Source organism: Thiomicrospira sp. ALE5, assembly GCF_900112445.1.
GTDB lineage: Bacteria > Pseudomonadota > Gammaproteobacteria > Thiomicrospirales > Thiomicrospiraceae > Thiomicrospira.
The window spans coordinates 344,639-401,485 of sequence record NZ_FOYY01000003.1 but is presented as its reverse complement, the minus strand read 5'-3'; the positions used below and the strand labels follow the sequence as shown (position 1 = coordinate 401,485).

At 44.8% G+C, this 56,847-nt stretch carries 55 protein-coding genes and 5 tRNA genes (2 of these 60 only partly in view); 32 read left to right on the top strand and 28 right to left on the bottom strand.

What is annotated here, in order from left to right; all coding sequences use genetic code 11:
* The 8 genes from BM293_RS02070 to BM293_RS02035 form a co-directional block, all read right to left on the bottom strand.
* Positions 1–99: the 5' end (the start) of a hypothetical protein gene (locus tag BM293_RS02070; RefSeq protein ID WP_093446455.1), read on the bottom strand. 255 nt of this gene lie to the left of the window's left edge; only the first 99 of its 354 coding nucleotides appear in the window; its start codon is at positions 97–99; its stop codon lies beyond the left edge, outside the window.
* Positions 100–592: 493 nt separating this feature from the next.
* Positions 593–2,863: a DUF3987 domain-containing protein gene (locus BM293_RS02065; RefSeq protein ID WP_093446454.1), complete on the bottom strand. Its 2,271-nt coding sequence runs from the start codon at positions 2,861–2,863 to the stop codon at positions 593–595.
* A gap of 348 nt (positions 2,864–3,211) precedes the next feature.
* The gene (locus BM293_RS02055) at positions 3,212–3,481 is read right to left on the bottom strand and encodes a hypothetical protein (RefSeq protein WP_093446451.1); all 270 of its coding nucleotides are present in this window, start codon (positions 3,479–3,481) and stop codon (positions 3,212–3,214) included.
* 1 nt (position 3,482) lies between these two features.
* Entirely contained in the window at positions 3,483–3,638 is a 156-nt protein-coding gene (locus BM293_RS10215; RefSeq protein WP_159428443.1) for a hypothetical protein, read from the bottom strand.
* Between the two features lie 9 nt (positions 3,639–3,647).
* Entirely contained in the window at positions 3,648–3,851 is a 204-nt protein-coding gene (locus BM293_RS02050) for a hypothetical protein (protein ID WP_093446450.1), read from the bottom strand.
* Positions 3,852–3,960: 109 nt separating this feature from the next.
* Entirely contained in the window at positions 3,961–4,446 is a 486-nt protein-coding gene (locus tag BM293_RS02045; protein WP_093446449.1) for a hypothetical protein, read from the bottom strand.
* Positions 4,446–5,540, bottom strand: a complete 1,095-nt coding sequence (locus BM293_RS02040) for a tyrosine-type recombinase/integrase (protein WP_093446448.1) — start codon at positions 5,538–5,540, stop codon at positions 4,446–4,448. The genes BM293_RS02045 and BM293_RS02040 overlap by 1 nt, the downstream gene beginning before the upstream one ends.
* Before the next feature lie 139 nt (positions 5,541–5,679).
* A tRNA-Leu gene (locus BM293_RS02035) sits at positions 5,680–5,766 on the bottom strand.
* 245 nt (positions 5,767–6,011) lie between these two features.
* On the opposite strand from BM293_RS02035, the gene tig reads away from it, so the two are divergent.
* From tig to BM293_RS01995, 8 genes are all read left to right on the top strand, one after another.
* A complete protein-coding gene (tig, locus tag BM293_RS02030; RefSeq protein WP_093446446.1) occupies positions 6,012–7,325 on the top strand; it encodes a trigger factor in 1,314 nt (437 codons plus the stop codon).
* Positions 7,326–7,491: 166 nt separating this feature from the next.
* Positions 7,492–8,100, top strand: coding sequence for an ATP-dependent Clp endopeptidase proteolytic subunit ClpP (gene clpP, locus BM293_RS02025; RefSeq protein WP_093446445.1), 609 nt, complete (start codon positions 7,492–7,494; stop codon positions 8,098–8,100).
* Positions 8,101–8,115: 15 nt separating this feature from the next.
* Positions 8,116–9,369, top strand: a complete 1,254-nt coding sequence (gene clpX / locus BM293_RS02020) for an ATP-dependent Clp protease ATP-binding subunit ClpX (protein ID WP_093446444.1) — start codon at positions 8,116–8,118, stop codon at positions 9,367–9,369.
* Between the two features lie 11 nt (positions 9,370–9,380).
* Positions 9,381–11,786: an endopeptidase La gene (lon, locus tag BM293_RS02015; RefSeq protein ID WP_093446443.1), complete on the top strand. Its 2,406-nt coding sequence runs from the start codon at positions 9,381–9,383 to the stop codon at positions 11,784–11,786.
* A 104-nt stretch (positions 11,787–11,890) separates the two neighbouring features.
* A tRNA-Val gene (locus tag BM293_RS02010) sits at positions 11,891–11,966 on the top strand.
* 6 nt (positions 11,967–11,972) lie between these two features.
* Positions 11,973–12,049 (top strand) — tRNA-Asp (locus tag BM293_RS02005).
* Positions 12,050–12,150: 101 nt separating this feature from the next.
* Positions 12,151–12,226: transfer RNA gene (locus BM293_RS02000), tRNA-Val, on the top strand.
* Positions 12,227–12,232: 6 nt separating this feature from the next.
* Positions 12,233–12,309, top strand: a tRNA-Asp gene (locus tag BM293_RS01995).
* 63 nt (positions 12,310–12,372) lie between these two features.
* Here BM293_RS01995 and BM293_RS01990 read toward each other — a convergent pair.
* Together BM293_RS01990 and purB are read right to left on the bottom strand one after the other, a co-directional pair.
* Positions 12,373–13,614 (bottom strand): cupin domain-containing protein, encoded by a 1,242-nt coding sequence (locus BM293_RS01990; protein WP_093446441.1) that lies wholly within the window; start codon positions 13,612–13,614, stop codon positions 12,373–12,375.
* 1 nt (position 13,615) lies between these two features.
* Entirely contained in the window at positions 13,616–15,037 is a 1,422-nt protein-coding gene (gene purB / locus BM293_RS01985; RefSeq protein WP_093446440.1) for an adenylosuccinate lyase, read from the bottom strand.
* A gap of 144 nt (positions 15,038–15,181) precedes the next feature.
* Between purB and acnB the strand changes: the two genes are divergently transcribed.
* Positions 15,182–17,755 carry a bifunctional aconitate hydratase 2/2-methylisocitrate dehydratase gene (gene acnB / locus BM293_RS01980; protein ID WP_093446438.1) on the top strand — a complete coding sequence of 858 codons (2,574 nt, stop codon included), beginning with the start codon at positions 15,182–15,184 and terminating at the stop codon, positions 17,753–17,755.
* Positions 17,756–17,841: 86 nt separating this feature from the next.
* Here acnB and BM293_RS01975 read toward each other — a convergent pair whose 3' ends face one another.
* Positions 17,842–18,618, bottom strand: a complete 777-nt coding sequence (locus BM293_RS01975; RefSeq protein WP_093446437.1) for a hypothetical protein — start codon at positions 18,616–18,618, stop codon at positions 17,842–17,844.
* A 64-nt stretch (positions 18,619–18,682) separates the two neighbouring features.
* Between BM293_RS01975 and BM293_RS01970 the strand changes: the two genes are divergently transcribed.
* Positions 18,683–18,937, top strand: a complete 255-nt coding sequence (locus BM293_RS01970) for a hypothetical protein (protein WP_093446435.1) — start codon at positions 18,683–18,685, stop codon at positions 18,935–18,937.
* Positions 18,938–18,954: 17 nt separating this feature from the next.
* Here the strand turns inward: BM293_RS01970 and BM293_RS01965 are convergent, their stop codons facing one another.
* Genes BM293_RS01965 through BM293_RS01950 form a run of 4 tightly spaced genes read right to left on the bottom strand, consistent with a single transcriptional unit; the run spans position 18,955 to position 22,343 of the window.
* Positions 18,955–19,827: a metal ABC transporter permease gene (locus tag BM293_RS01965; RefSeq protein WP_093446434.1), complete on the bottom strand. Its 873-nt coding sequence runs from the start codon at positions 19,825–19,827 to the stop codon at positions 18,955–18,957.
* Entirely contained in the window at positions 19,820–20,680 is an 861-nt protein-coding gene (locus tag BM293_RS01960) for a metal ABC transporter permease (RefSeq protein WP_093446432.1), read from the bottom strand. The genes BM293_RS01965 and BM293_RS01960 overlap by 8 nt, the downstream gene beginning before the upstream one ends.
* Positions 20,677–21,435 (bottom strand): metal ABC transporter ATP-binding protein, encoded by a 759-nt coding sequence (locus BM293_RS01955; RefSeq protein ID WP_093446431.1) that lies wholly within the window; start codon positions 21,433–21,435, stop codon positions 20,677–20,679. The genes BM293_RS01960 and BM293_RS01955 overlap by 4 nt, the downstream gene beginning before the upstream one ends.
* Positions 21,432–22,343: a metal ABC transporter solute-binding protein, Zn/Mn family gene (locus BM293_RS01950; RefSeq protein ID WP_234968861.1), complete on the bottom strand. Its 912-nt coding sequence runs from the start codon at positions 22,341–22,343 to the stop codon at positions 21,432–21,434. The genes BM293_RS01955 and BM293_RS01950 overlap by 4 nt, the downstream gene beginning before the upstream one ends.
* Positions 22,344–22,498: 155 nt before the next feature.
* Between BM293_RS01950 and BM293_RS01945 the strand changes: the two genes are divergently transcribed.
* The 3 genes from BM293_RS01945 to ntrC are packed head-to-tail and all read left to right on the top strand — an operon-like array spanning position 22,499 to position 25,675.
* Entirely contained in the window at positions 22,499–23,170 is a 672-nt protein-coding gene (locus BM293_RS01945) for a metal-dependent transcriptional regulator (RefSeq protein WP_093446430.1), read from the top strand.
* The gene (glnL, locus tag BM293_RS01940; protein WP_234968860.1) at positions 23,151–24,230 is read left to right on the top strand and encodes a nitrogen regulation protein NR(II); all 1,080 of its coding nucleotides are present in this window, start codon (positions 23,151–23,153) and stop codon (positions 24,228–24,230) included. The genes BM293_RS01945 and glnL overlap by 20 nt, the downstream gene beginning before the upstream one ends.
* Positions 24,227–25,675 carry a nitrogen regulation protein NR(I) gene (gene ntrC / locus BM293_RS01935; RefSeq protein ID WP_093446427.1) on the top strand — a complete coding sequence of 483 codons (1,449 nt, stop codon included), beginning with the start codon at positions 24,227–24,229 and terminating at the stop codon, positions 25,673–25,675. The genes glnL and ntrC overlap by 4 nt, the downstream gene beginning before the upstream one ends.
* Before the next feature lie 51 nt (positions 25,676–25,726).
* On the opposite strand, the gene BM293_RS01930 is transcribed toward ntrC, so the two are convergent.
* Together BM293_RS01930 and asd are read right to left on the bottom strand one after the other, a co-directional pair.
* Positions 25,727–26,065 carry a P-II family nitrogen regulator gene (locus BM293_RS01930; RefSeq protein WP_093446425.1) on the bottom strand — a complete coding sequence of 113 codons (339 nt, stop codon included), beginning with the start codon at positions 26,063–26,065 and terminating at the stop codon, positions 25,727–25,729.
* A gap of 1 nt (position 26,066) precedes the next feature.
* Complete coding sequence (asd, locus tag BM293_RS01925; protein ID WP_093446424.1) at positions 26,067–26,990, bottom strand: archaetidylserine decarboxylase; 924 nt, start codon at positions 26,988–26,990, stop codon at positions 26,067–26,069.
* A gap of 152 nt (positions 26,991–27,142) precedes the next feature.
* Between asd and BM293_RS01920 the strand changes: the two genes are divergently transcribed.
* The 4 genes from BM293_RS01920 to BM293_RS01905 are packed head-to-tail and all read left to right on the top strand — an operon-like array spanning position 27,143 to position 30,448.
* A complete protein-coding gene (locus tag BM293_RS01920) occupies positions 27,143–28,357 on the top strand; it encodes an argininosuccinate synthase (RefSeq protein WP_093446422.1) in 1,215 nt (404 codons plus the stop codon).
* A gap of 11 nt (positions 28,358–28,368) precedes the next feature.
* On the top strand, positions 28,369–28,863 hold the full coding sequence (locus BM293_RS01915; RefSeq protein ID WP_093446421.1) for a phosphatidylglycerophosphatase A family protein: 495 nt from the start codon (positions 28,369–28,371) through the stop codon (positions 28,861–28,863).
* A gap of 16 nt (positions 28,864–28,879) precedes the next feature.
* Entirely contained in the window at positions 28,880–29,158 is a 279-nt protein-coding gene (locus tag BM293_RS01910) for a rhodanese-like domain-containing protein (RefSeq protein WP_234968858.1), read from the top strand.
* A gap of 33 nt (positions 29,159–29,191) precedes the next feature.
* A complete protein-coding gene (locus BM293_RS01905; protein ID WP_093446418.1) occupies positions 29,192–30,448 on the top strand; it encodes a dicarboxylate/amino acid:cation symporter in 1,257 nt (418 codons plus the stop codon).
* On the opposite strand, the gene BM293_RS01900 is transcribed toward BM293_RS01905, so the two are convergent.
* From BM293_RS01900 to BM293_RS01890, 3 genes are read right to left on the bottom strand one after another with little or no spacing between them, the layout of a single operon-like run.
* Positions 30,427–31,176, bottom strand: a complete 750-nt coding sequence (locus BM293_RS01900; RefSeq protein WP_093446417.1) for a UDP-2,3-diacylglucosamine diphosphatase — start codon at positions 31,174–31,176, stop codon at positions 30,427–30,429. The two genes, BM293_RS01905 and BM293_RS01900, sit on opposite strands and share 22 nt — an antisense overlap.
* A gap of 57 nt (positions 31,177–31,233) precedes the next feature.
* On the bottom strand, positions 31,234–31,740 hold the full coding sequence (locus BM293_RS01895; RefSeq protein ID WP_093446415.1) for a peptidylprolyl isomerase: 507 nt from the start codon (positions 31,738–31,740) through the stop codon (positions 31,234–31,236).
* A 45-nt stretch (positions 31,741–31,785) separates the two neighbouring features.
* The gene (locus tag BM293_RS01890; protein ID WP_093447824.1) at positions 31,786–32,358 is read right to left on the bottom strand and encodes a peptidylprolyl isomerase; all 573 of its coding nucleotides are present in this window, start codon (positions 32,356–32,358) and stop codon (positions 31,786–31,788) included.
* 153 nt (positions 32,359–32,511) lie between these two features.
* Between BM293_RS01890 and glnS the strand changes: the two genes are divergently transcribed.
* Positions 32,512–34,179 carry a glutamine--tRNA ligase gene (gene glnS / locus BM293_RS01885; protein WP_093446414.1) on the top strand — a complete coding sequence of 556 codons (1,668 nt, stop codon included), beginning with the start codon at positions 32,512–32,514 and terminating at the stop codon, positions 34,177–34,179.
* Between the two features lie 30 nt (positions 34,180–34,209).
* Positions 34,210–35,583: a cysteine--tRNA ligase gene (cysS, locus tag BM293_RS01880; RefSeq protein WP_093446412.1), complete on the top strand. Its 1,374-nt coding sequence runs from the start codon at positions 34,210–34,212 to the stop codon at positions 35,581–35,583.
* A gap of 189 nt (positions 35,584–35,772) precedes the next feature.
* Here cysS and BM293_RS01875 read toward each other — a convergent pair whose 3' ends face one another.
* The 3 genes from BM293_RS01875 to gloB form a co-directional block, all read right to left on the bottom strand.
* On the bottom strand, positions 35,773–37,749 hold the full coding sequence (locus BM293_RS01875) for a lytic transglycosylase domain-containing protein (RefSeq protein ID WP_234968857.1): 1,977 nt from the start codon (positions 37,747–37,749) through the stop codon (positions 35,773–35,775).
* 69 nt (positions 37,750–37,818) lie between these two features.
* Positions 37,819–39,621, bottom strand: a complete 1,803-nt coding sequence (locus BM293_RS01870; RefSeq protein WP_093446409.1) for a lytic transglycosylase — start codon at positions 39,619–39,621, stop codon at positions 37,819–37,821.
* Positions 39,622–39,724: 103 nt separating this feature from the next.
* Complete coding sequence (gene gloB / locus BM293_RS01865; RefSeq protein ID WP_093446408.1) at positions 39,725–40,519, bottom strand: hydroxyacylglutathione hydrolase; 795 nt, start codon at positions 40,517–40,519, stop codon at positions 39,725–39,727.
* A gap of 87 nt (positions 40,520–40,606) precedes the next feature.
* Here gloB and BM293_RS01860 point away from each other — a divergent pair, with 87 nt between their 5' ends.
* From BM293_RS01860 to BM293_RS01850, 3 genes are read left to right on the top strand one after another with little or no spacing between them, the layout of a single operon-like run.
* Positions 40,607–41,416, top strand: coding sequence for a methyltransferase domain-containing protein (locus tag BM293_RS01860; RefSeq protein ID WP_093446406.1), 810 nt, complete (start codon positions 40,607–40,609; stop codon positions 41,414–41,416).
* A gap of 29 nt (positions 41,417–41,445) precedes the next feature.
* The gene (gene rnhA / locus BM293_RS01855) at positions 41,446–41,889 is read left to right on the top strand and encodes a ribonuclease HI (RefSeq protein ID WP_093446405.1); all 444 of its coding nucleotides are present in this window, start codon (positions 41,446–41,448) and stop codon (positions 41,887–41,889) included.
* 2 nt (positions 41,890–41,891) lie between these two features.
* A complete protein-coding gene (locus BM293_RS01850) occupies positions 41,892–42,824 on the top strand; it encodes a M23 family metallopeptidase (RefSeq protein WP_234968856.1) in 933 nt (310 codons plus the stop codon).
* Here BM293_RS01850 and BM293_RS01845 read toward each other — a convergent pair.
* The gene (locus BM293_RS01845) at positions 42,814–43,542 is read right to left on the bottom strand and encodes an outer membrane protein assembly factor BamD (protein ID WP_093446403.1); all 729 of its coding nucleotides are present in this window, start codon (positions 43,540–43,542) and stop codon (positions 42,814–42,816) included. The two genes, BM293_RS01850 and BM293_RS01845, sit on opposite strands and share 11 nt — an antisense overlap.
* A gap of 82 nt (positions 43,543–43,624) precedes the next feature.
* On the opposite strand from BM293_RS01845, the gene rluD reads away from it, so the two are divergent.
* Both rluD and pgeF read left to right on the top strand, forming a co-directional pair.
* Positions 43,625–44,686, top strand: coding sequence for a 23S rRNA pseudouridine(1911/1915/1917) synthase RluD (gene rluD / locus BM293_RS01840; protein WP_304440550.1), 1,062 nt, complete (start codon positions 43,625–43,627; stop codon positions 44,684–44,686).
* 34 nt (positions 44,687–44,720) lie between these two features.
* Entirely contained in the window at positions 44,721–45,500 is a 780-nt protein-coding gene (gene pgeF, locus BM293_RS01835; protein ID WP_093446400.1) for a peptidoglycan editing factor PgeF, read from the top strand.
* On the opposite strand, the gene nadC is transcribed toward pgeF, so the two are convergent.
* Positions 45,497–46,351 (bottom strand): carboxylating nicotinate-nucleotide diphosphorylase, encoded by an 855-nt coding sequence (gene nadC / locus BM293_RS01830; RefSeq protein WP_093447821.1) that lies wholly within the window; start codon positions 46,349–46,351, stop codon positions 45,497–45,499. The two genes, pgeF and nadC, sit on opposite strands and share 4 nt — an antisense overlap.
* 65 nt (positions 46,352–46,416) lie before the next feature.
* On the opposite strand from nadC, the gene ampD reads away from it, so the two are divergent.
* Positions 46,417–47,019, top strand: a complete 603-nt coding sequence (ampD, locus tag BM293_RS01825; protein ID WP_234968855.1) for a 1,6-anhydro-N-acetylmuramyl-L-alanine amidase AmpD — start codon at positions 46,417–46,419, stop codon at positions 47,017–47,019.
* Here the strand turns inward: ampD and BM293_RS01820 are convergent.
* On the bottom strand, positions 47,016–47,255 hold the full coding sequence (locus tag BM293_RS01820) for a uracil-DNA glycosylase (protein ID WP_234968854.1): 240 nt from the start codon (positions 47,253–47,255) through the stop codon (positions 47,016–47,018). The two genes, ampD and BM293_RS01820, sit on opposite strands and share 4 nt — an antisense overlap.
* Before the next feature lie 133 nt (positions 47,256–47,388).
* Between BM293_RS01820 and BM293_RS01815 the strand changes: the two genes are divergently transcribed.
* Positions 47,389–47,904 carry a flavodoxin gene (locus BM293_RS01815; RefSeq protein WP_093446398.1) on the top strand — a complete coding sequence of 172 codons (516 nt, stop codon included), beginning with the start codon at positions 47,389–47,391 and terminating at the stop codon, positions 47,902–47,904.
* A 15-nt stretch (positions 47,905–47,919) separates the two neighbouring features.
* On the opposite strand, the gene BM293_RS01810 is transcribed toward BM293_RS01815, so the two are convergent.
* Complete coding sequence (locus BM293_RS01810; protein ID WP_093446396.1) at positions 47,920–48,579, bottom strand: histidinol-phosphatase; 660 nt, start codon at positions 48,577–48,579, stop codon at positions 47,920–47,922.
* Between the two features lie 141 nt (positions 48,580–48,720).
* On the opposite strand from BM293_RS01810, the gene BM293_RS01805 reads away from it, so the two are divergent.
* From BM293_RS01805 to lpdA, 4 genes are all read left to right on the top strand, one after another.
* Entirely contained in the window at positions 48,721–49,209 is a 489-nt protein-coding gene (locus BM293_RS01805; protein ID WP_093446395.1) for an RNA pyrophosphohydrolase, read from the top strand.
* A gap of 218 nt (positions 49,210–49,427) precedes the next feature.
* Positions 49,428–52,088: a pyruvate dehydrogenase (acetyl-transferring), homodimeric type gene (aceE, locus tag BM293_RS01800; RefSeq protein ID WP_093446394.1), complete on the top strand. Its 2,661-nt coding sequence runs from the start codon at positions 49,428–49,430 to the stop codon at positions 52,086–52,088.
* Between the two features lie 27 nt (positions 52,089–52,115).
* On the top strand, positions 52,116–53,474 hold the full coding sequence (gene aceF / locus BM293_RS01795) for a dihydrolipoyllysine-residue acetyltransferase (RefSeq protein WP_093446392.1): 1,359 nt from the start codon (positions 52,116–52,118) through the stop codon (positions 53,472–53,474).
* A gap of 15 nt (positions 53,475–53,489) precedes the next feature.
* Positions 53,490–55,259: a dihydrolipoyl dehydrogenase gene (gene lpdA, locus BM293_RS01790; RefSeq protein ID WP_093446391.1), complete on the top strand. Its 1,770-nt coding sequence runs from the start codon at positions 53,490–53,492 to the stop codon at positions 55,257–55,259.
* An 82-nt stretch (positions 55,260–55,341) separates the two neighbouring features.
* Here lpdA and BM293_RS01785 read toward each other — a convergent pair whose 3' ends face one another.
* Positions 55,342–55,788, bottom strand: coding sequence for a hypothetical protein (locus BM293_RS01785; RefSeq protein WP_093446390.1), 447 nt, complete (start codon positions 55,786–55,788; stop codon positions 55,342–55,344).
* 95 nt (positions 55,789–55,883) lie between these two features.
* On the opposite strand from BM293_RS01785, the gene BM293_RS01780 reads away from it, so the two are divergent.
* Positions 55,884–56,555 (top strand): TIGR01621 family pseudouridine synthase, encoded by a 672-nt coding sequence (locus BM293_RS01780; RefSeq protein ID WP_093446388.1) that lies wholly within the window; start codon positions 55,884–55,886, stop codon positions 56,553–56,555.
* 21 nt (positions 56,556–56,576) lie between these two features.
* A protein-coding gene (locus tag BM293_RS01775; protein ID WP_093446387.1) for a YcgN family cysteine cluster protein crosses the window boundary here: on the top strand, positions 56,577–56,847 show its 5' portion. 146 nt of this gene lie beyond the right edge of the window; 271 of the gene's 417 nt are visible here — the first part of the coding sequence; the start codon lies at positions 56,577–56,579; its stop codon lies off the right edge, out of view.

The window sequence follows — 56,847 nt, the reverse complement described above, 5'->3', positions numbered from 1 at the left end:
ATAGCGCTGTTGCATGATCTGAGCAATACCAGTTCGCCCGTCTAGCTGATCTAGCCAACCGTTTTTAAATTTGCTTGGTATCTCTGTTGCTTTTGCCATCTAATCAGCGCCTAAGTGCTTTCTATTTAACTCAATTATACGCCAATAAATAGCGTTTACAAGCATAAATTCTTTTAAAATCAATAGCTTATGTGTATATCTTAATATTCTGAAATAGCTTGAATTGCATACTAAATTGCACACAAATAGGCGGAAGTCGATAAATAAAGGGGGCGCATCGGATTATGTATCCCGCATTTTTTAGCGGGTAGGGGCGTTTTTGGTCTGAAAATCTAGCCATGCTGTGATGGTGGAGACGTTTTCACATACACACACCCCCCCCCATATAGCCCCCTAAAATAAGATATGTATATGTGTGTGTGTCTATTTGTCTCTACAAAGCATGGCTAAGCCTTATTCTATCGGGGTTTATCGTGGAGACACTACCTGTCTCTATCATGTCTCTATCTGTCTCTAGTAAGTAAAAAAAAACGGCCTATTTGGCCGTTATGGTGGAGACGTGGAGACAATGGTGGAGACGCCTTTGTCTCTATCATTTTGCGGGTATATCATCAACATGAATTAACACTGTGCCGCCTTTCACGCGTACTTCTTGCGCTAATCCATCTCGTTGCAATGCCTTTAAAACCTGCTCTTGCTCAAATAGTTTCAGCTTTTTATATTTGCGCGAAAACTTTTTAAGTTCTGAAAGCCTTATTTGTCGCTTACGCGTTAAAAGGTCTGCAACTTGATCATAAGCCTGCACGGTTGGATCATCACCACCCAAGCCGCCTTCATGGTCAATATAAGCCTTTGCGCGCTCATACAGATTCAAGCGGATCTCATAAGCCTGCACTAGGTCATCTTTTAAAACCTCCATTCTGTTATTGGCCAGTGCAATCAATCCGGCAAGCTTTAGCGCCTGCTCGCTCAACCGCCCGGCTAGGTGTGGATCAGCAAACTTTAACGGCTCGATTGTTTGAGAATCAAACTCAATATAATATTGGCGCGCTTCATCGCTTAACTGGATAGGCTCATCAGCAATCTTTAAAATGCGCTCTATGCCCACCAATAGCGATTCCGTTGGTTGCCACTTAAAGCCGCTATATCTCTTTTCTATGCGCTCAGGATTGCCCACAAACATAATAAAACGGTTATAGCCGCCTGCATCGGCTTGGCTTCCGGTTAATGCTTCCGTTAATCGTTCGCCTGTGGTGGTTGCAAAAATGGTGACGCGGGGATTTTGTACCGCTTCATATTTATTCATTACCGCATTCGGCACGTTTACCTTTTTGAAGCCTTTGGTGTAAATCTGCATTAAATAGCCCATTGTGCCTTGCTTGTGCGAATCACCGCCTTTGCTTGCTTGAATTAGCCATTCTGCAAATTCATCACTAAAGAATGTTTGCGCGTTGTTTGCTTCAAGCAACTTGTGCAATCCTTGCGGGCTTGCGGGTGTTGCTTGCTGAATACCCGGGCGGATTGATAGATTAAAGCGGCCTGTTAAAAGTTCGTCTAGGTGCGTGAATGAGCTAATTAGCGATTCCTTACCATAGCCCGTTTTTGCCATAACAAGCCAATACTCGTTCAAGCTTAATTTGCCTTGTAAGCTGTTCAAGTAAGCTTTATTTTGCGCATAGTGCGCTATAAAAGCCATTGCGCTTACTGCGGCCATCGCCCGGCAAGGGTAGATCATGCGCCCATAGATATACTCTTGCATTTCACCAAGCAAGCCGGGTAAGTGCATAATATGCGGGCTGAAATCCGGCAAATAAGATTTTTCGTCTTTGGTGTCCGTCGGCAAAGAATCAAGAAGTTTTTGTGCTTCTGCTTCTCTATGTTGGCGTTGGCGCTCTTTTTGCCCCTCGGGATCAAGCTCATTTGCTAATGTTTTGATTGCTTCTTTTAAATTGCCGTTGAACCTGTAGTGAACAATCAAATCAACAACATCATGAGCAAAGCCATCATTTAGCGGGTCGCTTGCGTGGTGGCTGTAATAACGGCCATCAGCAAATACCACTATTCCCGGCTCTTTGGTTGAGCTGTTAGGGTGCAGATAAACGCGCTTATCGCCTCTCATGCCCTTAAATTCGTACCCGTTGGCCTCAATTATTGACACGGTGTCATAGGCTTCTTTGATTTTCTCTATAATCCCCGCACCAAAGCTTATGCGCGCGGGGGCAGTCTTGGCGCTCTCTGCTTTTTTCAGTAGATCGTCGCCTTTGAGGTTAAGGCCGTGCTCTACCGCCAATTCCTCAAACGCTTGGATCATCTTTAACGCATCTGCTTGGCTAAATAGCGGCAAGTCGAAAGAATCCACCTCCCACACTGGCTTTGGTGTCCACGCGTAAGGCTCGCCAGTGTCCGGGTGAATGCCTGCCGCCACAAACTGTTGGCCATCGCCTAAAATTTCAAGTTGGTTTTTTTCGTCTTTATCATCTGCCGGGTAAAAGTCTTTGCTTTTAAGCTTACTCATTGGCGCTTTTGATAAAAAAGGAATACCAACTTTTGGGGCTAAGCCCACGCGATATAAAAAGCTGTTGGCGTGTTCCGGATAGTTACGCCTTAGCCAACCTGTATACGCATCGCATAAACCTTTGTTGCGCGCATCAACATCAATAAGGTGTATGAATTCACCCGGGCTTATTTCTTTACCGCAAATAATACCGAACCCGGTGTGGTTGCGATTATAAGAAGCAGCGGATCTCATTGGGTTATTCACCCAGTCTTTTTTTGTTGGGCGCTTACCGGTAACCGTGGTTAAACTGAATCCGGCTTCTATCGCTTTTTGGGTCTGCTCAATTATTTCTTTGCTAACAGCCATTAGTTCACCCCCAAAAATAAGACTGGGATCAGTAAACCAAGTGAAATCGTTATGAAATAAATTATTGTGTTATCATAAATCTTGCGGAGGTCGGGACTTAGGTTTCGGCCTTTTTTCATTTTGCTTCCTCCAGGTAAACACAGACAACACCGTTTTCATTTACGCGGCTTCTTAGCTGATAGTCCTCGCTTCTACTGTGCATAACAGGCTCACTGGATATGATTTTGCGAACCTGTGCCACTGTAAATCCTTGTCGCTTGCAAAACCATAAAAGGTTAGAGTAGGATTGTTCATAGCCGGGCACGTTCTTTAGGCGGTTAAAAATAACCATTGGAAGTAAATCGTTCATTACACACCCCCTAATTCAGCACGTAAACGGAATAGGTTGTCGCCCCGTCTAAGTCCTAGCATGGGGATTTCTCGGATTACGTCGGCATCAATTAATTCAAAGACTATCGGTGTAATTTCAGAAGTAGAAAAGCCGTTTTTAAATAACAGACTAAAAAATTCAACCGCGCTAACCGTTCCTCTTGCTTCAAGCTGATTGAGCAACCACTCAAAAATTGATTGCGCATCGGGATTTATTTCTAGTGTGTGGTTTAGTTCGTAAAAGTTCATGTTATTTAGCCTCCGTTAGTCGTGAAATGTTTTCAGCAAATACATTCATGCGCTTAATGAAATCCTTTTCGGTTTCATCGCTTGGGCGGGTGATTAAATGGGTTTTAACTTGCGCGCCAATAATGCGGCCATCTGTTGTTTTGATTAGTTCGATCATGCCGCGCCCTCAGTGTTGGATATACCAAGCCATAAACGCTTGCGCATCAATCAAGCGCGCTTTGCCTTTGGTCTTGAACACGGCATTAGCTTGGATTAGCTCATCTTGGTTGCGGTCGATCATCATGCGGATTGAACGCGGCTTAACGCCTAAGCGTTGCGCGTATTCATCGGCAAAAATTTGGATAGGTTTTAGATTTTCTAAGTTTGGCATTTTAGCCCCCCTGTGGTTTTCAAGTTGTTTGAAATTAGTGCTCAGGGGTATGGTATGGGTGAGGGTGAAATAAAAATAAGGCTGATTGCCTACAGGGGGAGCTTCCTTTTTATAATTTTTCTTTATTTTTCATTGAGTTAATGTGTTTTCTCACCGCTTCAGCGCCTTTAGAAAGGTCTACATTGTGCTCGTCTTGTCCGAATCCTGGCCAAGCACCCAATCGCTTGGCTAATGACTCATAAATTTCTTTTTTCTTGTAATCAAATTGGCAAAGGCGCAAATAAAGCCCTAAAACATCTGTTTCTTTATTCCAGGGTTGAACACTGTTCTGTCCGCCCGATAGCTTTATCCTTCCTTTAAAATAGCCGTGTATAAAGTTTCCTAGCCATTCGGGGGTGTCGGGTAAGTAGGATTCCATTAATAAAGCAACATCACTTGGCTTGGTTATAATTTTTGTTAAACCTTGTGAGTGAATAAAGCCGTCTTTTTGCTTGAGGTTGCTAATCTGTCTTTTCAGCTGAGCAACCCGGCCTTTTTCTTTTTTATAGTATGGCAAAAGCTTTTCTACTAATTGATCTAAAGTCATTTCTTCCATCACATTGCCCCCTGTAGATAATCAAGGTCGCGTTTTTCAACGGTGGTTTTTATATTTAGCGCCTTAGCATAGCGCAAGGTCATGGCTAGGGTCTTATGATTGAGTGTGCTTTGGATTTCTTCAAGTGAAAAGCCATCTAATAGCATCGTGCTTGCCGCTGTGTGGCGTAAATCGTGAATACGTAATTCTTTAGGCATCTGAGCGCGCTTCTTGGCCTTGTTCCAGTGGTATTCAATATGCACCATTGGGCGACGTGGATCTTTTCGGTGCTGAAATACCCAATTAGATAGCGGTTGGCTTAACTTCCATTCTCTGAGCATCTTAATAGCGCTCTGTGGAAGCTTCACGGCATGATCTGAACCGTTTTTAGTTTTAACCAGTGTAACAATGCCTTGCTTCAAATCTACGTTTTCCCATCTTAGCCGGGTGATTTCACCCTTACGGCTTCCGGTGGCCAGTAGTAAAAAAACAACAATATAAAAACCTTTCCATTCACTGGCCTTGCAAGCTTCAAGCAATTTAATTTGCTGTTCCTTTTCAAGAAATAAATGTCGGCCTTTTGATTCTTTACCACGTGGCGCGCCTTGCGTGGGATTGATCAAACTGTATTTCTTGAAATCCTTTTGGCGCATGATGAATTTATACAGGCTACTTAATGCGGACTGGTAACGGTTGCGCGTGGCATCGCTCAATTCTTTAGCGTCTTGAATGCGGTCTAGTTCAAGTTCAAACTCTAAGCGGGTGATTTCATTAATCGGGCGATTGAGTAGGGCGGTGAATGCTTGAATGCGCTGTACTGATTCAAGCGTGGTTTTGTTGTCACACCCGGTCAGGTATAACGGAATGCACTCTTTAAGCGTGGGCGTTTCATTTCTAGCCCGGGCTTGGTCGATTTCATCAATAATTAATTGCGCGGCTTTGGCTTTGCGTGTGGGATTGCCTTTTGAATCAGTCGCACCTAGGTAGGCTAAATCGTCTAGCCATTCTTGCGCATCTTCTTGGGTGTCGAATAGTTTTGAGTACCGAACGCCTTTATATTGCTTCTGAGCATAAAAGCGGGTTGAATTGCCGTGTTTGCGTCTTGAAATAGTCATGATTTTCACTCCCAAAAGTGGGGCGGTAAAAAACGCAGTGCATACAGAATGCACACTTGCTTAATAACCGCGTTATTTGTAAGGTTTTTGAGCACTACTTCAAACAACCTAAATAACGTGCAAAATCAATATCTTATGTTGGTACCAGTGGGCGGACTCGAACCGCCACGCTTTTAAAGGCACCGGATTTTGAATCCGGCGTGTCTACCAATTTCACCACACTGGCATGTGTTTGTGTGGCGAATTATAGGGATGCCGCTTGGCCTTGTCAATAACTCGTCTTTGAAATTAGCTAAAATACTTGCCTTAGAATCACCGACTGCTTTTTATCACCAGAAGATTGTTGACCTAGCAGGCCTGGTTTTACGGCAAATAATAATTTTTACTTGTTGTTTTTAAAGGTGTCTGTATAATTTTGCGCTTAACTTTTATGTATTTATTTAACTTTAAAATCAACAATTGGTAGTGAGTATGCAAGTATCTGTCGAAAAACCTGAACAAGGCCTTGAGCACAAAATGACCGTGACCTTTCCATCGGATGACTTTGATGCCAAGGTGGAAAAACGCCTTGCCGAAGTCCGTCGTACTGTAAAAATGGATGGTTTTCGCCCTGGTAAAGTGCCGTTGTCGATGGTGAAAAAACGTTACTCTGGCCAAGTACGCCAAGAGTTACTTGGTGAAACATTATATGACGCGTTCTTTAAAGCAGCGACAGATCAGTCAGTCAATGTGGCGGGTTACCCTGAATTTGAAAATGTTGATATGAACGAGGGTAATATCGAGTTTGTAGCAAAGTTCGAGATTTTTCCAGAAGTTACGTTACCAGATGTGAGCGGCCTTGAAATCGAGGAATTGGCGAGCGAAGTGACTGAAGCCGATGTTGATGCGATGATTGCACGTTTACAAGAGCAGCGTGCTGCTTGGAAGCCTGCAGGTGCCGCTAAAAAAGCGAAACAAGGTGAGCAGGTTGTTATCGATTTTGTTGGTAAGGTTGATGGCGTTGAGTTTGAAGGTGGTAAAGCTGAGAATGTTCCGTTAGAACTTGGAAGTGGTCGAATGATTCCTGGTTTTGAAGATGGCGTTCTGGGCATGAAAAAAGGTGAGCAAAAAACAATTGATGTTACTTTCCCTGAAGCTTATCCAGCCGAGCATCTAAAAGGCAAAACGGCACAGTTTGATATTACGGTTCATTCGGTACAAACCAAACAAATGCCAGAGCTTGATGAAGAGTTTGTTAAAGCCTTTGGTGTTGAAGAGGGTACGGTTGAAGCATTACGCGCTGAAGTTCGCGACAACATGGAACGTGAGTTAAAGCGCACGTTGGATGTTAAAAATCGCCAGGCGGCGTTTGATGCGCTCGAAAAAGCGACAGATCTTTCGGTTCCTAAAGCCTTGGTTGCACAAGAAGCACAATCGATGTTGGATCAATACATGCAGCGTTTAGAGCAGCAGGGTATGCCAAAAGATCAAATGCCTGGTTTGTCGGCTGACATGTTTACGCCTGATGCCGAACGACGTGTTAAGTTAGGACTCGTTATTGCTGATTTAGTGAAAGCGAATAACATAGAAGCCTCACCTGAGCAGTTGGATGAATTTATTGCTGATCAAGCGTCTGCCTATGAAGACCCCGCTGAAATTAGAGAGTGGTATGATAAAAACCCTGAGCGTATGAGTGAAGTGAAGGCGATTATTGTTGAGTCAAACGCTGCGAAGCACATTCTTGGGCAAGCTAAAGTTAGCAAGGTGTCTAAAGCTTTTGATGAGATTGTGAGTCAAAAAGCGTAATATTGCGTCCCTCCAGTTTTACGGAGGGGACGAATTCTATTCAGCCCCGTGATTCTTTTGCGCAAAAGACTCCGGGGCTGTTTTTTTTATGAGCTGTAGCGGCTAAGATAGAGTAAATTTGCAAATCACAAGTCGTACAGATCATTTAAGTTTTTAAGGAAGGTAAATGGATCACTCTAATATTATGAATGCCTTGGTGCCCATGGTCGTTGAGCAAACAAGTCGAGGTGAACGTGCGTTTGATATTTATTCACGTTTGCTTAAAGAGCGGGTTATTTTTTTAGTCGGACCCGTTGAAGATCACATGGCTAACTTAATTGTGGCTCAAATGTTATTTTTAGAATCTGAAAATCCAGAAAAAGACATTCATCTTTATATTAATTCACCCGGTGGCAGTGTGACGGCTGGGATGGCTATCTATGACACGATGCGTTTTATTAAGCCGGATGTATCTACGATGTGTTTAGGTCAAGCAGCTAGCATGGGCTCGTTTTTATTAGCGGCCGGCGAGAAGGGCAAACGCTTTGCCTTACCTAATTCACGTGTAATGATTCACCAACCTTTGGGTGGGTTTCAGGGGCAAGCCAGCGACTTTGAAATTCATGCGCGTGAAATTTTGTTTATTAAAGATAAACTTAACAAGGCACTGAGTGAAAATACTGGCCAACCGCTTGAGGTGATTGAGCGTGATACAGATCGAGATAACTTTATGAGTGCAGAAAAAGCAAAAGAGTATGGTTTGATTGACCAGGTTCTTGGCAAACGTGGTGAATAGCCCAAAGGAGAAACTATGTCTGAAAAAACCTTGTATTGCTCTTTTTGTGGCAAAAGCCAAGATGAAGTTAAAAAGCTCATTGCTGGGCCATCTGTTTATATTTGTGATGAGTGTGTCGAGCTGTGTAATGATATTTTGCATGAAGAGTTTGGTGAACCGGCTGAAGCAACGTTCGATTTAGAGCAGTTACCTACTCCGCGCGAAATTAGTGGTATTTTAGATGATTATGTTATTGGTCAGCAGCATGCTAAGAAGGTGCTGTCAGTAGCTGTTTATAACCATTATAAGCGTTTGCAGCATGGTCATGCCCAAGATGATGTTGAATTATCAAAAAGTAATATCCTGTTAATTGGGCCAACGGGTTCAGGTAAAACATTATTGGCTCAAACCTTGGCACGTTTGTTAGATGTCCCTTTTGCCATTGCTGATGCGACCACGCTAACTGAAGCGGGTTATGTCGGTGAAGACGTTGAGTCAATTGTTTTAAAGTTATTGCAACGATGTGATAACGATCCACAAAAAGCAGAACGCGGTATTATCTATATTGATGAAATCGATAAGATTACCCGTAAATCAGAAAACCCATCCATTACACGAGATGTGTCGGGTGAGGGCGTGCAACAAGCGTTATTAAAGCTGATCGAAGGCACACAAGCGGCTGTGCCACCTCAAGGCGGTCGTAAGCATCCAAACCAAGAAATGATTTATGTCGATACCTCGAAAATATTATTTATTGTCGGCGGTGCGTTTGAAGGCCTGGATCGTGTTATTGAGCAGCGAATGCAACAAAACACGGGAATAGGCTTCGCCGCCGAAGTGAAGGATCCTTCCAAAAAAGCCGCGATTAGTAAATTGTTTGAAAATATTGAGCCTCAAGATCTTAATCGTTACGGCCTGATCCCAGAATTTGTGGGGCGCCTTCCGGTTATTGCTTCACTGACTGAACTGGATGAAAAAGCCTTGATTCAAATTTTGACTGAACCTAAAAATGCGTTAGTTAAACAGTTTCAAAAGATGTTTGCGCTTGAGGGTGTTGAGTTAGAAATTCGCAAAGATGCCTTGCAAGAAATTGCCAATTTAGCGATTACTCGTAAAACAGGTGCCCGTGGTTTACGTTCAATTATGGAAAAAATCTTGCTGGATACCATGTACGAGTTGCCCGGTATGAGTGATGTGCAGAAAGTAGTTGTGAACAAGGCTGTTGTTCAAGGTAAAAAGCCGCCGATGATGGTTTATGAAGAAGCGGCGAAAACAGCTAATAAAAAATAAAGGGGTTGAGCATGGGGCAGCTTGCATCAAAAGATACTAAGCGGGTGTTAATCATGCCATTGCGTGATGTGGTGGTGTTTCCGGGTTCGGTAATGCCGTTATTTGTAGGTCGTGAAAAATCGATCAACGCGGTGTACGAAGCCCTTAAGCGCGATCGTTTACTATTTTTAATTGCGCAAAAAAATCCAGATCAAGATCAACCTTCGCGTAATGATTTGTATGAGGTAGGCACGCTTGCGACGATCCTTCAAACGCTTAAATTACCTGATGGCACTGTTAAAGTACTGGTTGAGGGGGTGCAGCGTTATAGCCTTGAGCAGTTGCATAATGAGGGTGAGTTCCTCGCGGCGGATATTGAAGCATTGCCAGTAGATTTAGGTCCTGACACGGAAACTAACCCACTGAGGGCAGTGTTGGTTGAGCGTTTTTTTCATTTAGCGGAAATTAAAAAGAAGCTACCTGCCGAGGTGCGCGAAAGCATTGAAAAAGCAAAAGATGCCGCCAAATTAGTTGATTTAATTGCGGTAAGTCTAAGCTTGTCTATTGAAAAAAAGCAGCAGCTGCTTGGTCAGATTTCAATCAATGCGCGCTTAGAAGCCCTGTTGAGCTTTATCGAAGAAGAGATCGATATTATCGAATCTGAAAAACGCATCAATATGCGGGTTAAAAAGCAAATTGATCGTACTCAGCGTGAGTATTATTTGAATGAAAAGCTCAAGGCTATTCATAAAGAGCTCAATCAGGATGATGAAGATCCTCAAACAGGCATGGAAGCAAAAATTGCTGCCGCCAAAATGCCTGAAGCCGTTGCTAAGCGTGCAAGAACGGAATTTAAGAAGTTGCGCCAAATGCAGGCACAGTCCGCAGAGGCCAATGTTATACGCAACTATTTAGATTGGTTGGTTAGCCTACCTTGGTCGAAACGTAGTCGTGTGTTCAAAGACCTTGTTAAGTCGCAAGACATCCTTGATGCGCAACACTTTGGCTTAGAGCGCGTTAAAGAGCGCATTATTGAATACCTTGCAGTACAGCAACGAGTCAAAAAACTTAAAGGACCTATTTTGTGTCTGGTTGGGCCGCCTGGTGTGGGTAAAACTACCTTGGCTCGCTCGATTGCAGAAGCGACTAATCGCGATTATGTGCGTGTCGCGCTGGGCGGTGTGCGTGATGAGGCTGAAATTCGTGGCCATCGTCGTACCTACATTGGCGCCTTGCCTGGCAAAATCATTCAAAAAATGGCGAGTGTAAAAACCAAAAATCCGCTATTTTTATTAGATGAGGTCGATAAGATGAGCCGCGATATGCGCGGTGATCCAGCAAGTGCATTGTTAGAAGTACTTGACCCAGAGCAAAACAGTCATTTTAACGATCATTATTTAGAGGTCGATTATGACTTGTCAGATGTTTTGTTTGTGGCGACATCAAACTCGATGGATATTCCGGAAGCCTTAATGGATCGTATGGAGGTCATTAACTTGGCTGGCTACACCGAGCTAGAAAAAGTTCGCATCGCCATTGATCACCTTATTCCTCGCCAGCTTAAAGACCATGGTTTAAAGTCCACTGAGTTAACGATTAGTGAAGAGGCGGTTGTAGCGATTATTCAGACCTATACACGTGAAGCAGGGGTGCGCTCTTTAGACCGGGCGATTGCCAAGATTTGCCGCAAGGCTGTCAAGGCCATTCTGACTGAAAAATGTTCGCAAATTGCCATTGAGAAAGCTAACCTGGCGGATTATCTGGGTGTGGCTAAGTACCGTTTTGGCTTGGCGTCAGAACAAGACCGGATTGGTCAGGTCACTGGATTGGCTTGGACGCGTGTGGGTGGTGATTTGTTGCGTATTGAAGCCACAGCAATGACCGGCAAAGGCAAGTTGGAAACAACGGGTCAGTTGGGTAGTGTGATGACGGAGTCGGTGCGTGCAGCGATGAGTGTGATTCGCTCACGTTATAAAGACTATGGTTTGGCGGCAAATTTCTATGAAACCCAGGATTTGCATTTACACTTTCCAGAAGGTGCGATTAAAAAAGATGGTCCCAGTGCCGGTATTGCCGTGTGTACTGCGATTATTTCAGCCCTCACGCAAATTCCGGTGCGCGCTGATATTGCCATGACGGGTGAGATTACCTTACGTGGTGAGGTGTTACCTATTGGTGGCTTAAAGGAGAAGCTCTTAGCCGCGTTAAGAGGCGGAATCAAGCGCGTGCTGATACCAATTGATAATGTGCGAGACTTGGATGAGATCCCAGCTGAAATCACTGACGCATTGAGCATTAAATCGGTACAGTGGATTGAAGAGGTGGTCTCTGAGTCATTGGCTTATGCACCGACGCCTGTGGATGATACTATTGTCGCTGCAGAAGCGGTCGTTGCGAGCGAAACGACGGATGCCGCTGTTAAGACGAGTCACCATTAATACTAAAGTAAAAATTTACTAAATTTAGTTTTATATTGGTTGACAATCCCCACGGGCGCCTTATAATACGCGCATTGTTTATCGCGACTAACCACGCGGAAAACGGGTGCTTAGCTCAGCTGGGAGAGCATCGCCCTTACAAGGCGAGGGTCGGGGGTTCGATCCCCTCAGCACCCACCAAAATTTGGAGCGGTAGTTCAGTTGGTTAGAATACCGGCCTGTCACGCCGGGGGTCGCGGGTTCGAGCCCCGTCCGCTCCGCCATATATCAAAAGCTAGCTTTGCTAGCTTTTTTATTGAGACAATGACACGTCTTAATACTTGTGAAAGTTATAGTGTTGAGTGCAAGCTCAAACTGCAAATTCGGGTGCTTAGCTCAGCTGGGAGAGCATCGCCCTTACAAGGCGAGGGTCGGGGGTTCGATCCCCTCAGCACCCACCAAAATTTGGAGCGGTAGTTCAGTTGGTTAGAATACCGGCCTGTCACGCCGGGGGTCGCGGGTTCGAGCCCCGTCCGCTCCGCCATATCTTTAACGCGCTGCGTCTTTATGACCAGCGCGTTTTTTTATAGCTTTTTTTTATCGCTTTTTAAGCCTCACCCTCATAACACTCTGCTTGTTCATCTTGATCTGGAAAAATCACATATTGTAAACACCAAAGATCATAGAGTAAATGGGTGACTGGACGTTGTTTGACCCAGCGCGACAGAAGTGCGTTTGCATAAAAGGGTTGATTAGCCAGTTCCATGAGGACGCCAGCACCAATATCGTCACCTACAGGCCAAGCACTGCCATTGATAAACAGCGTGACCTGTCCTGTTTCAGGGTCGCGACTATAAGCAAAACGGCAGACTGGATCACGTTCAAGACGTTCAGCTTGCGCTAAGGCTTGTTGAAATTGATTAATGTCGGCCTGTTCTTCTGGTGTGAGTGGATCTGGCAGCTGTTGATGAGACTGCTCATCAAGCTGTGTAGCAAAGCGACCAAACCAGGCCTGCATCGCTCGATCATCTTGTGCTAAGGCGAGCAGCTGTTGTTGTGCATGTTGCCATGCACTATCAGGTGCTTCTCCTGGCTTGGTATCTTGCCAGTTGGGGTCTTGATAAATCCCCTGTGCGAGGTTGTTAGCCAAGCTCTTAGTTGAATCTTGAGTTTGCTCTGCCAGGTAATCACCAAAACTATCCCACAACTCTTGCGCTTTATAGCTCCTATAGCCGACAGAAAAGGTCATGCATTCATTATCTAGCGCCACACCATGATGCCCCCATTTAGGCGGAAGGTATAGCAGATCGCCCGGCTCTAACACCCATTCATCTTCAACCTTAAATTCTTGCATTAAGCGCAAGGCTACATCAGCTAAATAGTTTTCAGGGTGACAGTCTTGTGAGGTGATCTGCCAGCGCCGAGTACCGGCAGCTTGTAACAGAAACACATCATAGTGATCGTAATGAGGGCCGACATTGCCACCTTCGGTGGCATAGCTGATCATTACGTCATCCAGACGCCAACGGGGAATAAAATCAAATTCAGTCAGTAGCTGATGAATTTCAGGAATAAGCTTATCCATGCCTTGGACCAATAGCGTCCAATTTTTTTCCGGCAGTTGCATAAAGTCCTGATCGGTAAAGGGACCATGGCGTAATTGATAATCTTGTGCGCCTTGTTGAATCACAAGACGACTTTCAATCCCTTCTTCTAGCGCCAGGCCTGCTAACTCTTCAGGGGCAATTGGGCTGACAAAATTAGCTAGCGCCTGTTTTATCAGCAGGGGTTTCTTTTGCCAGTATTCGCGTAAAAAACAGGCCTGGTCAATGCTGCCAAAATGAATCATCTTAACGACCTTTTAAAATGCTAAGGGCTAATTCGATCGTCTCCGCTTGGCGAGCCGCATTACCAATATAGCTGGCAGGGGTCATGTCACGCAGGGCTTTTTTGGCGTCACTAGGTAGATCCAAGCGATCGACAAACTCTTGCATGATTTGTGAGTTAACTCGGCGTCCGCGAGTAAGCTCTTTGAGTTTTTCATAAGGCTGTTCAATACCATAGCGGCGCATAACGGTTTGAATGGCTTCCGCTAAGACTTCCCAGTTTTCGTCTAGGTCTTGGGCCAGTTTGGCTTCATTCACTTCCAGTTTACCTAGGCCTTTAAGGGTCGCGGCGATGGCAATACTGGTATGAGCTACGCCCACACCCAAATTACGCAACACCGTCGAGTCGGTTAGGTCACGCTGCCAGCGCGAAATCGGCAGTTTCTGCGCTAAATGCTCAAAAATGGCATTGGCTAAGCCTAGGTTACCTTCAGAATTTTCAAAATCAATAGGGTTAACTTTGTGAGGCATGGTTGATGAGCCAATTTCACCGGCAACGGTTTTTTGTTTGAAAAAGCCCAGCGCAATATAGCCCCAAACATCACGATCAAAGTCAATCAAAATGGTATTAAATCGGCTAACCGCATGGAAGTATTCGGCAATGTAGTCATGAGGTTCAATTTGAATGGTGTAAGGGTTCCAAGCCAAGCCAAGATTATTAACAAATTGCTCACTAAGTTCATACCAGTTGATGTCGGGATAGGCCGACAGATGCGCGTTATAATTGCCAGTTGCGCCATTAATTTTGCCCATAATTTGTACTTGCATCAGTTGTTTGGTTTGACGCTGTAGGCGGTAGGCCACGTTAGCAAACTCTTTACCAACGGTCGTGGGTGAGGCGGGTTGACCATGGGTGCGTGATAACATCGGAATGTGCGCCATGGCCATCGCTTGTTGTGCAATTTCATCAATCACTTGTTGCATCTGGGGCACAAGATTTTGCTCTCGTGCTTCTTTAAGCATCAGCGCATAGGCTAGGTTGTTAATGTCTTCCGAAGTACAAGCAAAATGCACAAACTCACTTACCGCGGCAAGTTCGTCGTGACTTGCCATGTGTTCCTTAATAAGGTATTCCACCGCTTTAACATCATGGTTGGTGGTGCGCTCAATATCCTTGACGCGCTGCGCCATCTCAAGGGTAAAGTCACTGACTAATAACGCTAAATGTGCCTTTGCAGATTCGCTTAAGCTGGGCACTTCTGGAATCGCTGGATGATTAGCAAGCATCTTTAACCACGCTACCTCAACTCTGACACGGTTTTTGATTAAGCCAAATTCACTAAAAATAGCTTTTAAATCATTTAGGCGCGCGCCATAACGACCATCAATGGGTGAGATGGCGGTTAATTCTGATAGGGCGAGATTAGGTTGAGTAGCTTGGGACATAGTTGATTCCTTGCATGTTCGATAAAAAAATGAAGACTAAATCGTGATATTATATATTAAATTTATTTATCGTGACTTGACTAGGTCACACCTATCCGAGCTCGCTCCGTTTAGGTGTACTTGCAGATTATTGGGAGAAAACGAATGTTAGAGGCTTATCAACAGCATGTTCAGGAGCGCGCCGCTGAGGGCGTACCCCCTTTGCCATTAGACGCAAAACAAACCGCAGAGCTAATTGAACTCATCAAAGCAAACACTGGCGATGTGGATGCGCTACTTGAATTGTTAACGCATCGTGTTCCGCCTGGCGTTGATGAAGCGGCCTATGTTAAAGCAAGTTTTTTAGCCGATGTGGCGCATCAGCGTGTAACTGTGCCAGTGATTTCGCCAGCTCATGCGACTTTTTTATTGGGCACCATGCTTGGTGGATATAATGTCCAGCCGCTTATTGAGTTGTTAGATAGCACCATAGCTGAGGTGGTTGATAATTCGGTGGCAGCTTTGTCTAAAACCTTGTTGGTTTATGATGCCTATCATGATGTGATTGCAAAAGCTGATACTAATGCCAATGCTAAAAAAGTAGTAGATGCCTGGTGTGCCGGTGAATGGTTTACTGCTAAACCTAAGATGCCTGAACAAATTACCGTGACGGTGTTTAAGGTTGATGGTGAAACCAATACCGATGATTTATCACCCGCGACGGCGGCATGGTCACGCCCAGACATTCCACTGCACGCCAAAGAGATGTTGGCCGCGCGCATGGACGATGTGCCGGCTTTAATTGATCAGTTGAAGGCAAAAGGGCATCCAGTTGCTTATGTAGGTGATGTGGTGGGTACCGGATCATCACGTAAGTCAGCCATGAATTCGGTCATGTGGTGGTTTGGTGATGATATTCCTTATGTGCCCAATAAGCGTCAAGGGGGCGTGGTGTTGGGTGGCAAAATTGCGCCTATTTTCTTTAATACGGCCGAAGACTCCGGCTCGTTACCGATTGAATGTGATGTCACTAAAATGAACATGGGCGATGTGATTACCATCCATCCTTATGCGGGCAAAATTACCAATGAAGCGGGTGAGGTGATTAGTGAGTTCAAACTTGAGCCTATTACCATGCCTGATGAAGTGCGTGCTGGCGGGCGAGTGCCTCTAATCATTGGTCGCGGGCTAACTGATAAGTCGCGCAGAGCAATGGGCTTGTCACCTAGTGATTTATTTATTCGCCCTACTGATGAAGATACCTCCACCAAAGGCTATACTCTAGCGCAGAAAATGGTCGGTCAGGCTTGTGGTGTGCAAGGTGTACGTCCTGGTACCTATTGTGAGCCGCGGATGTCGACCGTGGGTTCGCAAGATACGACCGGTGCAATGACCCGTGACGAAATGAAAGAATTGGCCTGCTTAGGTTTTAGCTCGGATTTTGTATTGCAGTCTTTTTGTCATACAGCGGCCTATCCCAAACCCGTTGATATAAAGCTACAACACAGTCTGCCGGACTTTATGACCAGTCGTGGTGGCGTGTCATTACGTCCGGGTGATGGCGTTATTCACTCTTGGCTTAACCGGATGTTATTGCCCGATACGGTCGGTACCGGCGGCGATTCACACACCCGTTTTCCAATAGGTATTTCGTTTCCAGCAGGTTCAGGTCTGGTGGCCTTTGGTGCCACACTCGGGGTGATGCCATTGAATATGCCAGAGTCGGTGTTAGTGCGATTTAAAGGTGAAATGCAACCGGGTATTACCCTGCGTGATCTAGTCAATGCCATTCCGTATCAAGCGATTCAGCAAGGTTTGTTGACCGTTGAGAAGAAAGGTAAGAAAAACGTCTTTAACGGACGTGTGTTGGAAATTGAAGGTTTACCTAATTTGAAAGTCGAGCAGGCGTTTGAATTATCCGATGCATCGGCTGAACGTTCGGCTAATGGCTGTGTGGTCAAATTAGGTCAGGAGCCGATTATCGAGTTCCTAAAATCCAATATTCGTTTAATTGAGTGGATGGTTGAAAACGGCTATCAGGATGCACGTACCTTGTTGCGTCGTCGTGATGAAATGCAAGCCTGGATTGATAACCCTGTGTTACTTGAAGCGGATGCCGATGCAGAGTATGCCGAAATCATTGAAATTGACTTAGACAAAATTTTAGAGCCGATTGTGGCCTGTCCGAATGACCCAGATGATGTGAAATTGTTATCAGCGGTTGCTGGCGATAAAATTGATGAAGTCTTTATTGGCTCCTGTATGACCAACATTGGTCATTATCGTGCTGCTGGCAAGGTACTAGAAACCTTACAAAGTTCGGTGCCCACTAAGTTGTGGATTGCGCCGCCCACCAAGATGGACGAACGCCAATTAATTGAAGAAGGGTACTATAGTATTTTTGGCCGCACCGGTGCACGGACAGAAATGCCGGGTTGTTCTCTGTGTATGGGTAACCAAGCCCGTGTGGCGGATGGCGCAACGGTGTTTTCAACCTCAACACGTAACTTCCCGAATCGCTTGGGGAATGGCGCCAATGTTTATTTAGGTTCAGCGGAACTCGCTGCTGTAATTGCCGCGACTGGTAAAATCCCGACTGTCGAGGAGTATCTTGCTCAGGTAGGCAAGTTGGATACGATGGCGGATGATGTGTATCGTTATTTGCAGTTTGATGAAATGGCGGATTATGAAATTAAGTCGCCTGAAAAACTAGCGGATATTGCGGTCGCGGTGGCGTAGTTAGTCACTAAACGACCCGGTTAGCACCCAAAAAAAACCCGGCATAGTCGCTATGTCGGGGTTTTTTTGGGTGCGCGGTTTTAGAGTTAAGCTTGCGTTTGCGCAGCAATCTTGTTGAGGGTAGTTAGCTCTAATCCTAGGCTTTGTCCTTGTTTTAAGGCGCGGGCTAAACGTGCCGGTGCTGAACGCCCCATGCATTTGTGATCGGGGTCGCCCTTGAAGGCTTGCAGTAAATCGTTCATCACCTGATCAACATCGAGTGTCTGATTGATTTGTGCTTGCTGCAGTGCCATCACATCGGTCACTACGGCTGAGAGTAAATCGCGGTGGGTTTGAGCCAATTCGTTAACGTCGCCGCCGACAACCAAGCCTGCTATATTGGTGCTGAGAATATAGACATTTTTAAGTGCTAATTGATATTCTAATTCAGCTGCACTGGCTAAGGCATAGGCAGGCAGGTCTAGGCTGGCAAGCAATTCAATAATTAACTGCGCCTGTTGGCCATATACCGGTGAACTTTGCACCACCTTTGAATCCATGCCTTTTTTCTTTTCAAACCAGACGGAGATGACCGTCGCTTCGGGCGTTAAGGTTTGAAAGTCTTTTGGTAAAAGTTCGTTTTGAATCAATACTAGTTTGTCATGCCATGCATTAGGCAGGTTTGCTAGGGTGCTAGATAGATCTTGCTCTCCGACACAAACAATAACGGCAACGGGGTTTGTGTGACTTGCTAACGCGTCTGTATCGGTGTGGCGAAGAACGGGGGTAACACGGTAACCCTGCTTCAATGCGCCGCGCGCAAAGACACTGCCCAGCTCACCTAATCCAATAACAATAATATCTTGAAGGTTAGAATGATTCATCGCTGACTCCTGAGTAGATGATTTACAATAAGCGCTAGTTTAAACATCTACTCAGGGAGATACAATGACAAGCAATAGCCCAAAACCAAAATTTACTTGGCACTATTACATGATGGGCTTGGGAGCCTTTGCCAGTTTAGTCGCGCTAACCTTAGTTGCATGGAGTGCACTGGCTAGTGCCGTTGCTTTTATGATTGTTAGCCACCCTGTGCTTCGTTTAACGGGTGCGTTGCGCTTAGTGTTTCTGGTGTTATTTGCGGTTATGTATGTATTTAGTTTTCCAAGTATGGAGATCATACAGGCCAAGATGACTTCATGATAATCATAGGCGTTTTGTTAGCTTTTTGATTGATTCACTTGGTAGCCTTGAATATAGGCACGCATTTTTAAAATGCCAAGAGTGATAATCAAAAGTACACCACTCATAACGGCCATTGCAGCTGATAGTGCTGTATCAAGCCACCAAGCTAAGCCGAATCCAAGGATTACAGCAGCGATGGCGTATAGACTGGCAATCCATAGCATGGCTTTAAGTCGCTGGCTTAGTAAATATGCTGTTGCGCCTGGAATGACCAAGAAGGCAACAACGAGGATAGAGCCCATTAAATCAAATGCAGCCACAGCCGTGATAGAGACTAAGCTAACCAGCCCATAGTGCCAAACTGTCGCACTAATGCCTAGGCTAATCGCAAAACTGGGTGCAAAACTGGTTAGTTGTAAGCGGTCAAAAGCGAAAACAATAATACTAAGATTGAGTATTAATAAGACCAGTGCAGTCCAAAAAGCACGGGGGCCAAGATCATAACCAAACCATTGCCAGCGTTCAAATGGTAAAAAAGCCATTTCTCCAAAAACTATATGATGATGGTCTAGGTGGATATGGTCGGCAAAAAGTGCGATAAGCACAAGTGCCAATGCAAACATCCAGATAAATACCAAGCCTAAGCTTGCGTCAGGCTGAATGATTGAATGTTGGCTAATAGCTGTGCTCAACCAAGCTGTTACCAGGCCTGCTAATAAAGCACCCAATAACAACGCAGGCAGTGCAAGGGTCTCAAATAATAGATAGCTAATTACTATGCCAAGCAGTACTGAGTGACTTATCGCGTCGCCCAGCATAGCCATACGACGCAAAATCAGTAAGCTGCCAACGAGCGCACAGCTTACAGCCATTAAAGCAGCGGTAATCACAATCCATAGTTCATACATGCTTACGACTCCGGTTGTGGTGTTGGTAGACCAGGTGCAATAGCCAAGACAGGATAAAAAATATTCCTAGGATAACAATCATCCATGGACCGGTAGGGCTTTGTTCTATAAATAGTGATAACAGCGTGCTGCTTGCTGCCGCAATAGCCGCGAGTGTTGCCGCAGCGGTCAACATAAGCCCAAGTCCTAGTGGCCAAATTCGCATAACGGTAATGGGGATGAGTAAAGCACCAGCCATCAAGATCGCGCCAACAATATGCATGCCTACCACAACCACTAGGACTAAAACTAATGCAAATATAAATTCTTCTCGTGCAACATGAATTCCAAGACTACGCGCATAGTCGGGATTAAATAACACGAGTTTTAACCTGGGGAAAAATATCCATAGATAAACAAGGGTTACTAAAGTGAGTAGTAGCAGTTGTATCAATTCTACACGGGTGATGGCGGCTGCTTGACCAAATAAGAGGCGGTCTAGGCCTGCGGTATTAGGCCAGTGTTGTGCTTGAACGTATGATAATAGCAACATACCTAATGCAAAAAAACTTGCTAATATGATGGCTAAAGCAGTGTCTGTGCGCAGCTTGGTTCTATGTGTCAGTTGATGAATGAGGTAGTAAGCTATTAAGCTCGTCATTAATGCAAAAGTCACGAGTAGTAATGGCGATAAGCTTCCCATAAGGATGACGCCGATCATCACTCCTGGTATGGCAGCATGCGCTAATACATCACCAATCAGGGCACGAGCACGAAGTACGGCCAGTCCCCCAATAGCAGCTGCGCTGACCCCTATGAGTAGCGTACCAAAGATGACCCAAAGTAAGTTAGCGTTTGTAAGTAAGCTGGTCATTGGGTGAGTGCTTCGGGTTGAGGTGAGATGCCAGGCCAAAAATGGGGAAAGGTTTTGGCTAGATTGGCAGCAGTGAAGCTTTCTTTAACGGGTCCTGACGCAATGAGGCCATGATTGAGCTGTACAACCCAATCGAAATGCTGAGGAATGCGAGCAAGGTCATGATGAACACAGATCAGGGTTTTACCCTGTGTAATCAGTTCGTCAAACAATTTAAAAATAAGTGTTTCACTGGTTTGATCAACACCTGCAAATGGTTCGTCCATTAGCAATAAATCGGCTTGTTGACAAAGGGCTCGTGCGATAAATAAACGTTGTTTTTGCCCGCCAGACAAGTAACTAATGGGTTCCTTCATTAGGTCAGATAACCCAACCCTTTCAATATTTTCAGTGGCTAACTTACGATCTTGCGAGGTTGGACGCTGCCAAAACCTTAACTGGCCTTGACGCCCCATGAGAACAAGTTCATACGCGTTAATAGGAAAATTCCAATCAACTTCTTCTCGCTGCGGAATATAGGCAATTCGCTGTTGTACTCGGGTTAGTTTTTGGCCCCAAAAATCAGCCTGACCCTGGCTGGGAACAATGCCCATTAGGGCTTTTAGCAATGTCGATTTTCCGGCGCCATTAGGACCGATTATGGCAATTTTTTGTTTGGCCGCTAAAGTTAATGATAGTGGGGTTAAGATCTCTTTGTGGTTGAGTCTAACGCCAAAGTCTTTTAGTTTTAATAGATCAATTGGTGTGCTATTCATCGTAGTGCGTTAATTATCGTTTGGGTGTTGTGTTTAATCATCGTTTGGTAAGTATCGCCAGGTTGTCCAGGCACAGCTAAGGCATCTGAGAGTAGCTCGCCACCTCGTTTTAATTGATAGCCCTCTGCTGCTAAGCCATTAATCAGTGCATTGATCGAACGAGTAGGTAGCGTGCTTTCAGCAAAGACAGCAGGCACATTAAATTCAGTGATTAAGTCTTTTACCCGTTGTAATGCGGCTAAACCAAACTCGACTTCTGTATTAAGTCCTTGAATAGCAATGACATCTAAACCATAGGTTTGGCGAAAGTATCCAAACGCATCATGGGCGGTCACTAATTTGCGCCTTTGTTCTGGTAATTGTGCTATTTCATCAATGACCCACTGGTGTAAATCAGTTAACTCTGTTGCTAGCTGGGCATAGTTTTGTTCAAAACTATGCTGATGAGCTGGAAAGTGCTTAACGAGTTTTGTTTTGACAAGCTGAGCGACCTCTAGCCAAATGGGCACGCTTAACCAAATATGCGGATCGACAATCCCGTCTATGGTCAGCAAGTATTTATCATCGAGTAGTTCGCCGAGTGCGTAGGTAGGCTTAAAGGCGCTGAGGTTATAAAAAACCTGCGTCATTCGGCCCTCCAATTCTAGTCCATTATAAAGCACCAGATCAGCGCGGCGGAGGAGACGCATGTCATTAAAAGTGGCGCGATAGTAATGAGGGTCAATACCTGGCCCCATAAGTCCTTGCGAATCCACATGGTCAGCACCAATTTGATTGACCAAGTCGGTAATCATGGTTGTACTGCTGACAACCAGCGGTTTGGCTTGAATAGGGGTGAAAGTACCTAGGCTGATGATTAAGCCAACCAACCCTAACCTGATTCCAGCTAGGTAGCGTTTAACATGCAATTTTGATAACCTGTATTTTCTTAACTTTAAAATTAGTCTAGCCTAAATACTTTTTCGGGTCTAGTTAATTAGACTGAAATTTTTTGTCTAGTATGGGGATTTTTGCGTCAAAATAGGGCAAAATAGTGCTGTGTTTGTCAATAGAGAAAACAGTTATGTCGGCATCTAAAGCCATTGAAGATTATTTAAAGTGTATTTATAAACTCGAAGATCCAAGCCAAACTGAAAAAGGTGTTCATACCTCGGCCATTGCGTCACGTTTAAATGTAGCACAAGCATCAGTATCCAATATGATCAAAAAGTTGTCTGATCAAGGATTTGTCAGTTATGAGCCTTATTATGGTGTAGCATTAACGACTACAGGGCGTCAGCTAGCATTGCAGATGATTCGTCGCCACCGAGTTATTGAGCAGTACTTGGTTGAACGTTTGCATTATGCTTGGGATGAGGTCGATGCCGAGGCAGAGGTGCTTGAGCATGCGGTTTCAGATAAGTTAGTGGATGCGATGTGGGAAGCCTTGGGTCGTCCCACCCATGATCCTCATGGTTCGCCAATACCTGATCAGGACGGCATTATGAGTGAACAACCGGTTAAAGCCTTAGTTGATGTTGCGGAAGGTGAGCAGGTTAAATTGGCTAGAATTAAGAATCGATCGCCCGAAGAGCTTCGCTACTTAACCAGTATTGGTTTGGCGATGGGCGAAGGGTTACGGGTGAAAACCAAAGCACCGTTTAATGGGCCGATTATGCTAGAAATAAATAATGAACTGCACGCATTAGATTATCGCATTGCACAGGCGCTGATGGTTGAACGTCAGCATGATTGATATTAACAACGAAGCGTCACATTATTGGCAAGAATTATTGGATGGCTTGGCTACCTCCGTGATTTGGGTGGATGGCGCGCAGAAAATTGGTTACATCAATATGGCGGCAGGTGAGTTATTACAGGTGAGCACACGCCGAATTGTTGGGTCGCCATGGCAGGTGCTCTTGCCAGAGTTGTTTGAAGATCTGACCAGTTTTGGTGAGCAGCGCTTAACCGTTCACGAGTATCAATTACAATTACCGGACTTATCTCGCGTGCGAGTCAGTGCAACCCTGTCAAACTATGAACTTGTTGGGCAGCCTGGTTGGTTAATTGAATTGTTTAATACTGAGCGCCATCATCGGATTGTGGAAGAGGATGAGCGTTGGCATCAGTATGAAGCGGGTAACTTATTAGTCAAGACCTTAGCACATGAAGTTAAAAACCCTTTAGCTGGAATCTATGGTGCTACTCAACTATTACAGAAGCGCTTATATGAAGATACTCGTTCACAAACCTTCTTAGGTGTTATCTCTAAAGAGGTGATTCGATTAAGAAATTTAGTAGATTCAATGTTAGGGCCTAATCAAACCGCTGTTAAAAAACCTGAAAATATCCATGAGATTATTCGCCATGTGATCACGGTTGTAAAACCTGAGTTTCCTGAATCAGTTGAATTAATGCTGGATTATGACCCATCTATTCCAGAGATCTTAATGGATAGTGAGGCCATGATACAGGCTTTGATGAATCTATTGCGTAACGCCGTGCAAGCAATGGGTGGCTTGCAGGGTTTGATTGTGATTCGCACACGGGTTGAGCGTAAGTTTACCCTAGGTACCCAAACCTATCCGTTAGTCGCAGTGGTTAGCATTCATGATGAAGGCAGCGGCATTCCGAAAGAAGTATTCGATTCGATTTTTTACCCCATGGTGAGCAGCAAAAAAGAGGGAACAGGCTTGGGATTGCCAGTGGCACAAAATATTGTTAGAAAACATGGTGGCTTGATTGTAGCTGAAAGCGAACCTGGGCATACCGTGTTCCATGTATATCTGCCTTTTGAGAGAGGACAATCATGACCGAAAAAAACCAGCAGCCCGCTAGTGCAAATGACCAAGCTGTGGTGTGGATTGTGGATGATGATGCCTCTATTCGATGGGTTTTAGAGGCCGCTCTAGAAGATAAGCCTTACCGCGTTAAACTTTTTGACTCACCCAGTTTGGCTTTGAAGCACTTAGATACGGCGCCGCCAACGGTCATTGTAACGGACATTAGGATGCCAGATATGGATGGCATGACGTTTATGGAAGCTGTACATGAAGTGGATGCCAAGATTCCCGTCATTATTATGACGGCTCATGCTGATTTGAATACGGCAGTGCGCTCCTATCAGAGTAAAGCATTTGAATATCTGCCTAAACCTTTTGATATCGATGAGGCAATTAGCCTAATTGACCGAGCAATTAAACGTCAGCTATCTGGTGGAAGGGTGGTTAAATCCCGTTTGGGGACGTCCAATAAACAGCCACTTAACATTATTGGCGCGGCGCCTGCCATGCAAGAGGTGTTTCGTATTATCGGTCGTGTATCGCAGCTAGATGTCACTGTGTTGATTAACGGTGAAACGGGAACAGGGAAAGAGCTAATTGCGCAAGCGCTGCATGAGTTAAGTCCTCGCGCGGATCAACCATTTGTGGCTTTAAACACAGCAGCTATTCCTCGTGAGTTGCTTGAATCTGAGTTGTTTGGCCATGAAAAAGGTGCGTTTACCGGTGCGCATTCTCAACGTATCGGACGTTTTGAGCAGGCGAATGGTGGCACGTTGTTTTTGGATGAAATTGGTGACATGCCAGTGGATTTACAAACCCGCTTATTACGTGTGTTAAATGATGGTAGTTTTTATCGGGTGGGTGGGCGTAACCCCATTCATGCTAAAGTAAGAATTGTTGCAGCCACTCACCAAAATATGGAGCAGTTGGTGCGCGAAGGACGCTTCCGTGAGGACTTGTTGTACCGACTAAATATTATTCGTATCAAGATTCCTGCTTTACGTGAACGATCAGAAGACATTCCATTATTGCTGAAGTTTTATATGTCAAAAGAAGCGAAGGTATTGGATTTGGAGGAAAAGCACTTCGATAAAGAAGTAGAAGCATTTTTGTCACGTTTACCTTGGCCTGGTAATGTTCGTCAGTTGCGCAGCCTATGTACTTGGTTAACGATTATGGCGCCCGATAAACTTGTGCGCATGGAAGACTTGCCGTTGGAGTTTCGTCAGGGTACGACGCAGGTTGTTTCTGGTGATGATCATGAGGAGTGGCCGGTATTGTTACGTCAATGGTCAGATCAGTTTTTAGCGAGTGGGGAAGAGGGGTTGCATACCAAGGCGGAACCTATGTTTGAGCGCGTTTTAATCGAATCAGCCTTACAAGCAAGTCAGTTTCACCGACAAAAGGCAGCCAAGTTGTTAGGGTGGGGACGCAATACTTTGACAAGAAAAAGCCAGGCGCTTGGGTTGGACTAAAAGCGTAAAGCCAAGGGCTCTAGCGCCCTCATGGCATAGTTTTACACGGCTTTATAGGGCTGCTGGACCTGTTTCGCCGGTTCGAATCCGGATAGTTTGCTCAATGGGTGTGACAAAGATTTTACCATCGCCGATTTTGCCAGTTTGCGCTGCGGCAACAATCGCTTCAATCGCACTCTCAACCTGGTCATCATCGATCGCAATTTCTAGTTTGAGTTTGGGTAAAAAATCTACTACATACTCGGCGCCACGATACATTTCGGTATGTCCCTTTTGACGACCATAGCCTTTAACTTCGGTCACTGTCATACCATGAATGCCAATATCGTGTAGGGCATCGCGTACATCGTCAAGTTTGAAGGGTTTAATAATTGCCGTAATCTGTTTCATCTTAGATGCCTCCTATGGCATGTTCGTCATCATCGATATATTCGTTGTTATCTTTGTCGCTTGTTTTTTTACTTTGTTGGGGGGTTGCTTGGAAAGCTTCCCCCATTTTAATAAACCGTTTTTGCTGTTGTCCAAGCTCAGGGAATAGGTTTTCAGGTGTGACCAATACAACTGTTGAGCCCATGTTAAAGCGGCCAATTTCATCGCCCTTATTAAAATGTAGATTTTGGTCGGTGTAATCCCAATGTTGGATAGTTGGACCATAGTGAGGGGTGATTTTGCCTTCAAATACGGTCTCCATGCTGCCCACAAAGATTGCGCCTACCATAACGAGTGCGTAAGGCCCATCAGCTGTTTGAAAGCGTAAAATTAGACGTTCATTACGGGCAAATAAACCAGGCACTAACCTAACCGTGGCCGGGTTTACAGCAAACAAATCACCTGGTACATAGGTCATTGAAATCAACTGCGCACACATTGGAAGATGAATTCGGTGGTAGTCTCTGGGTGATAAATAGATAACCCCAAACTGACCGTTATGAAATTGTTTAGCATATTCAATGTCCCCGCCAAGTAACGCCTCAACAGTGTAATCATGGCACTTAGCTTGAACCATTTGATTCCCTTGAAGTTTAGCGCTTTGACTAATTACACCGTCTACTGGGCTGACCCAGACTTGGTCGCCTTCAGCAATGGGTCGCGTTTCAGGTTTGAGCGCACGGGTAAAAAAACTATTAAAGTGCGGGTAGTCATCGGGTTCAGACTTGACCGCATCAGTTAAATCAATATCGTAAAGTTTTGTTAGGGCTCGAATCGTCTGACGCTTAATCCAAGGTTGTTCAATATGCATAAACCAATGCATCGTGTTAGATAGCATGTGTTGCGGAACAAGGTACTGCGGTATAACTTTAACATAATCAAACATGAAGGAGTTCCTACTATGCATAAAGGGTTGGGCTCAATAATTATGTAATTTTAAGGTATAATCTCACAAATTTATAGGGTTAGGTTCGTATATCACAACTTATTGATTGGTGATGAGTTTGAAGCGGATATTTATTTTAATAAGGAAGCAGTATGTCAGAAATAAAAAAAGTGGTTTTAGCTTATTCCGGCGGTTTAGATACGTCAATTATTGCTAAATGGCTACAAGATGAATACCAGTGTGAAGTGGTAACCTTTACAGCCGACATAGGTCAAGGCGAAGAGGTTGAGCCTGCACGCGCTAAAGCCGAAGCGATGGGGATCAAAGAGATTTTTATCGAGGATTTACGAGAAGAGTTTGCTCGCGATTTTGTATTCCCTATGTTTCGTGCTAATGCGATTTATGAAGGTGAGTATTTATTGGGTACTTCGATTGCACGCCCGTTAATTTCTAAACGTTTGGTAGAAATTGCACGTGATGTCAATGCTGATGCTATTTCGCATGGTGCAACGGGTAAAGGTAATGATCAGGTTCGTTTTGAGTTAAGTGCTTATGCGTTGATGCCTGATGTTAAGGTTATTGCACCTTGGCGTGAGTGGGATTTGAACTCCCGTGAAAAGTTAATGGCTTATGCCGAAGAGCATAATATTGCCATTGAAAACAAAAAAGGCAAAAAGTCACCTTATTCGATGGATGCCAACTTGCTGCATATTTCTTATGAGGGTGGCCTTTTAGAAGATCCTTGGGCTGAACCTGAGGAACCTATGTGGCGTTGGTCTGTTTCTCCTGAGAATGCCCCTAATCAGCCAACTTATATTGAGCTGACTTATAAGCAGGGCGATATTGACGCAATCAATGGTCAAGCTATGTCACCCGCAACTGTTATGGCTGAACTGAATAAAATTGGTGGAGCAAATGGCATTGGTCGCGATGATCTAGTGGAAAACCGTTTTGTGGGCATGAAGTCGCGCGGCTGTTATGAAACCCCTGCGGGTACGATTATGCTAAAAGCGCATCGTGCAATTGAATCGATAACCCTTGACCGTGAGGCCGCGCATTTGAAAGATGAAATGATGCCACGTTATGCCAAATTGGTTTACAACGGCTTTTGGTTTAGTCCAGAGCGCGAAATGTTGCAAGCGGCAATTGATAAATCACAACAAGTTGTTAACGGTGTCGTGCGTTTGAAGCTCTATAAAGGCAATGTGATTGTCGTGGGTCGTAAATCTGAAACGGATAGCTTGTTTGATGAATCGATTGCTACTTTTGAAGATGATCAAGGCGCTTATGACCAAAAAGATGCCGAAGGCTTTATTAAGTTAAACGCGTTACGTTTGCGTATTGCCGCGCGTAAACGTCAAAGCTAGTTTGTAATTTGATGTCAAACAAAGCAAGCTGGCCTAGTTGGACAGAGTTCCGTCAAAACTCAATTTTAATATTGGGTTTTGGTTTGGGATCCGGCATGATCAAGAAGGCCCCCGGCACTTGGGGCACCTTGCTTGGTTGGTTATTATTTATTCCATTGCTAGTTTATGCCCCAATTTTAGCTTGGTTGGTTTTCGGTTTAGGCCTCATTGCCGGAAGTTGGATTTGTGGTCGTGCAGCAGAGATTGTGGGTGTGCATGATCATGGCGGCATTGTATGGGATGAGTTTGTTGGCATTTGGTTAGTCCTTTTGCTTTTGCCTGACCAGGCCTGGTTATGGTGGTTACTTGCCTTTGGGTTATTTCGGGTGTTTGATATTATCAAACCTTGGCCGATTGGCTGGTTAGACCGCCGGGTTTCTGGTGGGTTTGGCATTATGGTAGATGATGTAGTCGCGGCAATGATGGCTATTGCATCCATTTGGTTAATTTTTTTGATGGTAAATTAAGATGTTTATTACATGTATGGACGCAAAGCGTCTGGTAAAAGAAGAGCAGGGTCAGTTAGTTGATGTACGTGAGCCGAGTGAATTACGAATGAACGCAGTACCCGAGGCAGTCAACATGCCTTTGTATGAGTTTGCGGAACGCTCGTTAAATGAACTCAATCCGCATGCACCAGTTATTCTATTTTGTCACTCTGGCGCGCGGTCTCAAATGGCCACCCAGTATCTAAAAGACAATGGTTTTAAGCAGGTCTATAATCTTGGGTCGTTTATGGCTTGGCATCAGTGTGCAGGTTAATTCATTCACCTTGCTAATCAAGGAGACATCATCATGGCATTACCTATTCAAATCTTAATTGCGCTGATATTGGCAGCCATTGCGGGTAGTTTAGCAGGCACCACAGGACAGGTTTTGGGCGTCTCTGCATTAGCCATTTTTGATTTTATCGGTACTTTATTTTTAAATGCATTGATGATGATTGTGATCCCCTTAGTGGTGTCGGCCATTATTTTGGGTGTGAGCAGTATTGGTGGACAGGGTGGTTTTAGCCGTTTGGGCTTTAAAACCTTAGGCTATTACCTGACCACTGGTTTTATAGCCGTAGTGGTAGGTTTAACGCTGGTTAATACTATTCAGCCTGGTGTAACAGATACTGAGCCACCACAGCTCGAGGCGAATGCTCAGATCATGACGGCTGTAGAAGGCCGTGGTAGTGGAGATTTGTTCGAAATATTCCTTCGTATGGTGCCTGATAATATATTTGGCGCGGCTGTCGAAATGCAAATGCTCGGCCTGATCTTCTTTAGCATTGTGTTTGGTTTCTTCTTATCCAAAATCAGTGGCCCTGGTCGCGATGCAATGCAAAATTTTTGGCAAGGTTTGTTTGATGTCATGATGTTGATCACCCAGTGGGTTATGAAGTTTGCCCCTTACGGTGTGTTTGGCTTGGTGGCGGCATCGGTCGCGAGGACAGGTTTTGATCAATTTGGTGCGTTAGCCTGGTTTTTTGTGACTGTGGTATTGGCACTAGCGGTACATTTTTTAATTGTGATGCCACTTATTTTGCGTTTTGTTGGCGGAGTGCAGTCACCTTGGCAGCATTATCGTGCCATGGCTCCAGCGTTGTTAACCGCTTTTTCAACGAGTTCCTCGGCGTCTACCTTACCCATTACGCTTGCAAATATAGAACATCGTGCCGGTGTTTCAAATCGCGTGAGCAGTTTTGTTTTGCCATTAGGTGCCACGGTAAATATGGATGGCACTGCTTTATTCGAATGTGTGGCGGTATTGTTTATTGCCCAGTTGTTTGGTGTAGAGCTAAGTTTTGCACAACAAGTGCTGGTAGTTGTATTGGCTTTGGCTACTTCAATCGGTGTCGCCGGTATTCCGTCTGCAAGTTTGGTAGCAATCAGTGTTATTTTGTTAGCAGTAGGCTTACCTTTAGAAGCACTAGGGTTATTGCTGGTCGTTGATCGTTTGCTCGATATGATGCGAACGTCGGTTAATATTTTTAGTGACTCGGTGGGGGCAGTAGTGGTTGCTAACTTAGAAGGAGAAAAAGCTACTTATCCCATTAGTGGCAATTGAAATCGTGCTAGGCGTGGTTGTCCGTTTTCAATCATAACATAGTTGGCGCCACTGGGTTGCCAATCACTCACAACCCAGCGCTGCTTGGATCTTTGATCTTGATGATGTCCCGGGCGGTGAGTATGGCCATGAATAAGATGCTCTGCTTTAGGGTGTGTTTGCCATATTTTATCGAGTGCGGCCGCTGTGACATCCATTATTTCGGCAGACTTGTGTTGGTTAGTACGGCTTGATTTTTTACGAAGATGGTTCGCTAGTTTTAATCGCCATGTTTTAGGTAGGTTGCGTAACAGGTTTTTGAACCAGGCCTGCTGGGTAAAAAATCGCAGGCGCTGGTAAGCCTTATCATCTGTACACAGGCTGTCCCCATGCATCAGTAAAATTTTTGACTTTTGTTTGATATTTAACTGGATAACGTCTTCATATAATGGTGTGGCTTGGCAGGCTTGCATTAAGCTGCTGCCCATTAAAAAATCACGATTGCCCACTCCAATATAAAGGCTAGTGTTTGATTGCTTTAATGCGACTAGCGCTTCAATCTCTCGCTGATAAAATGGCATGCTGACATCATCTCCCAGCCAAGCTTCAAATAAATCGCCCATTATCATAAGATGGTCAGCTTGCGTAGCCGGCCCAGCCAAAAAACTTAAAAATGCTTGGTTTATAGGATGAATAACTTGACACTCACTCGCTTGCAATGAGGGCATCAAGTGAATGTCAGCGACCACCAGGGTGCGATGGCCGGTTATATCAAGAGTGTTAATGGGTGTGGGGGCAAGCAGGGATCAAGCTTCCGATACAAGCGTGTTTTCAATGTAAATATCCTCTAGAGGTACATCACTGTGTCCCATGCGATTTCCTGTTTTAGCTTCTGCCATCTTGTCAACAATATCCATTCCTTCAATTACTTCAGCAAAAACGGCATAGCCCCAGCCGTGAAGGTCAGGCGAGCGGTGATCCAAAAAGTCATTATCTTTTAGGTTAATAAAGAATTGTGATGTAGCAGAATGAGGCGCTTGGGTGCGTGCCATAGAGAGCGTGCCGCGTTTGTTTTTAAGGCCGTTGTCAGCTTCATTTTCAATGGCTGGTTGGGTTTCTTTCTGGTTCATTTCAGCGTCTAAGCCACCGCCTTGCACCACGAAGTCAGGGATAATGCGATGAAAAATGGTACCGTTATAAAAACCGGATTCGGCATAGTCAATAAAGTTATGGGCAGAAATCGGCGCGAGTTCGTGATCAACTTTAATTTTAATGTGGCCCAACGTGGTTTCAAAAGTAACAAGGTTCTTCATATATACTTCCCTAGCAGTAACAGAGTGAGTTTGAACAATTTAGGTTTATTGAATTTGACGAACGCGTTCAATTATAACGGGATTAATGGGCACGTCTTGATGACCATTACGCGAGGTCGTTGGTTGAGTACGAATTTGATTGACGGTGCGCATGCCGTCGACGACGCGACCAAATACGGTGTAACCCCATGCTCGCGGCGTTTTTTCACGGAAATCCAATGAGCGATTATTGGCTACGTTAATGAAAAATTGAGAGGTGGCAGAGTGCGGATCATTCGTTCTAGCCATGGCAATGGTGCCAATACGATTGTGTAAACCATTGTCAGCCTCATTCTGAATAGGGTCACGAGTCGCTTTACGGCGCATTTGCTGATCCATACCTCCGCCTTGAATCATAAAGTTATCAATAACTCGGTGGAAGATTGTGCCATCGTAAAAGCCATCTTTAGCATACTCCAAAAAGTTTGCTACTGTAATAGGTGCTTCATTAGGGTAAAGCTCAATGATCATGCTCCCCAAATTTGTTTCGACCAATACCTTGGGGTTGTCAGCTTTCGCTGCCGTACTAAACACGAGTGTAGTTGTTAACGCAGCGGCAATAAATGTACGTCTTAGCATGGCATAACCTTTTCTTTGGTAAATATCAAAATATAAGAACATTCTAACATTGAAAGCAAAAGTGCGTAACCACATGAAGCTCTTTTTAACTCTGTGTATAATAGCTGTCTTTAATTAAATTTAATATCCCCCTTTCCCCAGGAGCCAGAGCGGATGAAAGAAAACACTACCCCAGAGCGTGCTACTCATTTTATTCGAACGATTATTGAGGGTGATTTATCTTCTGGGTTGCATCAATCTATTCAAACCCGTTTTCCGCCAGAGCCAAATGGCTATTTGCATATTGGTCATGCTAAATCGATTTGCTTAAACTTTGGTTTGGCGCTGGATTATCAAGGTCAGTGTAACTTGCGTTTTGACGACACCAATCCGGCGAAAGAGGATATGGAGTACGTAGAGTCGATTCAGCGCGATGTGCAATGGTTGGGCTTTGAATGGTCGGGCGAGATTCGTTACAGTTCCAACTATTTCGAGCAGTTTTATCAGTATGCGATGGAGTTGGTGGATAAGGGCTTGGCCTATGTTTGTTTTTTAAGTATGGAACAACAACGCGAGTATCGCGGCACGCTGACCGAAGTAGGTAAGTCAAGCCCTTATCGTGATACGTCCGCGGCGGAGAATCGTCAATTATTGGAAAAAATGCGTGCCGGTGGTTTTAAAGAAGGTGAATGCGTGTTGCGCGCTAAAATTGATATGAGCTCGCCGATTATGTGTATGCGCGACCCGATATTATACCGGGTGCGTTATCAGCATCATCACCAAACCGGTGATGCCTGGTGTATTTATCCAATGTATGACTTTGCGCATTGCATTTCTGATGCGATTGAGGGCGTGACGCATTCTTTATGTACCTTGGAATTTCAGGATAACCGTCGTTTGTACGATTGGATTTTGGACAATATCACCTTGCCAAACGCCACCCGTCCGCGTCAGTATGAGTTTTCGCGTTTAAACCTAGAATATACCGTGATGTCAAAGCGTAAGCTGCATCAACTGGTGGACGATAAACTGGTGTCCGGCTGGGATGACCCACGTATGCCGACCATTTCCGGGTTGCGTCGTCGCGGTTATACCCCGGCGTCTTTGCGTGACTTTGCCGAGCGCATTGGTGTTAGTAAAGTGGACAGCTTTACCGAAATGTCGATTCTTGAGGCGGCAGTGCGTGATGATTTGAATGTGAATGCACCGCGTTCGATGGCGGTGTTAAACCCGGTCAAAGTCGTGATTGAAAACTACCCTGAGGGACAGGTTGAATCGATTCAAGCACCGGTGCACCCGCAAAACGAAGACATGGGTAAACGCGAGATTTTCTTTAGCCGAGAGGTCTATATCGACCGTGATGATTTCCGTGAAGAAGCCAATAAAAAATACAAGCGTTTAGTGCTGGGTAAAGAGGTGCGTTTGCGTAATGCCTATATTATTAAAGCGGAACGCTTTGAAAACGATGAAAACGGCGAGTTAAAAACCATTTATTGTTCTTATGACCCCGATACCTTGGGCAAAAACCCAGCCGATGGCCGCAAGGTTAAGGGCGTCATACATTGGGTTGAGGCCAGCAAAGCGGTGCCAGCAGAATTCCATTTATATGACCGTTTGTTTAGCGTGCCTAATCCGAACAAAGCCGAGGATTTTGAAGCGGTTTTAAACCCCGATTCATTGGTGATTAAAAAGGGCTTTGTTGAACCAGGCCTGGTCGATGCCCAGGCTCAATTAGCCTATCAGTTCGAGCGTGAAGGTTATTTCTGTCGCGACAATCAACATCCAGGCTTGGTGTTTAACCGCACCGTGGGCCTACGCGACACCTGGAGCGAAAACGCTTAACTAACCCTAATTCGAGCTTGAGAGAAATGTATGAGTTTACAAATTTATAATACCGAAACCCGTCAGAAAGAAGTTTTTAAACCGATTGTGCCCGGTAAGGTCGGCATCTATGTGTGTGGGGTCACGGTCTATGACTATTGCCATATCGGCCATGCGCGAGTGATGGTGGTGTTTGATACCGTGGTGCGTCACATGCGAGCGCGCGGGCTTGACGTTAAGTATGTGCGTAACATCACTGACATTGATGACAAAATCATTAATCGGGCGTTTGAAAATCAAGAGTCGGTACAAAGCCTGACCGAGCGCTTCATCAAAGCGATGCATGAAGATGAAACCGCATTGAATATTCTGCGCCCGGATATTGAGCCAAAAGCGACGGATTTTATCCCAGAGATTCAGCAGCTAGTCAACACCTTGATTGAAAAGGGCCATGCCTATGCCGCACCGAATGGCGATGTGTACTTTAAAGTGAAGTCTTTTGAATCTTATGGCCGTTTATCCGGTAAAAAACAAGACGATCTTGAAGCCGGCGCGCGGGTCGAAATTAACCCGAACAAGCAAGACCCAATGGATTTTGTGCTATGGAAAGCGTCTAAGGAAAATGAACCGGCTTGGGATTCGGCCTGGGGACAGGGCAGGCCTGGTTGGCATATTGAATGTTCAGCGATGTCAGGCTCCTGTATTGGTGAGCGTTTGGATATTCATGGCGGTGGTATGGATTTGCAGTTCCCTCATCATGAAAACGAAATCGCCCAATCAGAATGTGCCCACGGTGAGCATTATGTTAATACCTGGATGCATGTCGGTTTTGTTCGCGTGGACAATGAAAAAATGTCTAAGTCACTGAACAACTTCTTTACGATTCGTGAAGTGTTAAAAGATTATCATCCAGAAGTGATTCGTTATTTCTTGTTATCCAGCCATTATCGCAGTCCGTTGAACTATACGATTGAAAACCTAGATATAGCGAAAACCAATTTGGCACGTCTATATACCGCGTTGCAAGCCGCAGAACCAGGCCTGGTAGCAGCAGACACCAACTTTGAAGCCAAGTTTAATGAAGCCATGGACGATGATTTCAACACCCCGCAAGCCATGGCGGTGTTGTTTGAATTGGTCAAAGAAGTCAATAAAACCCAACAACCAGGCTTGGTGGCCTTGCTACAAAGCCTGGCAAACCGCTTGGGATTCTTAACGGAAAGCTCGGAAGCGTTTTTCAAAAGCCAAGTGGGGCAAAGGGATGGTTTAACCGATGACGCGATTGAAGCCTTAATTGTTGAACGCACTCAGGCGCGTGTCGATAAAAACTGGGCGCGATCGGATGAGATTCGTGATGAATTGTTAGCTAAAGGGGTCGAGTTGCTTGATAGCAAGGAGGGCACAACTTGGCGTAGAGTCAAATAACCTTAGTTAAGTTGTGGCTTTATAGATTAATCTTATATTGGTATAAAAATATTTGACAGCGTCATAAGCTTTTATTAAAATGAACGCTATTCATGTTTCTTCATGAGTATCCTCCTTTAGTTATCTTTTGATAATTTTTAGCCAAGCCTAGAGCTTGGCTTTTTTTTACATCAATTAAATCTGAATGATCTAGTTTGCCTTAATGGGTGCCATATAGTTTGTAAGCCGATGGGGTGGATTCCAGGTAATATGACTGGATTGCTTAGGGTCATGATGTTCGTCGATCTTCAGCATAAAGTCGTAAACGAGTTTATGTTCTAGTACCTGGCGTACGTAGCGTCGTGTTTCAGTAAAGGGAAGGGTATCAATCCACTGGTCGGCGTTGATTTTTTCAATGTTCGCAAGGTGCAAGCTAGTGCGCCAATGACTGACTCGTCCAGGACCAGCGTTATAAGCTGCAATCGCTAATACGGGATGGTCAAACTGTGTCATCATTTCCGCAAAATAGGCTGAGCCGAGTTGAATATTAATCTCAGGCTTAAAGATGTCTTGTGCACGAAAAGACGTTAAACCTTGTTTTCGTGCTGTTTCGCGTGCGGTATTGGGCATAAGTTGCATTAATCCCTGAGCGCCAGCGGGTGAGCGTGCTTGCGGATAAAAAGCACTCTCCCGACGCATTATACTGAAGATAAAGCTCTGGTCTATTTCATGTTGCGCAGCTTGTGCCGTTACATGTTTTTGAAATGGGGTTGGGAAGCGTTTATTCACTGCATCCCAAGCTTGAACTCGCCCAAGCGTTGTAATGGCTAAATGATGGAGCCCCCATTCATGTGCGATTTTAGCTAGGTCAAAAAAATCTTCTTGTTGGGCATGGTTTAACAGGTGATGCCACTCTCTGTGAGCATTGATGCGCCAGTCAATTTCGATTAAAGCAGTTATAAGTTTTAAACTGGGATAGGTTTTGATGAGTTCATTGGCACGCGCTTGACTTAGCTCATTTCGGGCGTCTGACAGTGGCATGATATAGGGCTGATCTAAACGATCAGCAGCTAAGAAACCGTAATAATTGCGATCTTTGGCTAGTTGCTCATAGAGTTGTTGATGACCTGCCTGACCACTAGCCTCTAGTGCACGAGCATTCCAGTAGCGCCACTGCGGTTGTTCTGCCGTTGCTTCAGGCATGCGGCTTATGATACTAGCAAGCTCTGTCCACTTACTGTGGCGGATAGCATAACGGGCTTGCCAAATAAGTGTCGCTTCTTCTGCGCGTTGATTATTTAAGCGATCAAGTGTTCGCCAGCCAAGTTCATTAAAGCGATAGCTTAATCTCAAGCCTGCCTCGCGTTGTAATTGAATATGCTGATCTGCTGACAGCCATGCCTTAAAGCGAGTGTCTTCAAGTAATTTGAGAAGATGTTCAGGGTCATGGCGACTCAATGCATGAAGACTGGTAAAGGTTACCTTGGCACGATAGGGCTCAGGTATGTTATTAAAATCAAATGATGCAACTTCATTGGGGTTTTGTACTAGGTTTAACCAGGCCTGGTTCCATAGCTTTTCGTTTGGGGGAAGCATCGCAATTATATTGCGTATTTGACCATGCCGTTGTTGGTTAAATAATGCAGTGATGCGTTTGAGCAGCGCATCCGTGTTGAGCAAGCCTTGTTTATGTAGAAATTGCTCGACTTCACGGCAACTACGGTGCAGATTCAAATTGTTGAGCCAAAAGTTTTGCCAGTCATTAAGTGGCAATTGATTGGGTTGTTCAACAAGCAAAGCACGTTTGGATAAACATTGTTGTTGTTGATTGGCTGGGGTTAGGTGACTTGTGGTTATATTAGACCAGGCCTGCTGATTGGCCAGTGCGTTCAGGTAGCGGTGCTGTAGACGGTTGCTTAGTCCCAGCTCTGAATAGGTTGTGATAAAGGCAAGGATGTCCTGATGGTGCGCTGTGTTGAGGTTTTCTAATAAATAAAGATAGCGACCCATCGGATAAAGCGTGTGATGCTTAAATTGTTGTTCATAACGGGCAAGTTGTGAAGTATTGTTGGTTTTGGCTGCCGTCCACCAAGCTTCAAAATCTTTTTTGAGTTTGGTGTCAATAGGCGAGGCTTGAAAGGTGATGAGGTTGTTTTGATCGGTTGGCGTGCTAACTTGTGCAAACAAGTCACTGGTAAAAAAGATACAGATGATACTGAATCCAGTTATAAGTGACTTGTTTAGACTTGTTAGCATTTAGGTTCCAGGTGAGATCATCAATATTTGGCCTGGTCGAATAGTCGCACGTTGATTTAAGCCATTTTGACGCAGAATATCGTGCGTATTGACATTAAAGGCACGCGCAATATCCCACAGTGTATCGCCTCGCTTAACAACATACTCAGTGGTGCTATTAGGTAAATGCAGGGTGAGTGCTTGACCAGGACGTATTACCGCATTCTGACCGAGTTGGTTCCAGCGTCGAATATCATCAATAGTCACATTGTAGCGTTGAGCAATAAGCCATAAGCTGTCTCCTCGAAACACCTGATGCTGAATAGGATGTGTGGTATTGGCGCGGGTGGGTGTGGCAGCCGAATTAGATGCAATGTTAAGTGTTTGCCCGATTCTAATGGGGCGCTGAGGATCAAGGTTGTTCCAAGAGGCTAGGTCTGACACCGAAACTCGATAGTCGCGTGCAATTGTTGATAACGACTGACCCGCACGAACTTGGTGGGTTTGTACCTGTTGTTGAGCACGTGAAGAGGGTGTTTGCGAGACACGTGCTGTGCTCGCTGTTGAGGTGGGTGCACTAGCAAGTTGGGTTGGGGCGCCCGCCGGAATGGGAATGGTTAAGGTTCTTCCAATACGGATAGTACTATTCGTGAGGTTGTTAATACGTTGGATTTCAGCAACCGAGGTACCGTAGCGCTGTGCAATTTGCCCAAGTGTATCGCCAGCGACTACGCGATGATTTTGCCAGCGGATGTTGTACAAATCGTGTGATTGAGCCAAGGCAAACTCAAAGCGCTGCGCATTTTCTATAGGCAGTAATAGACTATGCGGTCCATTAGGTGGCGACACATGTTTTAAATACCCTGGGTTAAGGTGAGTGAGTAAATCAAAATCAATACCAGCAAGTTCGGCTGCTTGGTGCAAGCTAAACTGCTTATCTAGCTCAATGCGGGTGAGATAATTTTCGTTGGCAATCGGTTTAATGGGTAAGTTGTAGTCACGATGGTATTTGTGCAAATAACTGACTGCAAGCAGTTGCGGAACATAGTTACGTGTTTCTGGTGGTAAGTAAGGACGAATATTCCAATAGGTTGGTTCTGCATTGGGGTTGGCACGCTTAAGGCGCGCTTTTGCCTGAACTATCCGTCCATAGCCAGCGTTGTAAGAGGCGAGGGCAAGTAACCAATCTTGATCGTTTAAATTGTACAGACGCTCTAAGTAGTTTAATGCGGCCTGTGTACTCAGATAAACATCTTGTCGTCCATCAAACCACCAATTCTGGTCTAAGTTATTATTACGGCCAGTGCTTGGAATAAACTGCCATAGACCTACTGCACTCATGTGCGAGCGAGCATAGGGGATAAATGCGCTTTCAATGACGGGTAATAGCGCAAGCTCCATCGGCATGTCACGTTCATTAATCGCTTCATAGATTAAATAGAGGTAAGGTTCCGCTCGTTCAGAGACCCTCTCAAAATGACGTGGATTATTAATATAAAAATTTAAATAGTCCTGATAGTGAGGCTGATATTTGTAAATCAAGTCAAAATTAATCGCTATCTGGTCCCATAGATTATCCAGTGGTAATTCTGGGCGATTACCATTAAGATCAAATGGAAGATTGCGTTCACGCTGGATAGCCTCAAACCGAGGTTCGTTTGCTGAAAGCCGTGGTTGTGTATTCACAGTGGCAGTATGGTCTGAAGTCTCAAGGCCGTCAACTGATGACTTTTTGCCATCTTTTTTAGGCGTTTGTAGAGTTTGACATCCAGATAATAATAGCGTGATGCTGAGACTAAGTAGCGTTACTTTTGTTTTTAACATAAGAAATTCATCAGGTTAAATAGTTTGTTAAACATTGTAGGGTAATTTATTAGTCTTGGCTAATTTTTATAGGTATTTTATTGTCTTTTAGTTCTATTGGCTTTTAAAAGGGTTTTTCTAAAACCCCTGTAGCATCTAATTCATCCTTCCAGTTTCGTAAACAAGCAAATTGCTGGCCAATTGTTGTTTCTTGATAACTTGTATTAAGACGTTTAGCAATGGTAGCGGCAATAGCTGGTTTGTCTGTCCGTAAAAAAGGATTAGTATCAAGTTCAAGTTGTAATGTGTTTGGTTTAATAGGTTGTTGTTGCTTGTAAGCATGGTTTACTTGGATGCGACGCTCTGTTAGCAGTTGGTTGTTGGGTTCGACTAATATCGCAAAATTTAGATTGGCTAAGCTATATTCATGACCACAGTAAACAGTTAAATTAGGGGCTAGATTTCTAAGACGAGCCAGTGAAGCGGCCATTTGGTCAGCCGTGCCCTCAAAAACACGTCCGCAACCGCCTGTAAATAGCGTATCACCACAAAATAAAGCGTCTTGTCCTACAAAACATAAATGGTCTAGTGTGTGGCCCGGTGTGGCAATAACCCTTAGGTTTTCTTGGCCGATGGGAATGGTGTCGCCATCACTGAGTCCTTGAGTGACCGGTGTTTTTTGCAGTGACGAAGGTGCGTATACTGCCGCATCTGGGAAGTGAGCAAGGAGTTGATCTACCCCAGCTATGTGATCATTATGGTGGTGAGTGATAAGTATGCCGCTAAGGTTACGTTGCTGTTGACTGAGCCAGTCTAGTACAGGTTGCGCTTCACCTGGGTCAACCACCCAGATGTGCTGTGGTTGTTCAATAAGCCAGATATAGTTATCATTAAACGCAGTTAAGCCATGAACGATCATTGCAAACCTCCCTATTTAAGTTAGCAGCAATTATACTCGGCTTAATTCAAGAAGGGTATCTCATCAATAAGAACATTAAGGTGGGTTATGACACAAGCACCCGGTGCTACTGATTCACATACTGGTTTTCAACGTTATTTATTGGACTGGTTTAAAACTCCCCTAGGGCGGCATGCGCTGGACTTTGAGCGTAGGTTGCTCGATAGGCATCTTAATCACCTGTTTGGCTACTATTTAGTGCAAATGGGGCGTATAAGTCATACAAGCTTATTGGCTGCATCACGGATTAAAAATCAGCTTTTAGTCGATGAAAATAGTATCCGTGCTGACCAAGCTCCTGAGCGTTTGGTATTAGCCAATTTACTGGCACAGCCTTTTGCAACAAGTAGTCTAGATCTAGTATTTTTGCCGCATACATTAGAGTCTACTTTAGATCCATACCGATTTATTCGCTATGTGGATGATCTTATTCGTGCTGACGGTCATATTGTTATTACAGGCTTTAATCCTATGAGCTGTTTAGTATTGCGTCAGCGTCTTGGTCAAGATAGAGCACATTGGCGTGAGGCTCATATTATTAAGCTAGAGCGTTTAGTAGATTGGCTGCGGGTGTTGGGTTATGAAATAGTGGCTAAGGAGTATTCTGCAAGTCGTTGTTTTAAAGGAGGGGTGAGTGATAGAATTCAGCCAGTCATGGCTCAAATGGCACGTGCGACTAAGCCATTAGCTAACTTGGGCCTCTCATTATCGCAAAGTTATATTTTAGTGGCGCGTAAACAACAATGGGTACCCATTAAGCCCAAAAAGGTTGTGCATTTCAGTGACTGGGTTCCTGGTGTGAAACCTGCAGTGGTGCAATCTCATCAGTCCAATTTAACCTATGAAAGAGAAAATTAATCCTCAACAAATAAAGTAAAGGTTTTTGTGTGGCATCTAATCAAGTAGTTGTTTATACCGATGGTGGTTGTAAAGGGAACCCAGGCCCAGGTGGTTGGGGGGTCTTGCTGCGCTACGGAGACATTGAAAAAGAGTTACGGGGTAGCGCTGCAGAGACAACAAATAATCGTATGGAATTGACTGCTGCTATTATGGCGTTTGAAGCGCTTACACGACCCTGTAAGGTGAAAATAACGACTGATTCCCAGTATGTCAAAAATGGGGTAACACAGTGGTTGTCGGGTTGGAAAAAAAAGGGGTGGAGAACAGCAGCGAACAAGCCGGTGAAAAACCAAGATTTGTGGGAAAGGTTGGATGCGGCATTGCAGATGCACCAAGTTGAATGGTGCTGGGTAAAAGGGCACTCTGGTCATCCAGAGAATGAACGGGTTGATCAATTGGCCAATTTAGCTATTGAGGAATTACTAGGATGATTATGACTGGATTTAAATCAAGGTTTGCCGCTGTGGGTATGGCTGCATTAATTGGAAGTTTCGTTGGATCGGGCCTCACAAGTGCCAGTCCACTACAAGGTAGTCAGGTTGTAGTCAGTACGCCTGACGATCCGTCGCAGGTGGCTATTGAAGGTCGAATGATTCAAGGGGGGTGGGCAATGATACATTTGCCGCCCTATAGCCAGCTGGAGTGGGGGCAGAGGCAGTGGCAAGCTGATTCACAAGGCCGAGCCCTAATCGGTTTTAGCCGAGATCAAGCATCACCCGTTAAGGTGAGGGTTACACTACCTAATCAAGCAAGTTTTGATGTCGCTATTGACCTAACAGCTAAGGACTATTTGATACAGCGCATAGACGGTTTACCGCAGCGCTTTGTGACGCCTGATCCCGAGGCGTTGAAGCGTATCCGCCAAGATGCTGCGCTAGCACGGGCTGCGCGCGAGAAAATGCTTGATCGTACCGATTTTTTGACCGATTTTATCTGGCCAACTGAAGGGATTGTTACGGGTGTTTGGGGTAGTCAACGGATTTTAAATGGTGAGCCTCGACGCCCGCATTTTGGTATCGATATTGCCAATGAGACAGGTACGCCTATTCTTGCTCCAGCTGCTGGAAAGGTCACCTTAGTGGCGAATATGGAATTAAGTGGTGGAACGGTGTTTGTTGACCATGGTTATGGCTTACGCTCAGACTTTTTACACCTTGAAGAAATTTTGGTGGAACTGGGTGATGTTGTAGAGCAGGGACAAGTTATTGCAACGATGGGCGCAACAGGGCGAGCAACAGGGCCTCATCTTCATTGGGGTATGAGTTGGATGGATATTCGCGTTGACCCAGAAGAGGTTTTTGAACTACCGCGTCGGTTACAACGCGGCGATCAAATTATTGGTAATAAGGCAAAATTTATCGATTAAGTTCAATGACTTGTTGGATATCAACAGCAGTATCTTCTAGGCCCATTTTCTGATGGGCTTTACGAAGCATAACCAGTGCTTCTCGGCTACTTTGTGAGTTGGGATATTCTTCAATGACCCGTTGAGCGCGATTAGCTGCCGCTAAATAGGCTTGTCGATCATAATAAAATTGTGCGACTTGTAAATCACGGCGAGCAAGACGATTGGTGATAATGATCATCCGTTGTTGTGCCGCTATAGCATAGTCGCTGTCTGGAAAACGTTGAATTATTTCTTGGTAAGCGCGCAAAGCTTGTTGTGTTGACTGAATATCACGATTTGCAGGATCGGTAATAAAGCGATCTAACCAACTGCGATTAATCGAATCAGCAGAAAGAGCCTTTAAAAAATACGCGTAGGCAAGCTGAGGATGACGTGGATATAAACGAATAAACTCGTCTAATTCACGAATCGCCGATAGTGGCTCATCGTAACGGTAGTAAGCATAAGCTAATTCTAGATAGGCTTGCTCTGCATAGTCACCATAAGGAAAGTTGGCTTTCAGTTTTTCATAGAATTCAATGGCCGATTTCCATTGACCGTTATCAAATTCGGATTTGGCGCGGTCGTAAAATTCCTCGACAGTCCATTCAGATTCAGGTTTCTGAATCAAGTTTGAACAGCCAGTTGCCGCAACCAAGCCAAATACAATTACAAAGAGGCGAAGAGTTTTTAACATAATTTCTCGGTTAGAATAGTCAGTAAATATTTTCGATTTTATCACAACAATTTAGTCTTAAGGATCTGTTTTGAATAACCCGTTGACCTCTAAACCTGAATCACCGCTATGTTTTCGTGTTGACCACCAAGATATGGGGGAACGACTTGATGCCACATTAGCCAAAACCTTGACTGATTATTCACGCAGCCGTTTGCAGGCCTGGTTAAAAGAAGGGCGTGTCACTGTTGATGGGGTGGTGATTACCAAGCCACGTCATACCTTGTTGGGCGGTGAGCTGGTGAGTGTGATGCCATTGAAAGAAGACGAGACCCAGCAAATCGCGCAGCCGATGGACTTGGATATTGTTTATGAAGACGAAGCAATCTTGGTGATTAATAAGCCAGCAGGACTGGTCGTACATCCCGGTGCCGGCAACCCGAACGGAACCTTGTTGAATGGGTTGTTAGCTTATGCGCCTGCATTGCGACAAGTGCCGCGGGCTGGCATAGTGCATCGTCTTGACAAAGATACCACCGGTCTGATGGTCGTCGCTAAAACCCTTCAGGCACAGCATCACTTAGTTGACCAGTTGCAACGTCATGATGTTGAGCGAGTATATGATGCGATTGTGGTTGGCACTATGATCTCAGGTGGTACAGTAGATAAACCGATTGGTCGACATGTTAGTGATCGCAAGAAAATGGCGGTTAAAGTTACAGGTGGTAAGTCAGCGGTAAGTCATTATCGAGTAGCTGAAAAGTTTCGCGCACACACGCATGTTAAAGTCAGTTTAGAGACGGGGCGCACCCATCAGATTAGGGTGCATATGTCGCATTTAGGTTACCCTCTAGTTGGTGATCCTTTATATGGTTCTAAATTACGCATTCCTAAACAAATGATGCCGGAGTTTATTGAGATTTTAAAAGGCTTTAAACGTCAGGCGCTCCATGCGGGCGTATTAAGTCTAACTCATCCGGTTAGCGGTAAAACCATGAAATGGAAAGCCGCTATGCCGGATGATATGGGTTTGTTAATTGATATTTTACGTGATGATCAGGTTGATTTTATTGCCAACCGCAATAACGCCTATGATGAAATCGATTATGACTATGATGTTGAAGTGGAGTGGGTTACAGACGCGGATATTCCAGAGGAGTATTAGTCGTGGTAGCCACTAGGATTCGGAGGTGGGGATAATGAATCAAGCGAGCTTGATAAATCAAAGCAAGATGTCTTTTTTACGTCCTGATTGGCCAGCGCCTGCCTGGGTAGGGGCGTTAACCACCCTGCGTCATGGTGGGGCGAGTACGGGTGCTTATGCGAGTCTTAATTTGGCCGATCATGTGGGTGATGAGCAGCCAGCGGTTACCCAAAACAGAGCGGCGCTTCGCGATGCTGTGGCACCCGATATGCAATGGTTTTGGATGGCACAGCAGCATACGACTCACGTATTGCAAGCGCCACAGGATTTTGCAGCGGCGATTCCGATTGCGGATGGTATGTGGACTACCCAACCAGGCCTGGTGATGACCACCTTGACCGCTGATTGTATGCCGGTGTTATTCTGTCATGCTCGTCAACCTATTGTGGCAGCTGTGCATGCTGGCTGGAAGGGCTTGTTAGAGGGTATTTTGGAGCAGACATTACAAACGCTACCAGGCGAACCGAAAGAGTATTTAGTATGGATAGGTCCATCCATTATGCAGGCAAGTTTTGAAGTGAGTGAAGATTTTCGCGCCGATTTTATTGCGCGTGAGCCCCGTTGGCAACCTTTTTTTAAAGTCAATCCCGCCAACCCGACCCACTGGTTAGCCGATTTACCGGCTATGGCTGAGTCAGTCTTACGAACCGGCGGTGTGCAAGCAGTGTATCAAAGTGGTGTGTGTACTTATCAACATCAACATGACTTTTATTCCTATCGTCGCCAGGCGACCACCGGTCGGATGGTGAGTTGTATTTGGATTAATCCTTATTAAGTCGTTGCTGTTGGAGCCGTAAAGCGCATCGACAAGTCAATCGCGCGAAGATGTTTGGTAATGGCGCCAGTTGAGATGTAATCGACACCTAGTTGGGCTAGATCTGCTAGTTGTTCCAGCTCCACATTGCCAGAAATTTCCAATTTGGCCTGGCCTTGGTTAAGCGCCACGGCTTGTAACGTGTCTTCACGATTAAAATTATCGAGCATAATAATATCGGCACCGGCTTGCAAGGCTTCAGCAACCTCGGTGAGGTTTTCGGTTTCAACTTCAACAAGCGTGTCCGGATGCTGTGCTTTGGCACGGGTGATGGCAGGTGTGATGCCACCACAGGCATGAATATGGTTTTCTTTGATTAAAATAGCATCATACAGCCCTTGACGATGGTTGCTTCCGCCGCCACATACGACCGCATACTTTTGGGCTAACCGCAGGCCTGGTAATGTTTTGCGTGTATCAAGCAATTGGGTGGTTGTTTGACCCATTGCGGCCACATACCTTGCGGTGATGCTTGCCGTAGCTGACAGGGTTTGTAGAAAATTGAGTGCAGTGCGCTCTCCTGATAATAACGCACGAGCGGGGCCTTGTAATCTACACAGAACTTGATCCGTCTCAATCTGATCACCATCCTGAGCCAGCCAAGCAATTTGAATGCTTGGATCGAGTTGATGAAAGACTTCATTGAACCAGGCCTGGCCACAGAGGATAGCCGGCTCTCGACAAACAATGTGGGCATTGAGCTTTGTGTCTGCAGCGATTAAGTCCGCGGTCAAATCACCGCTGCCCATATCTTCATGCAAGGCGTTACGGACTGTATTGACAAGGTCATAATGATAATCTAATTTTTTCATCTTGGCCATTACTCTTGGTATGCTAGCAGCATAGTGTAAACGAAGTATTATAACAAACCATGAAAATGTCAGTGACTGAGATGCCATTAAATCAACAGCAGCCACAATTGGGTTGGTTAGCGGGAGCAAGCCATTATCCAAGTCCTTTTTACACACCTCGCCCAAACCCAAAGGATATAAGACTATTAGTGGTGCATGGCATCAGCTTGCCGCGTAATCAGTTTAATACCGGTCTCATTCATGCCCTTTTTTTGGGTCAAGCTGCCCCCTTGGAAGCGGCGGGCCTGCCTGAGTTGGCTGAGCTTAAGGTGTCCGCGCACTTTCTTATTCAGCGCAGTGGTCAATTAGATCAGTTTGTTAATGTTTTTGACCAGGCCTGGCATGCGGGGGTGTCGATCTATCACGGGGAAGAACAGTGTAATCGTTTTTCAATTGGGGTGGAGTTGGAGGGGTCTGATGATCAGCCTTACACGGCCATTCAATATCAAGCCTTAGCTGATTTAGTTCAAGATTTAGAAGCGCTATTGAATCAACAGGGTATCTATAAACCACTTGAAATTTTGGGCCATCAGCATATTGCTCCCGGACGTAAAACCGATCCAGGTCCTTTTTTTAACTGGGCTAGCTTGGCAAGGTTGACCAATAGAACGTTGACTTTAAAGGCCTAAACTTTAATGTTGATTGAGCTTGATGGCGAGGCTTGCGTCGGTGCGGTTTCGGTGTCGAGAGGACGCTTGGGTGAAAACTTTAAACAGGGTTGTCCCGACGTGGCCAGCACGACTTGGCTCGGTAAGCTTTGTGTTTTGAATCCATAAGCATTGCAAGCGCGCGGATGACTGGCTTCCCAGGTCACCTCAAAATATTTGCAGGCATAGCAATCTATTTTATGATCAGTTTCTTTCATCATTTTGAATAAACACACTCAATTGGCGCGTTGAGGTGGCTATGCTATTATGACAACCACTTAAATCTACTTGCTTAGTTTGTTGAGCATTATTTTAACAGTTTGAATTAGTTTTGTAATAAGGGTTCAGTGAATGGAAAAAATTGGTCTTTTTTATGGTACGGATACCGGAAATACTGAGCGTGTAGCAGATATGATTAAAACGGAGTTGGGTGCTGATCATGTTGATGTTTATGATGTTGTAAGTGCCAAAGCCAGTGATTTTGATGCCTACACTAAAATTATCTTGGGTCAGCCTACTTGGTACTATGGTGAGCGTCAAAGTAGCTGGGATGATTTTTGGGAAGATTTTTGCGCTATCGACTTTAGTGGTAAAACAGTCGCCTGTTTTGGGCTTGGTGACCAGGCTGACTATGCGGAATACTTTATTGATGCCGTCGGTATGATGCATGATGTGGTGTTACAAAACGGCGGTACCCCTGCAGGTTATTGGTCTACAGATGGTTATGAATATGATGAATCTAAGGCTGAAACCGAAGATGGTGAGTTTTTTGTCGGCTTAGCTATTGATGAAGATCAACAACCTGAATTAACTGAGCAACGTGTAAAAGAGTGGGTTGCTCAGATTAAAGAAGAAATGGAACTTTAAAAGACGCTGTTTAATTTAACCGCGCAAACTCAAAATAGGCCAGTCATGCATTTCTGCGTGACTGCGTAACTTTTCATCCGGATCTACAGCGACAGGGTAGGGTACGCGTTTAAGTAATGGTAAGTCATTGTGCGAGTCAGAATAAAAGTGGCTCAAGGTCAAATCGGGTGCTTGTGTTTTTAACCACTGTTTCAAACGCAAAATTTTTCCTTCTTGAAAAGAGGGAATACCTGCCACTTCACCGGTAAAACGACCATTTGATATTTCAGGTTGGGTGCCAATTAACAACTCAATGCCTAATCGTTGGCCAATCGGGCGCGTAATAAATTCATTTGTTGCAGTAATAATCATCAAGGTATCACCTTGGTCACGATGCTCCGCAATTAAGTTTATGGCTTTAGGTAGAATGATCGGTTCAATAAACTCGGCCATATATTTCTGGTGGAGCTGTGCAAGTTCGTCTTGCGTAAACGCCACCAAAGGTTTGAGAACAAAGCGTTGATATGCAAAGATGTCTAGATTACCCTGTTGGTACTGTTGGTAAAATGCATCGTTTTGTACCTTGTGATCTGCAGGATCTACTAATCCCTTCGCAATTAAAAATTCGCCCCAGAGATGGTCACTGTCACCACCAATAAGCGTATTATCGAGATCAAAAATAGTTAGATTGCTCAAAATAGCATCCTTTTTGGTTCATTCAAATTATCTATAGTGCGAAATAAAACCCACTTGGCGATTGAAAAAATGGCGAAAGTTGGTCATTATTAAAAAATTACAATTACACAGACGCACAGGTTGCGGTTGAAGGACGATTTGGTGATAGATTCCAATGGGTATCGACCTAATGTCGGTATTATAATCGTAAACAAGCATGGAAAACTATTTTGGGGTAAACGTATCCAGCAAGATGCTTGGCAATTTCCTCAAGGTGGCATCCGTGATCATGAAACACCCCAGCAGGCGGCTTTCCGTGAATTGAAGGAAGAGGTTGGACTTAATCCATCTGATGTAAGAGTTCTAGCCAAGACCCAGGATTGGCTACATTACGATTTACCCCGTCACCTGATTAGACAAAACAGTTATCCTGTCTGTGTTGGTCAAAAACAAATCTGGTTTTTGCTTGGATTGGAAGCGGATGAAGCCGCAATAGATCTTAGTGTTCATGCCTCGCCAGAGTTTGAAGACTGGATTTGGGTCGATTATTGGTTTCCTGTTCAACAGGTTGTTAGTTTCAAGCAATCTGTCTATCAGCAAGCGCTTTCTGAACTTGAGCCAGCTCTTAATGCTTTCTGGAAATGCTGTTAGTATTTAAAATCAATAGCTTACTGGTTTTTCTTGTGGGCTATTATGAGCCCACCTATCTTTTTAGTGCAAAAAAATGGTATGATTGCCGCCATAAAATTTTCAGGTTAGAGGCTTGGAAAGGTGACTCAAAAATGATTGCCGGAAAAGTCCTCTGTTTGTTTCACGTACCTATATCTAACCCAGCGTGCGTGGTTGCTTAACCCAAGAGGTGATAAACTATGAGTGATCAATTCATTGATCAAGATCCGCAAGAGACTCAAGAGTGGCTTGATGCATTAGAAGCCGTTGTTGAATTTGAAGGTGCTGAAAAAGCCCAGCATTTAATTGCGACTTTAATTGAAAAAGCCCGTGTTCACGGTATTGACATTCCTTATTCTGCAAATACCCCTTATATCAATACCATTGCCCAAGAAGAACAAGCCAATTACCCAGGTGATCTAAGTATTGAGCGCCGAGTACGCTCTATTTTGCGTTGGAATGCGATGGCGATGGTGGTAAAAGCAAATAAATCCACGAGTGTGGGCGGTCATATTGCCTCATATGCCTCAAGTTGTACGCTTTATGAAGTCGGCATGAACCATTTCTTTAAGGGTCCTCAACATCCTGTGGGTGGTGATATGGTGTTCTTTCAAGGGCATACTGCCCCTGGTATGTACGCACGTGCTTTTATGGAAGGGCGCTTAGATGAACAGCAGCTTAACAATTTCCGCCAAGAAGTAGATGGTAATGGTCTATCGTCTTATCCTCATCCGTGGTTGATGCCTGATTTTTGGCAATTCCCGACCGTTTCAATGGGCTTAGGGCCATTGATGGCTATTTATCAAGCGCGTTTTATGAAGTATATGGAAAAACGCGGCCTAGCTAAAACTGAAGGTAGAAAAGTTTGGGCGTTTTTGGGTGATGGTGAAATGGATGAGCCAGAATCTCGTGGTGCGATTCAATTAGCTCAGCGTGAACATCTGGATAATTTAATTTTTGTCGTCAATTGTAACCTACAGCGTTTAGATGGCCCGGTTCGCGGGAATGGCAAAATTATTCAAGAATTAGAAGGTATGTTCCGTGGTGCAGGTTGGAACGTGATTAAAGTACTATGGGGCACGGGTTGGGATACACTGCTGGCCAAAGATGTAACCGGTAAGTTGATTGAGCGCATGGGCGAAGTTGTCGACGGCGAGTACCAAGCTTATAAAGCAAAAGGCGGTGCTTATGTACGTGAGCATTTCTTTGGTAAGTACCCTGAAACGGCGGCTTTGGTTAAAGATATGACCGATGACGAGATTTTCCGACTCACTCGCGGCGGTCATTCGCCGCGTAAAATTTACAATGCCTACAAACGCGCGACTGAAACTAAAAATATGCCATCGGTTATTTTGGCTAAAACGGTTAAAGGCTATGGCATGGGCGAGTTTGGTGAGGCGGCTAATAGTGCGCATCAACAGAAAAAGCTTGATATTGATGGCTTAAAGTATTTCCGTGATCGTTTTTCAGTACCGATTTCTGATGAACAGTTAGAGTCTAGCGTACCTTTTTATCGTCCAGCTGACGATAGTCCAATTATGGAATATGTTCGTGCCCGTCGCCAAGAGTTGGGTGGTGCCTTGCCTTCTAGACAGGATAAAGCAGCGAGTTTACCCGTGCCTGATTTAGCGGCTTTTAAAATGTTGCTAGAGGGTACAGCGGATCGAGAAATGTCTTCCACCATGGCATTTGTGCGCATTCTATCTATTATTTTGCGCGATAAAGAGCTAGGCAAGCGTATTGTGCCGATTATTCCTGATGAGGCACGTACCTTTGGGATGGAGGGTTTGTTTAGACAAATTGGTATTTATGACCCTGCTGGTCAGTTATATGAGCCAGTCGACCAAGATCAACTGATGTGGTACAAGGAGTCGTCTAACGGTCAAGTGCTTGAAGAAGGTATTAACGAAGCCGGTGCTATGTCATCATGGATTTCAGCCGCAACAGCTTACGCTAATTATGGCGAGGCAATGATTCCGTTTTATATTTATTACTCGATGTTTGGTTTCCAACGTATTGGTGACTTGGCCTGGGCTGCAGGTGATTCGCGTGCACGTGGCTTCTTGATTGGTGGTACTGCAGGACGTACTACGCTTGAAGGTGAGGGCTTGCAGCATCAAGATGGCCATAATTTGGTGATGTTTGATGCGGTTCCAAATTGTTTAAGCTATGACCCGACTTTTGGCTATGAAATGGCGGTGATTATTCAAGACGGTTTGCGTCGAATGCTGACTGATAAGGAAGATGTGTTCTACTACATTACTGCGATGAATGAAAACTATAGTCATCCCGCTATGCCTGAAGGTGTTGAAGAAGGCATTTTAAAAGGGATATATCCATTTAAACAATCGACCGCTAAAGCCAAACATCGTGTGCAATTGATGGGTTCAGGTACTATTTTCCGTGAAGTGATTGCTGCAGCAGAAATGCTGGAAGCGGAATGGGATGTAGCTGCAGATATTTGGGGCGTGCCAAGCTTTAACCTATTGCGTCGTGATGGGATGGAAGTGACGCGCTGGAATACCCTGCATCCAGCTGCTGAGCCAAAGGTGCCTTATGTTACTCAAGTATTGACTGGCGCTAAAGGGCCCTTTATTGCCGCAACCGATTATATTCGTGATTATGCAAATCGCATTCGTGAGTATGTGCCAGGTGACTATCACGTATTAGGAACAGATGGCTTTGGCCGCTCTGATACCCGTGAACAATTGCGTAAGTTTTTTGAAGTGAATCGATACTACATTGTACTTGAGGCGTTAAAAGCGTTAAAAGCTCAAGGCAAGATTAAAGCGGAGGTGCTTGAAAAAGCCATCGCTCAGTATGGTTTGGATGCGGAAAAGCCTTTCCCGATTCACGCATAATTAACGCTGATAGTTGAGGATATTAAGATGGCAAAAATACAGTTATTAGTCCCTGACATCGGCGATTTTGATAGCGTTGATGTAATTGAAGTATTGATTCAAGAAGGTGATCAGATTCAGCTTGATGACTCTGTGTTGACCTTAGAATCAGACAAGGCAACGATGGAAGTGCCGGCAACCCATGGCGGTAAGGTCTCGAACTTACAGGCTAAGGTCGGTGATAAGGTGGCAAAAGGCACCTACATTTGTGATCTTGAGGTTGCAGAGTCAAGTGAGGCCACGAGTGGTTCGGAAACAGCTAAGCAAGACGATGAAAAAGCGGTCGCACCGGCGCCGAAACAAGATACATCAGCAGCGGCACCGGTTGAGGTTGCACCGAAACTACATGAGCAAACCCACTCATCTAATGTTGGATTGCCCATTGCGAGCTCTGTGGCTAATACCCCCAAACCAGTTAACCGCCAAAGCAGTGGTGCTGTGTACCATGCCACGCCAGCGGTGCGTGCGTTTGCAAGGGTTCTTGGAGTTGAACTAACGCAAGTAGCAGGCTCTGGCAACAAAGGGCGAATTTTAAAGTCAGATATTGAAGCTTTCGTAAAATCGGTGATGCAATCTGGTGGTGCCCGTGCAGATGCGGCCAGTGGCGGTAGCGGTATCCCAGCGGTGCCTACGATTGATTTTGCCCAGTTTGGGTCGATTGAAGAAATTGAGCTGAGCCGGATTAAAAAGATTTCGGGTAAACATCTCGCCACAGCTTGGCTCAATATTCCGCATGTGACGCAGTTTGATGAATGCGATATTACTGATCTTGAACACTTCCGTAAAGACATGAAATCACAGGCTGAAAAGGCCGGCGTTAAACTCACCCCGTTGGTGTTTATTATGAAAGCGGTGGTCGCTGGATTAAAAGCCTTCCCTAATTTCAATGCGTCTTTGTCGCCTGATGGACAAAAATTAATCCGTAAAAGCTACTTTAATATCGGTATTGCCGTCGATACGCCCAATGGTTTAGTGGTGCCGGTCGTGCGTGATGTGGACCAAAAATCTATCTTTGAACTATCGCGCGATTTAATGGAGTTGAGTGCCAAAGCGCGCGACGGTAAGTTGTCACCTAAAGATTTGTCTGGTGGATGCTTTAGTATTTCAAGTTTGGGTGGCATTGGCGGCACACAATTTACACCGATTGTGAATGCACCTGAAGTGGCGATTATGGGTGTGTCGAAAGCCGCTATGCAGCCTGTATGGGATGGTGCCGCTTTTCAACCTCGCTTGATGATGCCCTTTAGTGTTTCTTATGATCATCGCGTGATTGATGGTGCCGAAGGGGTGCGTTTCACCCAGTTTGTTGGTCAGCATTTGGCGGATATTCGCCAGTTATTGCTTTAATTGATAGGAGCAAGTATGAGTCAAGTTGTTGAAATACAGGTTCCAGATATTGGCGATTTTGCGGATGTCGATATTATTGAAGTACTGGTGAATGTCGGTGATGAAGTCGTTCAGGACGATTCATTACTGACGCTTGAATCAGATAAAGCAACCATGGAAGTGCCTTCACCTTTTGCGGGTAAAGTGGTGGCTGTGACCGTAAAGGTCGGCGATAAGGTACGTGAAGGCAGTGTGATTGGTCAGATGGAAATTGCTGATGAGCGACCTGCTCAGCTAGCTGAGACAGCTGCAGCCGAGTCTGCACCAGCACACGTTCAGTCGGCTAGTGTGTCGTCGCAAGCGCGTTCAAATCAAGATGTACCTGCTGCTGATAAAACAGCTGAAGTGGTAGTGTTAGGTGGTGGACCCGGTGGTTATACCGCTGCTTTCCGTGCCGCTGACCTTGGCAAAAAAGTAATTCTTATTGAGCGTTATCCGGTTATTGGCGGCGTATGTTTGAATGTAGGCTGTATTCCGTCTAAAGCGCTGTTACACATGTCGGTGATTCTGAATGAGACCAAGGATATGGCGGCGCATGGTATTAGCTTTGCCGAACCCAGCATTGATCTTGATAAAATGCGTGCATACAAAAATAGCGTGATCACTAAACTCACCGGTGGTTTGGCTGCTTTGGCGAAACAACGTAAAGTTGAAGTGGTGACCGGTTATGGTAAGTTTAGCTCGGCTAATACGATTAGTGTGACAGCGGAGGATGGTTCAACACAAACCATCGCGTTTGAAAAAGCGATTATTGCCGCTGGCTCTCGCGTGATCAAGTTGCCATTTATTCCTCATGATGACCCTCGTGTAATGGACTCTACCGATGCACTTGAATTGGCCGAGATTCCAAAACGTTTATTAGTGATTGGTGGTGGCATTATTGGCTTAGAAATGGCTCAGGTTTACGATTCTTTGGGATCAAAAGTGACCATTGTTGAGTTGGGCGACACCATTATTCCCGGCGCGGATAAGGACATTAGTCGTCCGTTGTTAAAACGGATTAAATCGCGCTATGAAAATGTGTTTTTAAAATCTAAGGTCACGCATGTTGAAGCGTCAGAAGGTGGCTTGGTGGTGTCGTTTGAGGGCAAGGATTGTCCTACCCAAGACACCTTTGACCGGGTATTAGTCGCGGTTGGTCGCACTCCTAATGGTAAATTGATCGACGCTGAGCTTGCTGGTGTAGCGGTTAACGATTGGGGCTTTATCGAAGTCGATGAGCGTCAACAAACCAACGTACCTCACATCTATGCTATTGGTGATATTGTCGGGCAACCGATGTTGGCACATAAAGCGGTGCATGAAGGTAAAGTGGCTGCCGAAGTAATTTGTGGTTTACCCAGTGCCTTTACGCCGATGGGGATTCCTTCGGTCGCCTATACGGATCCAGAAGTAGCCTGGGCGGGTAAGACTGAAGACCAGCTTAAAGCCGAAGGGGTTGAGTATGAAAAAGGCGCCTTCCCTTGGGCCGCATCAGGTCGCAGCTTAAGTATCGGGCGTGATGAAGGCTTAACTAAAGCCTTATTCTGTGCCAAAACCCATCGTTTGTTGGGTGCGGGCATTGTCGGTACGAATGCGGGTGAGTTGATTGCTGAAGCGATGTTAGCGATTGAGATGGGTGCAGATATGCAGGATATTGGCTTAACCATTCATCCGCATCCTACCTTGAGTGAAACGCTTGGCTTTGCCGCTGAAATGGCCGAAGGCACGATTACGGATTTGATTGCGCCTAAAAAGAAGAAATAATGTTTAGTCAGCCTCGTGGCCCAAAAATGAATTATGGGTCACGTTCCAATCTTTTGGATTAGACATGCTGTTGTAGATATGGTTAAGAGTCTTTGTTTATTTTCGGTATATTTGGATCTGAAAAAAGCAAATCTATTTCTTCCTGGCTCAGATATTCAAAAGCATTATCCTGTTTAGACGCTACCGCACTAGGTAACTCAAAGTCTAAATGGTCAAGTTGAATGTCATTCAACTTATTGGAAAAGTTGTTTAGCACTAAAATAACTTGACCGCTTAAATCTCGATTGGTTTGTTCTACTATAATATCTTGTAATTGGTGCATCCATTTAACTTGGGTTTCACGGAGTTGTGCAACATATTTTTCTAGTTGGTTATGTTGGACAGCCTTATTATATTCGGCGTTAAGTTCACGTATATCCTCTAGAATCGTTTCTGCAATTTGAATGGTTTGCTGTGATGTTTCTTCAAGTCGTTTATCAAGATAACTCAAACAGGTTTGTACTTTTTGTTGGGTGTTTTGCTCAGACATGGAAAAGCCTTATAGAGAAACGTTATGTTGAACATAAAAGTTAACATAACTTGTCGTAAAACGGAACATGCCTACTTAATATGGTTGGAATTTAAATGTTGTTGCCTGTGGTGTTTAAAAATGATGAGTTTGTTCTGTTGGATAAACCCGCGGGGCTTAATTTTCATTCAGAGCAGCAACCAGGCCTGGTGGTATTAGCGGAGCGCCAGCTTCATCAAGCTCTTTATCCAGTACATCGTTTAGATAAGATGACATCCGGTCTAGTGATAATGGCTAAAACAGACCAGGTGGCTCGCCAATTTCAACAATTGTTTGAGCAAAGGTTGATCGAAAAATATTATTTGGCAATCTCGACACATAAACCCAAAAAGAAGCAGGGCTGGGTAAAAGGCGATATGGTGACAAGTCGTCGCGGCAGTTGGCGTTTGACGGTAAATCAAACTAATCCTGCAGTAACGCAGTTTATCAGCCGTGCACATCGACCAAGTGAACGCTTTTTTTTGGTTAAACCTCATACTGGTAAAACGCACCAGATCCGAGTTGCATTGAAGAGTTTAGGGGCACCAATCGCTGGAGATGGTCGATATCAAACACTGGCAGATGCTAAGCAAGAGGATCGTGGCTATTTGCATGCTTATGGTTTGCGTTTTAGTTTACAGGATCATGATTATGCGTTCGTGTTGCCACCAAGCTCTGGTCAACGCTTTTTGGCATCTTATGCGTTTTTAGAAGAAAATAATTGGTTAGCTCCATGGGCGCATTTTTAATAAACTGGTATTACAGCATAAATGGTTAAGTATTGGGAAGATTTACCCCTTCGAGATTTAACGCATCAGCAATGGGAAAGCCTTTGTGATGGGTGTGGTTTGTGTTGCTTGATAAAGTTACAGGACGATGAATCTGATAAATTACTCTATACGCGAGTAGCTTGTCAGTTAATGGATGTTCAGACTGGGCTATGTAGCAACTATGCTCAGCGAAAAAAATATGTGCCTGAGTGTGTTCAATTGGACATTAAAAAAATTGCAGAGTTTGAATGGTTGCCTGAAACCTGCGCCT

What these genes read in the sequence shown, in the direction of transcription:
- BM293_RS01895 (WP_093446415.1), bottom strand. Translation starts at nt 31,740, where the DNA reads ATGAAGAACCTTGTTACTTTTGAAACCACGTTGGGCCACATTAAAATT.
- BM293_RS01955 (WP_093446431.1), bottom strand. Translation starts at nt 21,435, where the DNA reads ATGAATAGCACACCAATTGATCTATTAAAACTAAAAGACTTTGGCGTT.
- BM293_RS01990 (WP_093446441.1), bottom strand. Translation starts at nt 13,614, where the DNA reads ATGATTCATTTTGGCAGCATTGACCAGGCCTGTTTTTTACGCGAATAC.
- BM293_RS01820 (WP_234968854.1), bottom strand. Translation starts at nt 47,255, where the DNA reads ATGAAAGAAACTGATCATAAAATAGATTGCTATGCCTGCAAATATTTT.
- cysS (WP_093446412.1), top strand. Translation starts at nt 34,210, where the DNA reads ATGAGTTTACAAATTTATAATACCGAAACCCGTCAGAAAGAAGTTTTT.
- BM293_RS01785 (WP_093446390.1), bottom strand. Translation starts at nt 55,788, where the DNA reads ATGTCTGAGCAAAACACCCAACAAAAAGTACAAACCTGTTTGAGTTAT.
- ntrC (WP_093446427.1), top strand. Translation starts at nt 24,227, where the DNA reads ATGACCGAAAAAAACCAGCAGCCCGCTAGTGCAAATGACCAAGCTGTG.
- lon (WP_093446443.1), top strand. Translation starts at nt 9,381, where the DNA reads ATGGGGCAGCTTGCATCAAAAGATACTAAGCGGGTGTTAATCATGCCA.
- BM293_RS01850 (WP_234968856.1), top strand. Translation starts at nt 41,892, where the DNA reads ATGACTGGATTTAAATCAAGGTTTGCCGCTGTGGGTATGGCTGCATTA.
- BM293_RS01920 (WP_093446422.1), top strand. Translation starts at nt 27,143, where the DNA reads ATGTCAGAAATAAAAAAAGTGGTTTTAGCTTATTCCGGCGGTTTAGAT.
- BM293_RS01945 (WP_093446430.1), top strand. Translation starts at nt 22,499, where the DNA reads ATGTCGGCATCTAAAGCCATTGAAGATTATTTAAAGTGTATTTATAAA.
- BM293_RS01780 (WP_093446388.1), top strand. Translation starts at nt 55,884, where the DNA reads ATGTTGTTGCCTGTGGTGTTTAAAAATGATGAGTTTGTTCTGTTGGAT.
- lpdA (WP_093446391.1), top strand. Translation starts at nt 53,490, where the DNA reads ATGAGTCAAGTTGTTGAAATACAGGTTCCAGATATTGGCGATTTTGCG.
- BM293_RS01860 (WP_093446406.1), top strand. Translation starts at nt 40,607, where the DNA reads ATGACACAAGCACCCGGTGCTACTGATTCACATACTGGTTTTCAACGT.
- BM293_RS02055 (WP_093446451.1), bottom strand. Translation starts at nt 3,481, where the DNA reads ATGAACTTTTACGAACTAAACCACACACTAGAAATAAATCCCGATGCG.
- BM293_RS01815 (WP_093446398.1), top strand. Translation starts at nt 47,389, where the DNA reads ATGGAAAAAATTGGTCTTTTTTATGGTACGGATACCGGAAATACTGAG.
- acnB (WP_093446438.1), top strand. Translation starts at nt 15,182, where the DNA reads ATGTTAGAGGCTTATCAACAGCATGTTCAGGAGCGCGCCGCTGAGGGC.
- aceF (WP_093446392.1), top strand. Translation starts at nt 52,116, where the DNA reads ATGGCAAAAATACAGTTATTAGTCCCTGACATCGGCGATTTTGATAGC.
- BM293_RS01930 (WP_093446425.1), bottom strand. Translation starts at nt 26,065, where the DNA reads ATGAAACAGATTACGGCAATTATTAAACCCTTCAAACTTGACGATGTA.
- BM293_RS01970 (WP_093446435.1), top strand. Translation starts at nt 18,683, where the DNA reads ATGACAAGCAATAGCCCAAAACCAAAATTTACTTGGCACTATTACATG.
- aceE (WP_093446394.1), top strand. Translation starts at nt 49,428, where the DNA reads ATGAGTGATCAATTCATTGATCAAGATCCGCAAGAGACTCAAGAGTGG.
- nadC (WP_093447821.1), bottom strand. Translation starts at nt 46,351, where the DNA reads ATGAAAAAATTAGATTATCATTATGACCTTGTCAATACAGTCCGTAAC.
- clpX (WP_093446444.1), top strand. Translation starts at nt 8,116, where the DNA reads ATGTCTGAAAAAACCTTGTATTGCTCTTTTTGTGGCAAAAGCCAAGAT.
- BM293_RS02040 (WP_093446448.1), bottom strand. Translation starts at nt 5,540, where the DNA reads ATGACTATTTCAAGACGCAAACACGGCAATTCAACCCGCTTTTATGCT.
- BM293_RS02045 (WP_093446449.1), bottom strand. Translation starts at nt 4,446, where the DNA reads ATGGAAGAAATGACTTTAGATCAATTAGTAGAAAAGCTTTTGCCATAC.
- BM293_RS01870 (WP_093446409.1), bottom strand. Translation starts at nt 39,621, where the DNA reads ATGTTAAAAACAAAAGTAACGCTACTTAGTCTCAGCATCACGCTATTA.
- pgeF (WP_093446400.1), top strand. Translation starts at nt 44,721, where the DNA reads ATGAATCAAGCGAGCTTGATAAATCAAAGCAAGATGTCTTTTTTACGT.
- BM293_RS10215 (WP_159428443.1), bottom strand. Translation starts at nt 3,638, where the DNA reads ATGATCGAACTAATCAAAACAACAGATGGCCGCATTATTGGCGCGCAA.
- gloB (WP_093446408.1), bottom strand. Translation starts at nt 40,519, where the DNA reads ATGATCGTTCATGGCTTAACTGCGTTTAATGATAACTATATCTGGCTT.
- BM293_RS01890 (WP_093447824.1), bottom strand. Translation starts at nt 32,358, where the DNA reads ATGCTAAGACGTACATTTATTGCCGCTGCGTTAACAACTACACTCGTG.
- BM293_RS01960 (WP_093446432.1), bottom strand. Translation starts at nt 20,680, where the DNA reads ATGACCAGCTTACTTACAAACGCTAACTTACTTTGGGTCATCTTTGGT.
- tig (WP_093446446.1), top strand. Translation starts at nt 6,012, where the DNA reads ATGCAAGTATCTGTCGAAAAACCTGAACAAGGCCTTGAGCACAAAATG.
- BM293_RS01905 (WP_093446418.1), top strand. Translation starts at nt 29,192, where the DNA reads ATGGCATTACCTATTCAAATCTTAATTGCGCTGATATTGGCAGCCATT.
- asd (WP_093446424.1), bottom strand. Translation starts at nt 26,990, where the DNA reads ATGTTTGATTATGTTAAAGTTATACCGCAGTACCTTGTTCCGCAACAC.
- BM293_RS01965 (WP_093446434.1), bottom strand. Translation starts at nt 19,827, where the DNA reads ATGTATGAACTATGGATTGTGATTACCGCTGCTTTAATGGCTGTAAGC.
- purB (WP_093446440.1), bottom strand. Translation starts at nt 15,037, where the DNA reads ATGTCCCAAGCTACTCAACCTAATCTCGCCCTATCAGAATTAACCGCC.
- BM293_RS01975 (WP_093446437.1), bottom strand. Translation starts at nt 18,618, where the DNA reads ATGAATCATTCTAACCTTCAAGATATTATTGTTATTGGATTAGGTGAG.
- BM293_RS01910 (WP_234968858.1), top strand. Translation starts at nt 28,880, where the DNA reads ATGGACGCAAAGCGTCTGGTAAAAGAAGAGCAGGGTCAGTTAGTTGAT.
- glnS (WP_093446414.1), top strand. Translation starts at nt 32,512, where the DNA reads ATGAAAGAAAACACTACCCCAGAGCGTGCTACTCATTTTATTCGAACG.
- BM293_RS02065 (WP_093446454.1), bottom strand. Translation starts at nt 2,863, where the DNA reads ATGGCTGTTAGCAAAGAAATAATTGAGCAGACCCAAAAAGCGATAGAA.
- BM293_RS01845 (WP_093446403.1), bottom strand. Translation starts at nt 43,542, where the DNA reads ATGTTAAAAACTCTTCGCCTCTTTGTAATTGTATTTGGCTTGGTTGCG.
- BM293_RS01915 (WP_093446421.1), top strand. Translation starts at nt 28,369, where the DNA reads ATGTCAAACAAAGCAAGCTGGCCTAGTTGGACAGAGTTCCGTCAAAAC.
- BM293_RS02050 (WP_093446450.1), bottom strand. Translation starts at nt 3,851, where the DNA reads ATGCCAAACTTAGAAAATCTAAAACCTATCCAAATTTTTGCCGATGAA.
- ampD (WP_234968855.1), top strand. Translation starts at nt 46,417, where the DNA reads ATGTCAGTGACTGAGATGCCATTAAATCAACAGCAGCCACAATTGGGT.
- clpP (WP_093446445.1), top strand. Translation starts at nt 7,492, where the DNA reads ATGGATCACTCTAATATTATGAATGCCTTGGTGCCCATGGTCGTTGAG.